Genomic DNA, 46,933 nt, shown 5'->3' with positions numbered 1-46,933 from the left:
TTTGGGCGAGGGGACCGTACTTCCGGGTGCGGACGGGGGAGGTACTCGACCCCTGATCCGGACGGCTTTCGCCGCCTTCGTCCGCTCCGCGTCCAGCCGGCGAACGGCAGAGCCACGTAGTTGGCCCGGACGGTGACCCCAGCCTCCCGGACGTGTGTTTGCGAGACACACGCGCAGGCGCCGCATCCTGCTCCGCTTCAAAGCGCCCTCGAGAAGCGCCCCTCACGACCAGGACGATGCGGACTATATTCCTAGATCGGGACATGTCAAGCGTTGCGTCCTCCTGAGGTGCGAGCCGCGTTTGCGGCAAGCCTCGAAGGATGCGTGGCAAACTGCGGATCGCGTTGTCATCCTTCGAGGCACGCAAGTGCTCGCACTTCAGGATGAGGTTTCAGAATGTGCCGTCATTGCGGGAGCGAAGCGACGAAGAAATCCAGTCTTTCGCGGCGACAAGTGCAGATGGATTGCTTTGCTGCGCTCGCAATGACGCACGTGATTGCCGAGATATTGCGCATCTCTCAACGCGTCGTCCCCCCGCAGGCGGGGACCCGTGCTCCCTGAGGACCGGGTGAGGCTATTCGTGCGAAACGCCCGGAATGATGAGCGGCCATGTCGCGTGATCGGCCGGGCGGGTTCCAGTTGGAACCTCCACCCCCTGTCAGTGTTGTCTCGGTGGACGGCGGCGGATGTACCCGCCGTCCGGCGGACAGGCATGGAACGGGCGGTTCCAGGCCTTGCCACTGAAATCGTTGCCGTTTCGGGGAGGCGGGATTCCAAGTTCCAGAGCCATCCCGCCGCGGCTGCCTGCCATCGCCGGTTACGGCGTCCAATCGAAAGGTCGAGAGTGAAACCGGTGAAAAGGACGGCGGGATGTCAGTTTTGACAAACATCCAGATGTCCCCGGCACAGGTCTCGCAGCAAGGAAGCGCTCCCGTTTCCGCCGCGCTCGCAATGGGTGCCGTTGAGACCGATATTCCCGCGCGGCTGGACTCGCTGCCATGGGGCGGCTTTCATACCCGCGTGATCGCGGCACTCGGCATCACATGGATTCTCGACGGGCTCGAGGTCACTCTGGCCGGGGCATTGTCGGGTGCATTGAAAAGCAGCCCGGTTCTGAATTTCAGCAACACCGACATCGGTATTGCGACCAGCGCCTATCTTGCGGGCGCAGTGCTCGGTGCCATCGGCTTCGGCTGGCTGACCGATCGCATCGGGCGCAAGAAACTGTTCTTCGTCACGCTGGCGGTTTATCTCACGGCGACAGCGGCAACAGCCTTCTCGTGGAATCTTGCAAGCTTCGCGCTGTTTCGATTTATCACCGGCGCGGGGATCGGTGGCGAGTACACAGCGATCAATTCAACGATTCAGGAACTGGTGCCTGCGCGCTATCGCGGCCGTACCGATCTGATCGTCAACGGCAGCTTCTGGATCGGAGCTGCCATTGGTGCGGTGAGTGCGATCGTGCTGCTCGATCCGGCGGTGATTGATCCAGAGCTCGGATGGCGGCTGGCGTTTCTGACCGGCGCAGGCCTTGGTCTGGTCGTATTCGTGATGCGGTTATGGATTCCCGAAAGTCCGCGCTGGCTGATGATTCACGGTCAGCCGGAGCGGGCCCTGAAAATCGTCGCGGACATCGAACGTGCGGTATCCGGCGGCGGCAAACCGGATCATCTCTTGCCGAAGATCAGGCTGACGATGCGGACGCATACACCGCTGCGCGAAGTTGCCGACACCTTGTTCCATACCTATCGTAGCCGCTCGCTGGTCGGACTGTCCCTGATGGTGTCCCAGGCGTTCTTCTACAACGCGATTTTCTTCACCTATGCTTTGGTTTTGACAGATTTCTTCGCTATCCCGGCCGCGAATATCGGCTGGTACATTCTGCCGTTCGCCGCCGGAAACTTTCTCGGGCCGCTGTTTCTCGGATCGTTGTTCGATACGTTGGGACGGCGCACCATGATCGCGCTGACCTACAGCGTGTCGGGCATTCTGCTTGCCGTGTCGGGCTACCTGTTCTCGATCGGCGTACTCAGTGCGCAAACCCAGACGATCGCCTGGATGGTGATCTTCTTCTTTGCGTCGCCGGCGGCCAGCGCCGCGTATCTGACCGTGAGCGAAACCTTTCCGCTCGAGGTCCGCGCTCTGGCCATCGCGCTGTTCTATGCGATCGGCACCGGCATCGGAGGCGTCGCGGGGCCCGCGCTGTTTGGAGTTCTGATCGATACCGGCTCGCGCGGCAGCGTGTTCGCCGGTTATTTGCTCGGATCGGTTCTGATGGTCGCCGCTGCGCTCATCGCGTGGCGCTACTGCATCGATGCCGAGCGCAAATCACTTGAGGAGGTTGCGCGGCCGCTCGCCGCGCAGGGTAAATGATGGATCATCGCGTGGTTGAAAAAACTCCGGCAAAGAGTGCGGGCGAGGCGTTGGCTGCGCCGGCGGGTATTGTGCCGGATCTTGACCAGACGGCGCTGCTGCTCGATATCGACGGCACCTTGCTGGAGCTGGCGCCGACGCCGCGCGATGTCGTGGTGCCGCCAAATCTCGGAAGCACACTTCAGGCGCTGCACGATCGCCTGGATGGCGCGCTGGCGCTGGTCAGCGGACGCTCGCTGACCGACATCGATGTCATCTTTGCGCCGTTGCAGTTTCCGGCAGTTGGCGGTCACGGCGCGGAGATGCGGCTTTCGGTCGAGAACGAGGCGGTGGCGTCGCACGCGCCGCCCATGGATAACGATCTGAAGCGCCGCTTCATTGCGATCTCGCATCTCAGCCCCGGCATCCTGTACGAAGACAAGGGCTATTCGATCGCGCTGCATTACCGGCTGGCGCCGCAGTTCGAGCGCACGATCTATGAAGCCGTCTCCGCGATCCGGGCCGATCTTCCGCAGGCGCCGATCGAGGTGCTGCCCGGAAAGTTCGTGTGCGAGATCAAGCCCGCGGGCTTCACCAAGGCGACCGGCGTTCGGGAGCTGATGAATCATGCGCCATTCTCCGGCCGTAATCCCATCTTCATCGGTGATGACGTCACCGACGAGTCCGTGTTCGCCATCATGCCTGCATTCCGCGGCGTATCGTTCTCGGTCGGCCGCCGCGCTCACGGTGTCGATGGACAGTTCAGGGCTCCGAAGGACGTTCGCGCATGGTTGACACAATTGATCGATGACGAGGCGATGGCGGCGCAATGAATATTCCCAAGGCAATGACGACGTCCCAGGTTGAAGCGGGTACGAAAATCGACCATGGCCTCGATCTGGCGATCATCGGCAACTGCAAGACCGCAGCGCTGGTCGATCCGACATCGCGGCTGGTGTGGTGGTGCTTCCCGCGATTCGACGCGGACCCGGTATTTTCCCGCTTGCTTGCAGGCGACGAGGAAAAAGGTTTCAGCGATGTCGTGCTGGACGGCATGGTGGATTACAAATCCGACTATGTTCGCAATACGGCGCTGGTCGAAACCATTCTGACGGACGCCAAAGGCAATGCGGTCCGCATCACGGATTTTGCGCCGCGCTTCCGGCAGTACGGCCGCATGTTTCGGCCGCCGCAGTTGTTCCGCATCATCGAGCCGATTGCCGGACTGCCGCGCGTTACAATCCGCGTCCGGCCCACTCATTCCTACGGCAAGCCGCTGAAGCGAAGCTCGCTCGGCAGCAATCACATCCGCTACGTCGAGGAAGAGTCCACGGTCCGCGTCACCACCGATGCGCCGATCGCCATGATCGAGCATGAAACGCCGTTCGTGCTGACGCGGCCGGTGCACATGGTGTTCGGTCATGACGAGCCCTATCCCGGCGATCTTGCTGCGACCGCAACGTCCTTTGCCGAACAGACCAGGGCCTATTGGCTGCACTGGGTGCGACGGCTCTATATCTCCTACGACTATCAGGAAGCGATCATTCGCGCCGCGATTACGCTGAAGCTGTCGAACTTCGAAGAGACCGGCGGAATCATTGCCGCGCACACCGCGTCGATACCGGAAGCACCCGGTTCGGGCCGCACCTGGGACTATCGGTTCTGCTGGCTGCGTGACGCTTACTTCGTGGTGAAGGCGCTGAATCGCGTCGGCGCGACGCAGACGATGGAAGATTTCATCGGCTTTACGCTGTCGATCGCGGCCAATGCGGATGGTCCGCTGAAGCCGGTTTACAGCGTGGTGCCGAACCTGCCGCTCGACGAATGGGTCGCGACCAATCTCAAAGGGTACCGCGGTGACGGTCCGGTGCGCATCGGCAACGCAGCCGTCGAACAGAGCCAGCACGACACCTACGGCAGCGTGATCCTCGCCGCCCTGCCGCTGTTCTTCGACCGCCGTCTGCCGACGCCGGGTGGCGAGAAGCTGTTTCGTCTGCTCGAGGATCTCGGAGAGAAGGCCGCAAGCGTCGCGCTGAAGCCTGACGCCGGCATCTGGGAATACCGCGGCCGTCAGCGCGTCCACACGCACTCTGCAGCGATGTGCTGGGCGGGCGTGAACCGCCTCGCCTCCATCGCGACCCGCCTCGGCCTGCATGATCGCGCGGCGTACTGGAACTCGGTCGCAGATCCGATTCACAAGGAGCTGCTCGACAAGGCGTGGAATCCGAAACGGGAAGCGTTCACCGCAGCCTTCGGATCGGACGATCTCGACGCCAGCGTCTTGCTCTTGCCGGATCTCGGTGTGTGTGAGGTCGACGATCCGCGTTTCATCAAGACGGTTGCGGCGATGGAGCGGGAGCTTCTGCGGGAAAAGCACATGATGCGCTATGCGGCGGAAGATGATTTCGGATTGCCGGCGACGGCGTTTCTGATCTGCCGGTTCTGGCTGATCGATGCGTGGTGGCAGCAGGGACGGCGTGATGAAGCGCGCGAGGCATTCGTCGATGCACTGTCGCATCGCAATCGCTATGGTTTGTTATCGGAAGACATTGATCCGAAAACCGGCGCGCTGTTCGGAAATTTCCCGCAGACCTATTCGATGGCGGGCTTGATTCTCACTGGCATGAAACTGTCGCGGAACTGGGAAGACCGCTATTGGCGCAGTTAGCGACATCACGATGCGCGCGATTGAATCGGATTCCGTTTTCATAACGGGAGTCTAAAATATGCGAAGGTACTTTGCATAGATGCGCGTTGCGCGATTCCGAATGTGTCAAGACTAGGCAAATCGTTTTTAATCGGTCACCCTTCACACAATGGAACTCGGTTCCATCTCACGCCACCGAAATTCGACGTCAATCAGTCTGAAGGATGGCGAGGAACCATATTGATGAACAGGCGTTATTTTTGCGTTTGCAGAACTAGGGAGGGCACCCTGTGGATCTCGTCGTCGTCTCCAATCGGGTCGCACGCGCAAAAGCAAATGAGCCAATGACCGGTGGACTGGCAGCAGCGTTGCTGCCTGTGGTGGAAAAATCAGGTGCAATCTGGGTCGGTTCGTCCGGCCGCGTTCGTGATAATCTATCCAAGGATTCTTTTGCTGAAATCGAATCGCTCGGCGCGGGCGCGCTGGCTCTGCTCGATCTTCCTGCTGCGCATTACGGCGGCTATTATGAGGGCTTCGCGAATTCGGCATTATGGCCCGCGCTGCATTCGCGCAACGATCTGATCCGTGTCTCGCAGGATGACTATCAGTCCTATCGAGAAGTGAACGCCTTCATGGCGCGCGCGCTGATGCGTTTTAACAAGCCGACTTCGGCGTTCTGGGTTCAGGACTATCATTTCCTCACGCTGGGCGCGGAAATGCGCGAGCTTGGTGTTCGTAATCCTCTGGGCTTTTTTCTTCACACGCCGTGGCCTTCGCGCCGCGTGATCGCCGGCGTGCCGCATCATCGCGATCTGGTCGAAGCGATGCTTGCTTATGATCTGATCGGCTTCCAGACCGATGACGACTGCGAGAACTTCGCCGCCTATTTGCGGGCGGAGATTGGTCTTGATGTCGATGACGGCATCGTCACGTCGCGGTTTGGCTCCTCGCGTCTCGCGGTGTTTCCGATTGGAATCGATGTCGATGGATTTGCAGCGCAGGCCCAGCGCGCAGCGTCGCATCCGGATGTGTCTCGGCTGCGAAAGAGCCTGCACGGCGAGCGCCTCGCGATCGGTGTGGATCGCGTTGATTATTCCAAAGGATTGGTCAATCGCATCAGCGCATTCGATCGCCTGTTCGAAATTCAGCCTTCACTGAAACGATCGGTTTCGTTATTGCAGATCGCGACCCCATCGCGCGGCGGCATCGAGGCCTACAGCAACTTGCAGGACGAATTGTCGAAACAGGTGACGGATGTCAATGGCCGCCACGGCGAAGTCGACTGGACGCCGATCCGTTATCTCAACAAGGGCTTCAGCCAGACCGTACTTGCCGGATTCTATCGTGCCGCGCAGGTCGGCGTGGTGACGCCGCTGCATGACGGCATGAATCTGGTCGCCAAGGAATATATTGCGGCTCAAAACCCGATCGATCCCGGCGTTCTCGTGCTGTCCAAATTCGCCGGCGCCGCGAACGAGCTCGACACCGCGCTGCTGGTCAATCCTCACGATATCGACGGCATGGCACGAACCATTGCTGTTGCATTGTCGATGCCCGCGACCGAGCGCCGGATGCGTTGGGAAGCGATGATGGCCAAGCTGCGTGCGGGCACCATCCATCGCTGGTTCTCGGACTTTATCGAGGCGCTGGAAAACGCGCATGTAGGGGCGGGGCCGAGCATCTTGCCGTCGGTCGTGCGGCCGATACGGCTGGCCGAGGCCTGCCCTGTGAGGGGTGGGCGGCTGCGCGAATCATCGCATTTCCAGCCCCGGCCGATGGTCAATTAGCCCCAGAACTTCAATTATTTACGGAATTTTTCCGGTCAGTGCCCGTGCTCTCTTGCAAAACGGCGCGTGCCCCTTCATGACAGGCGCGTGGAGAGGTGGCCGAGTGGTTGAAGGCGCACGCCTGGAAAGTGTGTATACGGGAAACCGTATCGCGGGTTCGAATCCCGCTCTCTCCGCCAGGAATTCCGGCCAACAATATGGAAAACATTAGGAATTCTGTTGGCAGCGGTTGAGCTGTTCTTCAAAAGCATCCGGCCCTGTATGGCAGCCGGTGCCAGAAACTTTCTCCAAGGACCGCTTGTTCCAGGCTCTCTTTTCTGGCGGGGGTTTCTCTCGAATGTTTTCAATCCGAATCGATCCTGTTCTTCTTATCGGTCGTGCCAGGCTTCATCGATCCGGCCAGCACGCGATCCGTCACTCTTCAATTGTCAATGCTCGGCACGGCCGCGGTTGTTGCCGCCTCGATTGTACATTCGACGATCGTGATCGCGGCGGATCAATCGGGCCGATGGATCGTCGATAACCGTATACGCAGCATTATCCAGCGAACGCTTTCGGCGATACTGGCGCTCTGACTGGCTTGGGGAGCTCTCACTCGCTAGACCGAAGCTCCTGTCCGCAACGGGTTTGACAACGAACGTCAGCGCCCGAAGCTCACGCCGATCCGGTTTCCCCGCCGCCAGACGACATGGCAGGGACGCCGCCGGTGCTCCATTTCAAGGACCAGAACAAACGCGTCCGGCAGGATCGACGACTGCCTAATGCTGAGCGCGGCGCCGGTGGCCGAAAGATTGTGAACCGTGCAGGTGAGCGGGCGGCGGTTGCCGACAATGATCGATCCCGCCTTGTGAATCTTGCGTCTGACCGCAACGCGTATCTTTTTCATTCAGGTGGGGCTTGCGATCGGCAAGTCCGTCAGTGTCGGTTTACATATCGATGCTGTGCAGCTTGCGGCGATTGCGCAGGATGATCTGGCGCGCGCCGGAAAAATCGAGCACGCCTTCGCTGTGAAGTTGTGACAGCGCGCGAGATACCGTCTCCAGGGTCAGGCCCAGATAATCGGCGATGTCCCTCCGGCACATCGGAAGGGCCATTGTGCCGGTGGCCGCCAGGCGATGGTCCATTTCGAGAAGAAAAGTCGCAACGCGCTCGAGGGCCGTCTTTCTGCCGAGCAGAAGCATATGATCCTCGGCGTGGCGCAGGTCGCTTGCCGTCATGGTCCAGAGATTGCGGGCGACGTGAACGTCGGTGGCTGCCGCCTGTTCAAGGCCGCGGCGTTTGACGAGGCGCACCGTCGTATCGACAATGGCCTCTGCGGTCAGGCGATGGACGCTGCCGGCCACCAGCCCGAAAACGTCGCCCGGAAGGTGAAAGGCCCCAATTTGACGCCGGCCGTCGGAAAGCAGTTTGTAGCTGCGAACAGCCCCGCGGACGACCTGATAAACGTAATCCGCTGGCTCGTCTTCTCCGTAGATTTCCGCGTCACGCCCGTAGAAGAATTCAGTCGCAACGAGGTTGGCGTGACCGGCGACAAGGCCGAACTGATCGGTGGCCGGCCCCCCGCCGATGACCGCTTGGCTGTTGACGATTGCATTGGTGGTGGACTGGGTGAGCATGACCATCTCCTTCGGCGGCAGATGGCTATTTCTACAGGGAACAATGCGCCGCAGGATATTTCGCTCGATATCTTAAGGGCTGCACCCTAAGTAGTTTACCGGAGGCCGGTATGGCGGTTTCGCTGGACCGCAGCACGAATCTGGGAGGCCAGATTCTCCTCTGCATCCGGTTTGAGAAGAACCACATCAATTCCGGCGACTGTGGCTTTCGCCCAGATATTCTGGTCCGGATACCCTGTGATCAGAATAATCGGAGCAGGCACCTTGCGGTCCCGCAGGTGATTGGCGATGGTGATTCCGGTCATGTTGGGCATCTTGAAATCGATAACAAAGCAGTCGAACTCCTCGGTGGCCGCGGCGTCCAGCATCGCCGCGCCGCTTCTGAAGGTCCGGACATCGAAGCCTTCCGTTTCAAGAAGAAATCGGAGCGAACTGAGGACGTCGAGGTCGTCGTCGACCACGCAAATCCTGGATTTTGTAAGAGATGAGGCCATCGTGAGGGGCCCTGACAAGTACGAGTGGCGCATGCTCCAACATAGCGATGCGCGGCTGGACCGCCTTGACCTGCCTCAATCCTTCAGAATCCCGCCACGCATCGCCAGCCGGACCAGTTCGGAGATGCTGCTGGCTTGCATCTTCGTCATGACGTTTGCCCGATAGACCTCGATGGTCCGGGGACTGATGTTGTAATCGCGGGCAATCAGCTTGTTGGAGAGCCCCGCGACAAGCCCATCCATCACCTGTCTCTCCCGCGGACTGAGCGAGGCAATTCGCGATGCGATGTCCGCGCTAATAGATTCGGTTTTCGATTGATCGGCCGCCTGGCTCAGGGCTGTGCTGATCATGATGACAAGCCGCTCGTCCTCGAACGGCTTTTCAAGAAAATCGATCGCACCGAGTTTTATTGCTTCCACGGCGAGGGGAATATCCCCGTGTCCTGTCATGATGACGATGGGCAGCGTCTTCGGCTCCTTCTTGAGCTGCCGCAGCAGGTCGATCCCGTCCATGCCGGGCATCCGCACGTCGGAGACCACGCAGCCAAACGCCAGGCTGGGCATGGTTTCAAGAAATTTTAGCGCGCTATCGAAAAGCGTCACATTGAAGCCCGCCGAGCCCAGCAGAAAATCGAGAGAATCCCGCATCGCAGGATCATCGTCGATGACATACACGTTCCCTTTATGCGGCATTATTCCAGACTCTCGCTCGATGCGGCGGCCGGCAGCGTGAAGCGGAATGTGGCGCCGCCTGATGGGTTGCTTTCAACGGACATGCGTCCGCCATGTGCCTCTACGATTGTCCGGCTGATCGAAAGTCCCACACCCATTCCCGTTTCCTTGGTCGTAAAGAACGTCTGAAACAGCTTTGTCCGCACGTCGTCACTGAATCCGTGTCCCGTGTCGGAGACCTCGACCTCGATCATCTCTTCCGCAGCCCTGGCATTTGCCACCACCAGTTCTCGGCGGGCGGTGTCGGCCATCGCTTCAAGCGCGTTTCGAAACAGATTGACCAGAACCTGCTGAATCTGGACTCGATCGACCAGCACCAGATCGCAGTCGGGATCCAGATTGAAGCGCAGCAGGATACCTTGTTCCCTCGCGCCCGTCAGGCCCAGCGCCCCGGCTTCTTCAATGAGTTTCGAAAGACTTTCGACGCGCTTTTCTGATTCCCCGCGCGCCACGAAATCGCGAAGCCGCCGGATGATCTGTCCTGCACGAAGCGCCTGTTCCGCTGCGCGATCCATCGCGCTGGCGATTTTCGCGGCGTTCGGGTCTTCACTCGAGGCCAGCAAGCGGCGAGAGCCCTTCATGTAGTTGCTGATAGCCGCCAGCGGCTGGTTCAGTTCGTGCGCGAGCGCGGATGCCATCTCTCCCATCGCGCTCAGGCGCGAGACGTGAGCGATTTCGGATTGAAGTTCCTGAAGCCGCGCCTGCGTTTGCTGATATTCGGTCAGGTCACGGACGAATCCAGTAAAGTAAGGTTGTCCGCTGGATTCCATTTCGCCGATGGAGAGATGCATCGGAAACGTTGTTCCGTCCTTGCGCTGGCCGGTTACGATTCGGCCGATCCCGATGATATGCCGCTCGCCCGTTGACTGGTAGCGTGCAAGGTATCCGTCGTGACGCCGTCTGTCAGGATTGGGCATCAGCACACTGACGTTCTGGCCGATAGCCTCCTGTTCGGTGTAACCAAACTGCCTTTCGGCGGCGCTGCTGAAAAACTGCATGATGCCGCGGCCGTCAATGACGATCATGGCATCGGGAATCGTCTCGAGGATGGACCGAAGGTGACCTTCTCGCGTCCTCAATGCCTCCTCAACCTGCTTTTGATCATCGATATCGAGAATGATTCCACTCAGATGGCGAGGTGTGCCGTCATGGCTTCTGACAACGCTGCCGCGGGTGCGAACCCAGTGACTACGATCGCGAGTTCCGCGCACCCGATACTGAATATCCAGGTTGCATCCGGTTTCGACAGATTGCTTCACGGCGAGTTCGGCGCGCTCGCGGTCCTGAGGTTCAAGCAGCGAGAGAAAAAACTCGTAGCTCACAGGTTGGTTGTCTGAAACGCCGAGCAGGCCTCGTGCAGCAGCGGACCAGATCAATTTGCGGGTTGAAAGATCGAGATCCCAAGTGCCGATACCGGACCCGTCGATACCCAGCCACAAATGTTCATCACGAAAGGGCCCCTCGGACGGTGCCTCATCGGTTCTGGTCAAGATCCGTCGCCTCTAGATCCCGGGCCGGGTCTCATGCCTCAAGAAAGGAAATCGCGGCAAGAACCCATTAACCGAGTATTGGCCCAGTTGGAGACATTGCTCAAGTCCGAACCCAGGTTCTGCGGACTGGAAGGGCCGAAAAATAGCTCGCAGGGCGCTTTTTTATGGCCCGCGAGAGCTGTGTCTAGGCGGTTGACTTGGTCGGGGCTTCGCCGCGAAGCGCGGCCAGAACGAGACCGGTCGAAGCTTCAAAAATTTCGTGGCCGTGCAAAAAGAGATGTTCATAGCTCCGATGAAGGCGGTCCATCTGCTCATGGCCGCAGTCTCGAAATGCGGCAGTCAGCTCTTTGACTGAATGCGCCTGAGCGATCTTTGAGATGAATTCCTGCGTAATGCTTACGCCTGAACGGGCCTGCTCCAGCGCGTCCTGATTGGCCTGTATGATCTCATAGATAATCAGTTTCTGTGCGTCGAGAGCGAGCTTTGTACCTCTATTGGCAATCTCCGTTAGCTGTGACGAAACATCATTCGGATGCTGCGCATTCGCTTCATGGCAGATATTCTGCATAATTGTTCTCCGGCGTTAGCATGTGTTCATATCCGACGCCCCGACGTCAGCGAGTGATCAGGCCGGGCTGGGTTCACTGCTGACAAGGGCCGTCGCCGGAAAGGGTGGCTGTCCGCCCCCCGGCCTGTGTTTGGTCGACAAGCAATTCGGCATCTCTGACGGCCGCGACCATGAGCCGGACGGCCAGAACATTGAGTTCAATAGCGACCTCCTCGTGGGTGCATTTCAAGGCAAGTTGCGCGCAACGCCGTGAACACTCGAGAGCAATGTCTGAAATATGCATGCGGTTTCTCCCAATGGAGAAACGCTAACTCGCGTCATGGTAGTCCGTGTTGATTTCGATCAACCGAACGGCAGAGGGGAGACCCGGCTGCCTGTCCGGCCTGGTCCATCTTGTAGAGAGCCATCGGATCGCTTGCCATTGATCCTGATCAAATCACGCCCTCCGGATTTGCGGTCAAAGGGTTTGACGGCGGCGCAAGCTGCCTTTGATCGTTCATTGTCGTTGCAAAATTCCGGAATGCTTCTTTGTACAAATTTCTTGAGGAAACGGCTGCCGATTGCATGACGCGCTCCGTGAAGACGGTGACGCGGGACCTGACCATGCGAGCGTTATTGCTGCTGTTCGAGCGCGATGACTTCAATGCCTATCCGGTTGTCGAGGGCGCCCACGCTGTCGGGCTGGTGACCAAGCTGGATTTTCTGAAATGCTTTGCCTTTACGCCGGCGCAAATAGTGCCGCGTTACGACGATCTCATGAGCACAGTCGTTGCCGATGTCATGAAGCCAACGTTCATCTATGTTGGCGCGGAAACAAAGCTCACGCGAGTTTTGCAGCTCATGGTCGAGCATCGCGTCAGAAGCATCCCCGTGATCGATGCGGAGAGGCTCATCGGCATCGTTTCCCGCGAGGATGTCATGAAATCGTTAAAGCGGTGCACCGGCGCAGACAACTAAACGGTCAGTTGGCTAGAGCGGAACAACCGATACAACGCGATAGGTATGAGTGTGGCCTTCGTCCGTGATGGAGACGTACTCTCCCGGAACGAACTTTTCATCCGCGAAATGATACCCCGCCTCATCGTCGTGGTTGCCGGAGATATCGTAGTGGAATGCCCAGTGGCCGCCGGCGCGGTGAACGAGATGGCCAAGATCATCAGGCTTTCCCGGTCGAAACCGCGCGACCCGGCAGGCTTCGCGATGCTGCCGCCACATCCTTGGATCGAGCCGACCCGAGGAATCCAATGGTCCGACAAGCACGTAAGCTATTCCCGAATCGCCAAAGGGGTGCTCCGCCTCCCGCGCGAGTTCGAGCCTGATCTAGCGAAAGCTCGATGGCAGGCTTGCGTTCAAAATTCGCCGGGGCTTTGTTTGGCTCATGGCGTAAGTCTTTCCGTCTGCTGTCCCAAGAGTTTACTCGCGATGGACGAGGGGAGCCAAATGACTATTCCAGGCTCTTCATGAAGGCGAGAAGGTCGTTGATATGGTCTGGATCGAGCTGAAAGGCGGGCATGGTCGGGTGACCGGTGTAAATCCCCTCCGCAAAAGCCTCTGCCAGCGTCTCGATCTTGTAGCGCCGGTGAAGATCGCGGAATGGAGGAGCAATCTTCAACGGACTTGGACTGAACCGATCGATGGCGTGACACCGCGCGCAGTGTGTCTTCGCGAAAACAAACCCGCGCTGTTCGCCGGGGGACGCTGCTTCGGCCGGTGCCGCAAAAATGATGGCCATCGCCAGGCAGCCGTAAAGATATCGCATCGTCGATGTTTCGGTGTGAGGCGCGGGTTTGCATATCGATCCTGCGGGAATCCTCCCTTCTCGCATTGATTTGCATCAATCCGTCACCGTCAAAGTCGTTATGGTTGCTTTTGCGGGCCGCTTGGCGGCCTGGCGGAATTTGTTGCGAAGGCGAGATTTACTGATGTGTGATCGCGTATCTCCAAGCCGTCTGGACAGCGATCTTGCAGGCTGCCTCCTGTGTGCCATCCGTTCGCTCAGCATCTGCGGTGCGCTCGATGAAACAGAGCTCCGAGAGCTGGCAAGGCTGTCACAGCGCGTGCGTTTGAGTTCCCGGGCGCCGCTGTTCTCGGAGGGCGATCATTCAGATGCGGCTTACAACGTGTCGGAAGGAACGGTGCGTCTGTCCAAGTTGTTACCCGACGGCAGGCGTCAAATTGTTGGGTTCGCGCTCCCGGGCGATTTCATCGGAATTGCGCCGGGCGCTTGTTACGGCTTCTCGGCGGATGCGATCGGGCCGGTCATGGTATGCCGGTTCATGAAAGAGCCTTTTGCCCGCTTCGTGGAGAGCAACCCGCGCATCTTGCAGCGGATGAATGATTTTGCGCGGCAAGAGCTTATATTGGCGCAGGACCACATGGTCTCGCTTGGACGGCGATCTGCCGAGGAAAAAGTCGCAGCCTTTCTCATTGGCTGGCGAAACAGGCTGCAGAGGATCGGCCGCGCGGCCAGGACGGTCTACCTGCCCATGAGCAGGCAGGATATCGCAGACTATCTTGGTCTGACCGTCGAAACGGTCAGTCGTACACTGACCAAGCTGGAGCGCGACGGTGTCATCGTCATCGTTCCCGGAGGTATTCGCCTGATGGATACAAGCCGGGCCGAAGCACTGGCTGCCGCCTGATCCCCGCTATCCCGGTTTTGTCACGGGGTTGTAGATTCCGCCGATGGCCTGTGCGGATTTGATCCGCATCAAAGACCCCCTCGATCCGATGCTGCACGCTGCGCCCAGCCAAAATGGGAGAGCGGTTATGCCCACCAATGCAATAATTCTGTCGGCGATCATTCTGGTGATGTTCGTGGCGTTCGGCGCCGTCCTGATGTGGGCGGACTTTCAGACCAGACCCCATCGTCTGAAGAACGATGTCGCAAAGCCCCGGCGAAGGGCGTTCTGAACCGGCCGGTTATGAAAATTTGCAGCGGCTCTGCGATGTCGCGGCCCGCGGAAGAATTTCATTCAGATGCAGGAGGTCTCGATGGAGCGGCGACCCGGACGTCTCGAAACTGTCCCCATGATTGGTCATATCGTCTCATGGGCGAAGAAATTCTCGCGGCAATTCAGCCGATCCAACGAATTGCAGGAGCTTGAGCCCGATGAGATCAGAAGGATTGCCAGAGACTTCGGTGTATCCGTTTCCGATCTTTTAACGCTGGCGAAGAGCGATGTTCACGTTCAAGAGCTGCTGACGCAGCGGCTCGCCGAAATGGGGTTGTCCGAAAAGCTCCTGCAAGACAAGCATCCCAGAGAGTTCGGCGATCTCTATCGTGTTTGCGCCAGTTGCGCCTCGACGAAGCGATGCACGAACGATTTCTTGCAGCACAAGTCCGGCCACTCAGAGTACTGCCCTAATACCGAGACTCTGGAAGCTCTTCGGGCAATAGGCGACGCGAACGCCGCGCCGCGCGTGGCCGGCGGCAAGAACTAGCCCGGTCAAACAAGTATGCGTGGGTTGATCTCGATCAAATCTCTCGCCGCAAAGTCATGATTGATGATGCGGACAAAGCACCGAGAAATTCAATCATGAACCGGCCAAAAGAGATCAAGTGGATGACCTTTGGAGAAGGCAGCCTCGCTGCCTTTTTTGCGGTGTCCGCGTTCGTCTGCCTGCTTGCAGCGGCGAAAGCCGAAGATGCGGCATTTGCATTTCATGCCAACGTGAGTATGGCGGCGAGTCTGATCGCCACATTCGCGATTCTCAATCGCTACTTCGACAGACCGGCGTCTCTGCCACCGCAGGAGATCGGCGGCCGGCCGAATTACAATCTTGGACCGATCAAGTTCGCGTCGGTCATGGCGGTGTTCTGGGGCATCGCCGGATTCGCCGTCGGACTGCTCATCGCCTCGCAGCTCGCCTGGCCGGCATTGAACTTTGATCTGCCCTGGACAACCTTCGGAAGGTTGCGGCCGCTGCACACGTCGGCGGTCATCTTCGCCTTTGGCGGTAATGTTCTGATCGCGACGTCTTTCTACGTGGTTCAGAAAACGTGCCGTGTGCGGCTTGCGGGAGATCTGGCTCCCTGGTGCGTCGTGCTCGGATACAATTTCTTCATTCTGATCGCCGGCACCGGCTATCTGCTCGGGGTGACCCAGTCGAAGGAGTATGCCGAGCCTGAATGGTACGCCGACCTGCTGCTGACGGTCGTGTGGGTCGCTTATCTGCTGGTATTTGTCGCGACGCTGGTCAAGCGGAAGGAACCCCATATCTTCGTCGCGAACTGGTTCTATCTCGCCTTCATCGTCACGATCGCCGTGCTTCATCTCGGCAACAATCCCGGTGTGCCGGTATCGTTGTTCGGTTCGAAGTCGTACATCGCATGGGGCGGCGTACAGGATGCAATGTTTCAGTGGTGGTACGGCCACAACGCGGTCGGTTTCTTCCTGACCGCTGGTTTCCTCGCCATCATGTACTATTTCATTCCGAAGCGCGCGGAGCGGCCGGTCTACTCCTACCGCCTTTCGATCATCCACTTCTGGGCGATCATTTTCCTCTATATCTGGGCCGGCCCGCATCACCTGCATTACACGGCATTGCCGGATTGGGCGCAGACGCTCGGCATGACGTTCTCCATCATGCTGTGGATGCCGTCGTGGGGCGGCATGATCAACGGTCTGATGACCCTGTCCGGCGCCTGGGACAAGCTGCGAACGGATCCCGTTCTGCGAATGCTGGTGGTTTCCGTTGCCTTCTACGGCATGGCCACGTTTGAGGGGCCGCTGATGTCGGTCAAGGTCGTGAATTCGCTCAGCCACTACACCGACTGGACCATCGGCCACGTGCATTCGGGCGCGCTCGGCTGGGTCGGGTTCGTTTCGTTCGGCGCGCTTTACTGCCTCGTGCCCTGGCTGTGGAACCGCAAGGGACTCTACAGCCTCAAACTCGTCAACTGGCACTTCTGGATCGCGACGATCGGCATCGTCTTGTACATCTCCGCGATGTGGGTGTCGGGCATCCTTCAGGGTCTGATGTGGCGCGCCTATACGTCGCTCGGCTTCCTTGAATATTCTTTCATCGAAACCGTAGAGGCGATGCACCCGTTCTACATCATCCGGGCTGCGGGCGGCGCCCTGTTCCTGATCGGGTCGCTGATCATGGCCTACAATCTCTGGATGACGGTGCGTGTTGGGGAGGTTTCGGAAACCGCACCGACGCCTGCTCTTCAGCCTGCTGAGTGAGGAGCGAGCGCATGTCACTCTGGAAACGTCATCAGATCTTCGAAAAGAATTCTGTCGTTCTCATCATCGGTATTCTGGCGGTCATCGCGATCGGCGGTCTTGTTGAGATAACGCCGTTGTTCTACCTGAAAAGCACGATCGAGAAGGTCGAAGGCATGCGGCCATACACACCTCTCGAACTGGCCGGGCGCAATATCTATGTCCGCGAAGGCTGTTATCTCTGCCACTCGCAGATGATCCGGCCGCTGCGCGATGAAGTCGAACGCTACGGGCATTATTCGCTCGCGGCCGAGAGCATGTACGATCATCCGTTTCAGTGGGGCTCCAAGCGGACTGGTCCGGATCTCGCGCGCGTCGGTGCAAAGTACTCCGATGAGTGGCACGTCACGCATCTGGTGAATCCGCGCGCCATCGTGCCGCAGTCGGTGATGCCCGGCTATTCGTTTCTTTCGGAGGCCGAGATCGACGCGGCGACCATTGCCGGTCATCTCCGCGCCAACCGCACGGTCGGGGTTCCGTATTCGGACGATCAGATCGCCAATGCGGCCGCGGATCTCAAGGCGCAGGTCGATCCGGATAACGGTGACGTCGACGCATTGGTGAAGCGCTATCCGAAGGCGATTGCCAGAAATTTCGACGGCAAGCCGGGGAATCCAACGGAGATGGATGCGCTGGTGGCCTATCTGCAGATGCTCGGTACGCTTGTCGATTTCAAGCTGTACGACGAAAAAGCAAACCTTCGCTAGGAAGCCGGGATATGAAAGCGATCCTTACCGTCCAGAACGCCGTCTCGGGTTTCGTCGTGACCTGGTGGACGCCCATATTCGTCGGCATCTTTTTCGCCATCGTCGTCTACGCATTGTGGCCTCGCAACAAGGCGATGTTCGATGCGGCGTCGAGACTTCCGTTGCGAGAGGACTGACGGCTCATGACCGACCACAAGGACGAGATTGATTCCGTAACCGGCACCGCAACAACCGGCCATCAGTGGGACGGAATCAAGGAGTTGAACACCCCGCTGCCGCGGTGGTGGATCATCACATTTTACGCGACCATTGCATGGTCGGTCGGCTACTGGATCGTTTACCCGGCATGGCCGCTGGTTCAGAGTTACACCACCGGTGTCATCCGGTATTCGTCGCGCGCAGATGTCGCCGTCGAGCTTGCGAACCTCGAGAAACTTCGCGGCGGCAAGATGGTCACTCTCAATGCCACGCCTTTGGCGGATATCGAGAAGGACCCGGCGCTGCTTGCGTTGGCGCGTGCACGGGGCAAGGCGGTATTCGGCGACAATTGCGCGCCTTGTCATGGCAGCGGTGGAGCGGGGGCAAAAGGCTACCCGAATCTGAACGACGACGAATGGCTATGGGGCGGATCGCTCGACCAGATCGGCAAAACCATCGAGTTCGGCGTGCGGTCTGGCCATGCCAAGTCCCACGAGGGAGCGATGCTTGCTTTCGGCAAGGATGGCATCCTGAAGCAGGATCAGATTGTCACGGTCGCAAACTATGTGAGGTCTCTGTCGGGCCTGTCCACGTCAAAAAGTTTTGACAGCGGCGCGGGACGAAAAATCTTCGCGGAAAATTGCGCAGCCTGTCATGGCGATAATGCCAAGGGTAACATCGAGCAGGGCGCGCCTGATCTCACCGACAAGATCTGGCTTTATGGATCGGACGAGCAGACCATTATCGAGACCATCACCAACGGCCGGGCTGGCGTCATGCCGGCATGGACTGGCCGCCTCGATCCGGCAACGATCAAGGCCCTGGCGGTCTATGTCCATTCGCTCGGCGGCGGAAAGTAATGCGTTCCGGCCGCATCGCGACTATCCGGCTCCGGCTTGAGTTGGATCAATAGCGTTGGAGCGGTCGCGGCTATCCTGAGAGATAGCGCGAGATCAATCCTTCATGAACAAGATCACCACACCTGACGATCTGGAAGCCGATGACTATGGGCCGCTATATGCGGCTCATAAGAAGGTCTATCCGCAAAGCGTCTCGGGAACGTTCCGCAGCATCAAATGGAAGCTGATGGCTGTTTGCCTCGGCATCTACTACTTTCTGCCGTTCATCCGCTGGAACCGTGGCGTGGGCGCACCGAACCAGGCGGTGCTGGTGGATTTGCCGAACAGCCGCTTCTATTTCTTTTTCATCGAGCTGTGGCCGCAGGAGGTCTACTACTTCACGGGTCTTCTGATCCTCGCCGCCCTGACGCTGTTTCTGATGAACGCGGTGGGCGGTCGCATCTGGTGCGGCTATCTGTGCCCGCAAACGGTCTGGACCGATCTGTTTTACGCGGTCGAGCGTCTCATCGAGGGAGATCGCCGCGAGCGTATGAAAAAGGACGCCGAGGGCTATACGCTCCAGCGTTGTTCCGAAATCGTGCTGAAGCATTCGATCTGGATCATGATCGCCTGGTGGACCGGCGGAGCCTGGGTCCTGTACTTCAACGATGCTCCCACGCTTGTGAAGGAACTCGTGACCTTTCAGGCGCCGATGCTGGCCTATGTCTGGATCGTCATCCTGACCTTCACGACTTATGTGCTCGCCGGTTTCATGCGCGAGCAGGTCTGCGTCTACATGTGCCCGTGGCCGCGAATTCAGGCGGCCCTGACCGACGAATGGGCGCTCAACGTCACCTACAAATACGACCGGGGCGAGGAGCGGACGTCGCTGAAGAAAGCGCTGGAGCGGCGGGCTCATGGTGAGACGGTCGGCGACTGCATCGATTGCCGGCAGTGCGTCGCAGTGTGCCCGACCGGAATCGACATCCGGGACGGCGCGCAACTGGGTTGCATCCAGTGCGGTCTTTGCATCGACGCATGCGATACCGTGATGACGAAGATCGGCAGGCCGACCCGTCTGATCGGCTATGACAACGATATCAACATCCAGCGTCGGCTGGCGGGCAAGTCCGAGATATTCAAGCTCATTCGGCCGAGGACCATTGTCTATGCCGCCCTGATCGCCGGTGTCGGAAGTATCATGCTGTACGCGCTTCTGACGCGCTCGCTGCTCGACATCAACGTGCTGCATGATCGCAATCCCATCGCCGTCAAGCTGAGCGATGGCTCGATCCGCAATGCGTATACAGTTCGCTTGCTGAACAAGCGTGGCTTCGATCGGACGATCGCGATCGATGTCGAGGGCGTGAGCGGCGCGGTGGCTCATGTGGTCGGGGTGGATTCGATCACACCGGACAGGCCGGCGATCGTGCTGGGGCGCGATCGGACGACTGAGCTGCGTGTTCTCGTCACAGCCAAGCCGGCCAGCGAGCTTCCAAAATCAACGCCGCTGACATTCCGCGTCACCGATATCGGCCTCGGTGAGGCGGCGTCCGCGACGGACAATTTTGTCACGCCATGACATTCACGGACGGATGGCTCCCATGAACAGTTCGACCACTCTAGGAAAGCCTCTCACGGGACGTGCTGTGTTTGTCATGCTCGTCGCCTTCTTCGGGGTGGTGATTGGGGTCAACTTGCTGATGATGCGGTTCGCGATCGATACAATGTCCGGAACCGATGTGGACAGTGCGTATCGTGCAAGCCTGGCCTATGAACGCGAAATTCAGACCGCGCACGAGCAGGATACGCGCCGTTGGCGGGTCGAGGCGCATGTCGCGCGCGGACCCGCCAATAGCGCCAGCGTTCGCATCGTGGCGCACGACAGCAAGGGCGCGCCGCTAACCGGGCTGGATTTTTCCGCTCGTCTGGAGCGCCCCGCCGACAAGCGGGCAGACCGGACCATAGCTCTGACGGAAGTTGAAACCGGCATCTACAAAGGAAGCGCCGAGGGAGTTCTCCCTGGTCAGTGGAATCTCGTGCTTGAGGGCGACACGGGCGGCAAGCGCGTATTCAGGTCGCGAAATCACGTCATGCTGAGCGATTGAGGAGACGTCATGGCTCTCAACCGGGACTTCTCGTACTACGTCAAGGATCTGGGCTCAGGTCTTGCTCATCTCGATCTTGCGGTTGAGGGTGTCAGTTGCGCCGGCTGCATGATGAAAATCGAGCGCGGACTGTCCGCCATTCCGGACGTGACCCTCGCGCGGGTCAACCTGACCGACCGCCGTCTGGCGGTGGAGTGGAAGAAGGGGGCACTTGATCCGGCGCAGTTTGTCGATCGTCTCGCGGCGCTCGGATACAAGGCTTATCCGTTTGAGCCGGTCCGGGCGGAAGTGGTTGAGGCCGAGCAGTCGCGATTTCTGCTGCGCTGCCTTGGCGTGGCGGCCTTCGCCACCATGAATGTGATGATGTTGTCGATTCCGGTGTGGTCGGGCAACGTCACCGATATGATTCCGGAGCAGCGTGATTTCTTCCACTGGCTGTCGGCCCTGATCGCCCTGCCAGCCGCAGCCTATGCCGGGCAGCCGTTCTTCCGCTCGGCATTTACGGCGCTTCGTTCGCGCGGCGTCAATATGGATGTTCCCATCAGTATCGGCGTCGTGCTGGCGCTCGGCATGTCGATCGTCGAGACGATTCATCATGCCGAGCATGCCTATTTCGATGCGGCCATCATGCTTCTCACCTTTCTGCTCGCCGGCCGTTATCTCGATCAGAACATGCGGCGCCGCACGCGAGCCGTCGCCGGAAATCTTGCGGCGCTGAAGGCCGAGACCGCGACCAAATTCGTATCTCCGACCGAGATCAGTGAAGTGCCTGTTGCGGCCGTCGTTCCCGGCGACATCGTGCTTCTGCGTCCGGGCGAACGATGCGCCATCGACGGCAAGGTCATCGATGGGCGATCGGAAATCGACCAGAGCCTGATCACGGGTGAGACACGGTATGTCGCGGCGGAGGCCGGCACTGCGGTTTATGCGGGGACAATGAATATTTCAGGCACGCTGCGCGTCCGGGTCGGGGCGGCAGCGGAAGGAACACTGCTGTCAGAGATTTCCCGGTTGCTTGAAAACGCGCTACAGGCGCGCTCGCGCTATGTGCAACTGGCGGACCGGGCGTCACGGCTTTATGCGCCGGTGGTGCACACGACGGCGCTGCTCACAATGCTGGGATGGGTTGCGCTTGGCGCGAGCTGGCATGATGCAATCGTCACCGCGATCGCGGTTCTGATCATTACCTGTCCATGTGCGCTCGGCCTGGCGATCCCGGCGGTGCAAACGATCGTGGCCGGCGCGCTGTTTCGCGCCGGTGTCCTGCTCAATTCCGGCGATGCGGTGGAGCGCGTCGCTGACGTTGATACGGTCGTCTTCGACAAAACGGGCACGCTGACCTTGCCTGAACTCGACGTGGTGAATGTCACTGCTATTCCGGCGGATGTCCTTCAACTGGCGGGACGGCTGGCTCTGGCGAGCCATCATCCGGTTGCGGCAGCGGTCGCTCGCGCCTCGAAAACCACGTCTCCGCTGGAAGGAATCGTGGAAGAACCGGGGCAGGGCGTGAGAGGTCTGATCGATGGAGTCGAACTCAGGCTCGGCCGGCCGTCGTTCTGCAATGCAGACCGGATGGCGAACGAGATTCTGAGCACGGATCCGGAGATTTCCGTGGTCGCTTTCAGCCGCGGACAGGAGCGTTACGTTTTCGCTGTGCGGCAACAGCTTCGGCCGGATGCGGCGGCTACGATACGCAGCCTCGTCAAACGCGGCGTTGCAGTCGAAATTCTCTCCGGCGATCGAGAGCCTGCCGTAAAGCATGCCGCGGCGGCCTTGGGGATCATTGCGTGGCGTGCGGGTCTCACGCCGACCGACAAGATTGCTTATATCGAAGACCTGAAGCGGCGCGGCCGCACAGTCATGATGGTCGGTGACGGCCTGAACGATGCACCGGCGCTTGCGGCAGCATCGGTTTCGATGTCGCCGGTGAGTGCGACCCATCTCAGCCAGGCGGCTGCGGACATGATCTTTCTGGGCAAGGATCTTGTTCCGGTGCTGGCCGCCGTCGATTTCTCACGCAAGGCGCTGCAACTGATGCGGCAAAATCTGGCGCTGGCGATCGGCTACAATGTTCTGGCTGTTCCGATCGCGATCGTGGGATACGCAACGCCGCTGGTTGCCGCGGCGGCCATGTCGGGATCGTCGATCCTGGTCATGCTGAACTCGCTGCGCGCACGCCGCGCCGCGCCGGAGATGACGTGATGGAAGTTCTCGCTTACCTCGTGCCGCTCGCTCTGGCGCTCGGCCTCATCGGTCTCCTGGGTTTCCTGTGGTCGCTCAGGAGCGGGCAGTACGATGATCTCGACGGCGCTGGATGGCGCGCGATTGCCGACGACGAGCCGCCTCTGCCGCCCTCATAAGGTTTAGCGGGTTTTAGCCGTGAGATCGCTGGGGGGCTACCTGCGCTTTTCGCAGCTTGAATAGCCGATCAGGCTGTAAGCCGGGCAGGTCGCAAAAAGTCCCGTAAGCAACGGCACGAATCCGATCAGCCCGGCCCAGTCCCAGCCTTTGATCGGAAGGCCGTTGCGAAGCGCGAACGCGATCAGTGCAAGCCCCACCACGATACGGACCATTCGATCCGCCATACCCACGTTGCGCGACATACGACAGCCTCCATGACAATCGGCTGCGGCAAGCAGCCTTGTTGGAGGTTGAGCTGATTGGCTTCGAAAGGCCTTGATGTGCATCAAGAAGACAGGCTCCGGGCTGCGGCATCCTGTATTTCAGCACAAGAGAGGTCACAACGATGTCGCTCGCAAATTCAGCGTTTGCACTAAAGCCGCAGGCGCGGCCGCCTGTGAGATTTTGCGACGCCGTCAAGCAGGCCGGGACGACCGATTACGAAGCTCTCTTCAAGGCATCACTCCACCGGCTTCACGAAGAACAACGCTACCGGGTGTTTGCCGACATCGAGCGTGTCGCAGGCGAGTATCCTCACGCCATCTGGCATTCAGCAACGGGGCCTCGCAAGATCTTGCTGTGGTGTTCGAATGACTATCTCGGGATGAGCCAGAATGCTTCCGTCGTCGGAGCGATGATTGAGACCGCGAAGCGCATGGGCACCGGAGCCGGAGGCACCCGAAATATCGGCGGCACCAATCATCCGTTGGTCGAGCTCGAAGCGGAGCTGGCCGACCTGCACGACAAGAAGGCGGCTCTCGTATTCACGTCGGGCTATGTTTCAAATCAGACGGGAATCTCCACAATTGGAAAGCTGCTGCCCGGCTGTCTGATCCTGTCGGATGCGTCCAACCACAATTCGATGATCGAGGGGATTCACCAATCGAATTGCGAGAAGCAGATATTCCGTCACAACGACCTCGATCATCTCGAACAGCTTCTGAGTGCGGCGGGCAGGCAACGGCCGAAGCTCATCGTGTTCGAAAGCCTCTATTCGATGGATGGAGACATCGCCCCCATCGAGGAGATCTGTGATCTGGCCGAGCGCTATGGCGCGATGACGTATTGCGATGAGGTCCATGCCGTCGGGATGTATGGCCCGCGCGGTGGTGGCATCAGCGAAGAGCGGGGGCTGTCCGCTCGCATTGATGTGATCGAAGGGACGCTGGCGAAAGCGTTTGGCTGTCTCGGTGGATATATCGCCGGCTCCGCTGCGCTCGTCGATGCCGTCCGCTCCCATGCGCCGGGATTTATCTTCACGACCGCTCTGCCACCGGCGGTTTGCGCGGCTGCGACGGCCGCCATCCGGCATCTGAAGGCATCGGGCCGGGAAAGAGCGCGGCACCAGAACCGCGTCGCGCGCCTGAAATCGATGCTGGACGCCCACGGACTTCCACAACTGCGGAACGGATCGCATATCGTGCCTGTTCCTGTTGGAGACGCGAAGACATGCAAGGCCGTCAGCGATTACCTGCTCAATGATTTCGGCATCTACATTCAGCCGATCAACTATCCGACTGTTCCGCGCGGAACAGAACGGCTGCGCATCACGCCCACGCCGCTGCACACTGACGAACACATCGATCAATTGGTGGCGGCCTTGTCGAGCGCATGGCGCAGGTTCGGGCTTTGAAGTGAACTGAACGGGCCTGTATCTGGCGACGGTCCCGCGACTGTGGTCCCTCAGCCGCAACAGCAGAAATAGGTCATGGCGGGCCACTTACGCCAATGTGTTGGCGAGATTTCAAGCCGTCTCATCGTCTCGGCGTTCAGCCATCCGTCGTTCGTCAGAACGCACGGAAAGGTCATCGCGTGCACCTCATCATCAATGGTTGCAACTGCGAGATACTGCTCGATCGGCGCGGTTGATATGTTTTGCCACATATCTCCAATCTAGGCCGGAGACCGAACTCAACCTTGATTCAGATCAGTCGTCGACCGTTCGAACCGATGGCTGATCTGTAGTGTCGGTAGGGCTTGAGATAGATCAAACTTGGGCCGGATTGTCTGATCCACAATTTTGAGATGGCTAATTTGATTTACCGGTGCCCTCAGACGGGTCTTAACGTGCAGGCATGGATGCCTGACGATGAGCAGCCTGAAGCGGAGCAAGTGTACAAGGCAGTCTTGTGTTCTGCCTGCACGCGGCTGCACTTCATTCACAGATCAACCGGAAGACTGCTGGGCGAGCCTGACTGAGCGTGCTTCAAGGCCGCTATTGTTGATCCTGTTGTTCGGAGTGGAATTGCTCTACTCTCACTACGTTGCAATTTACAGGACGGCGAGAGAAGCTTAGCGGCTTGTCGCGGAATTGCGTTGCTAGGCGTGCTACTACGATTGTCCATGCAGAGACGGTTCGATCTAAGTCTCTCTCCCTCCGCCAGAAAACCTGCCGCCGGGCATCTCGCCTGGATTTATTCGATGGTCTGCAGAAATCGGGCGGCACACACGTCATGCCAGTGGGCGTGGCGATCGGCTCCGCGGAATCCGCAGTGTCCGCCGGATTGCGCAAGCAAGCGAACCAGTTTTGGATTTCTGTCCCATCTGTACTGAAGATAGGCCTCGCTCGGGACGATCGGATCGTTGGCCGCATGGATCATCAGTGTCGGGACCGCGATGTGTTCCAGAAATCCAGCGCACGATGAGCGCGTGTAATAGTCCTCAGCATCGCGAAAGCCGTTACGGGGAGCGGTAAAGGTCTGATCGAAGTCCCAGACGGTGCGAGTCCCGAGCACCGCATCCCGCTCCTGCTCTGAAAGCTCCGCGGCGGGTTTGATGCTTTCCGTCCTCAACTGGGACAGGATTGCGTATTGAAACAGCGTATTGTCCCACCGCATGAGCCGGCGTGACACCGCCGCCAGATCGAGGGGAGACGATACGGCGATGGCAGCCTTCAAGGGCACCGATGATCTCTGCTCGCCCAGAAACTTCATCAGCACATTCGCACCGAGGGAGTAGCCCATCGCGGCGATTCCATTAGGCCGTAAGTCGGCCGGCACCATAGACACCAGATGGACCAGATCGTCGGTCGTGCCGGCATTATACTGAAGCTTGCAAAACGGCCGCGACGGGCCGGCGCCGCGCAGGTTGGCGCGCAGCACCGGATGGCCGAGGTTCAGAAAGTAAATCGCCGAGCGGAGAACATAGCTGCTGTCTTCGCTGCCGCTCACGCCATGAACCAGGATGACCACGCAGCGTCTGGTGTCCGGGATAGCTGGACGGTGAAGCGTTGCAATCAGGCGGTCTCCTGTTCCGTCCGGAACGAGCGCGGATAGCCGCTCGCCTGGATACGGATCGAGATCACGCGGACTGGCGGGCAGGGCACCGGCGATGGTTTGAAGGTGACCGCCCCACCAGGGCGCTCCCGCTTCAAACCTTGGAAAATCCGGCTGTGTTGAAGGTTGGCGTGTCACCAAATCGAGCGTCATTTGATGCTCTCCCCGGATGCGGTGCATGCTGTCACGGGCAGTTCCCCATGGTTATCGCGCGCGTTCGAACCTTGCGCAACGGCTGGGTGGGCTTGCGGCAGGAAACCGGCTTCCGGCACGGTGTGATCGCTGCTGCTGAAGGGACCCGCGCCCCCGTGCCGCGAGGGCGTGCCCCACGTTATGCTTAACCATTCGTTTCGAAATCGACCCGCTCCGTGTCTTTTTTGTCACGTCAGAAGAGAAAGCAATGGCGCGCTCCGTACGCAGGAACCGATCCGGCCCGCTGTACATTTCTCATTAACTGGGGGGCCAATAGGGTCCGCCCAACTCAACATGGGGAGAAGAGAGATGGGTCATCGTTTCGCACTCGCGGCTTTCTCGGCTGCTTTGCTGGCTTCAACTGCGTCATTTGCCGCTGATCTGCCGGCCCGCACCTACACCAAGGCGCCGGTTTACGCCGCGCCGATCTACAACTGGACCGGCATCTACGTCGGTGCGCACATCGGCGCCGCTTTCGGTGGTGACGACGGGTTCGCAACCAACATCGTCGGCCTGACTGGTTCGAGCCGCGACGCTGCGTTCCTCGGCGGTGGCCAGATCGGCGCTGACTACCAGTTCGCTCCGAACTGGGTTGTCGGTATCGAAGGCCAGATCTCGGGCCTGTCGAACAGCGACCGCAACTTCACCGTCGGCGCTGACTCGATCCGTGATCGTTCCGACTGGCTCGCTTCGGTTACCGGCCGCCTCGGCTACACCTGGGGTCCGGGCCTGATCTACGCCAAGGGCGGTGTCGCGTTCCGTGACGACAGCGGCCTGGCTGCAACCGCTGGCTTCCTGCCGGCTGTGACCGACCGCAACTCGACCGGCTACACCGTTGGTGGCGGTCTCGAATACATGTTTGCCCCGGCCTGGTCGGCGAAGGTTGAGTACCAGTACTACAACTTCGACACCACCAACGTTGTCACCAACGCTGGCCTTGGCGCGCTGTCCTACAAGGACGACCTCCACACTGTGAAGGTTGGCGTCAACTACCACTTCAACTGGGGTGGCCCGGTGATGGCGAAATACTAATAAAGTTTTCTCCAGACAAACTTAAGGCCCCGGTTTTCCGGGGCCTTTTTTGTTGGACTTCGAAAGGTATCGAACGCATCCGCTGTCTGGAAGCGGGAGCGATCAGGCCTTGTTCGGATTGATGAGAAACTTCTCACCCGTTGCACGCTTGCCGTAGGCCGCGATGTTCGAGAGCTGCAGCGCTTCCTGAAGCGACACGACTTGCGTGTAATGACTGGCAAATGTGGTCTTGAGTTCGGCGGCAACGCGTTCGCGCAGCTTCTGCGCCTCGGCTGGTCCGATTTTTTGCAGGAACGGAAACAGCAGCCAGCCGCCGATGCCCCAGGCCATTCCGAAATTTCGGTTGATCTCGGTCGGGCGCATGTCGAGGCCGCCGTAAATGTAGACCTGCTTGTGAACGGTCGATCCGTAGCGGCTGTAAACCTTCGCGGTCTTGTTGGCGGCAACTTCCATGCAGCTCAGAATCTGGCCCGCCAGTTTGCCGCCGCCGATGGCGTCGAATGCCAGCGTCGCGCCGGTTTCCACCAGCGCCTGGGTCAAATCGTCCATGAAGGTCGCGGCGGAGGAATTGCAGATGTGGGTCGCGCCGATCTTGCGGAGGATTTCCTCTTGCTCGGCATTGCGCACGATGTTGACGAGGCCGATGCCGTCCGCGATGCAAATCTTGTTGAGCATCTGGCCGAGATTAGACGCCGCGGCGGTATGCACGAGTGCCTTGTGTCCTTCCCGTCGCATGGTCTCGGTCATACCCAGCGCCGTCAGCGGATTGACGAAACTCGACGCACCTTCTGCTGCTGTCGTTCCGTCGGGAAGTACCATGCAGTCGGCAGCCTTGATGCAGCGGTATTGCGCGTACATGGCGCCGCCGATCATTGCGACCATCTTGCCCATCATCGCCTGCGCCCTGCTGGAGCTTCCAGCCGCGACGACAACGCCCGCGCCTTCATTGCCGACAGGCATCGATTCATCAAGGCGTCCTGCCATCGCTTTCATCAGCGGTTCCGGAACCGATGCTGTGACAACGACGCTGTCGCCAGTGCCGGACGATTTAGCCGTTGTCATATCGGCGGTGCCCAGAAGCAGGCCAAGGTCGGATGGATTGATCGGCGAGCCTTCGACCCGGACGATGACTTCGTCGGCCGCCGGCTCCGGAATCTTGACCTTGGCCAGCGACAGTTCGAGTTCGCCGCTCTTCTTGATCAAGGAGCGGAGCTGAAGTCCCTCGAAACCCATGTTGATCTCCCGTGACAAATGACGTCTTGTTTAAAACGCGTACCATATCCTGCTGGTGGCGGAGCGCACTTTGCGATGGATTGAAGCCCGCAGGCAATGAGGGGATTCAAATATAAAATGCTTGGCGGCCGCAGCCACATGAGCGCTTTCCGGCCGCGTTTTGCGGGGGCGAGATGCGTTTTCTGACGCTGAAATACTTCAACGCGGTTGCAAAGCTTGGTTCGATCCGCAAGGCAGCGGACCGGCTTCATGTCGCGCCGTCAGCGGTTAGCAGGCAGATCGCGCAGCTTGAGCATGAGGTTGATGCCGTGCTTTTCGAACGTTCCAAAAGCGGTGTGCGGCTGACCGCGGCCGGCGAAGTCCTCGCCCGTCAAAGCCATCGTATTTTCCGCGACCTCGACCGCGCGCGTGCCGGGATCGACGATCTTCGCGGTCTTCGCCGCGGTGAAGTGAGCCTCTGGGTCATTGAAGGATTCGTTACGGGCCTGTTGCCGAGTATTCTGGCCGAGTTTCAGCGTCGCTATCCTGCCGTTGCCTTCAAGGTTCAAACTGCGTCGACGGATCGGATCACCGAGGCACTGCTGGAAGACGAGGCCGATATCGGGATCACGTTCAATGCTTCGCCGCGCGCGGAGATCGAAACCATCGCTGAATTTCCGGAGCCTATTTCCTGCCTGGTTGCCGGCGATCACAAGTATGCAGGCCGCAAGAGTCTGACGCTCGAGGAAATCTGCAAGGAGCCCCTCGCGCTTCCCGACCACAGCTTCGGCATCAGACAATCGTTCGAGCGAACGGTTGCAAGACACAAGCTTGTTCCAAGGGTGCTGGTGACAACGAATTCGCTGGAGCTCACCAACACAATGGCGGTCACAGGCCAGTTCATTGCGTTCAAGCCGGCGCTCGCTGTGATCACCCAGCTCGGATCTGGTCAGCTGCGTGCCATTCCGGTGGCTGATGCCGAACTGGCTTCTGCGCGCTCCAGCATCAGCGTCCACCGGGACAGGCCGCTGTCGCATGCGGCGCAGGAATTTCTCAAGCTGCTGACCACGGCGATCAGGGCATCAAAGGCTAAAACCCGCAAATAGTGGGTGTTGCCTTTTTTGCAGGATCGCATGACAGATTCTCGACTTTTAACAACGATAAATGCTCCCTAGCCTTCACTTGCGGTGTTCGGGAGGAGGAATGACCTTCGTGCGGTGCGAATGGGGTGATTTCTTCTCTTCCCGGACGGCCCGTCGTGTCCGGTAACAGGCCATCTTGTCAGGAGACTACGTATGACCTTGCGCAAACCCGAACCAAATACCTTGGCGACAGACGGAGCGACGACTCGCCGCAGCCTCTTGATGGGCGCCGGTGCGCTCGGCATGTCCGCGGCATTTCCGATGCCGGGCATCGCGCAGGGCCGGACCAAGGTGATCGTGTCCGAGGCCATCCATATCGCGCTCTATACGCCGCTCTATGTCGCGATGCGCAAAGAGATGTTCGCGAAACAGGGCCTCGACGTTGAATTGTCCACCGCAGGCGGGATCGCTGTGCCTGTCTCGGTATTGCTTGCCAATCGGGCGCAGTTCGCGCTGACCGGCACCGGTATGTCGGTCAACTCCACCCTCGAAGGCGGCAAGATGAAATGCATCGCCAAGGTCGCGGGCGGTATTTCACTCTTCGCGATCGCGAAGCCCGGCCTCAAGATCAATTCGCTGGCTGATCTGAAGGGCAAGACCATTGCCACCCTGCGCTTCCCGTCCAACACGATTTCCACACCGACTTATCTGATGCGCAGCGTCGGCGGGTTCGATCCGAAGGAAGCCGGCGTGAATTTCCTCGAACTGCCGCCCGGTGCACAGGCGGCCGCCGTCAAGGACGGCCGCGCCGATCTCGCCATCGCATTCGACTGGGACGCCAGTATCGGCGTCACCCAGTTCGGGCTGGAGGTGGTCTACTCCTTTGCCGACATTCTCGGGCCGATCGCCTTCTCGTCCGTGTTCGTCACCGAGCCGTATCTCAAGAGCAACGGCGAAACGGTTCAGAAATTCACCAATGCGCTCGCGGAGGCGATGAAGCTGCTGCACTCCGACCCGAGCACTTTCGAGGAGGTCAGCCGGCAGGAATTTCCAACCGTCGCGCCAGATGTCGTCAAGCTCGGCGCGAAGAACTTCATGACCACGAAAAACGTGGTGCCACGCAACCCGGTCATCACCAGGGAAGACTGGGATGCGATCATGAAGCACGAAAGCGGCGCGGGCACGCTCAAGAAGACACTGCCCTACGAAGACATGGTCGATACGGCGTTCGCCACCAAGGCGGCGTCCGACTTTGGCCTGAAAAGCTGACATCAAAAGCGAACATCATCATGAACCTGCCTCAGACGTTGCCGCGTCACGACAACAGCCTTGTGCTCGGCGCCAAGCCGGACGAATTCCCCCTCTCGCCTGATGAGACCGCGCTCATCGTTGTCGACATGCAGAACGCCTACGCGTCGCCAGGCGGCTATCTCGACCTTGCCGGATTCGATGTGACAGGCGCCAAGCCGGTGATCGCTGCCGTGGCAGAGACCATCGAAATCTCGCGCAAACTCGGTTTTACGATTGTCTTTTTCCAGAACGGCTGGGATGCGGAAAAACAGGAGGCCGGCACACCGGAATCTCCGAACTGGTGGAAGTCGAACGCGCTGAAAACGATGCGTGCGCGGCCGGAACTCGACGGCAAGCTCATCACGCGCGGGACCTGGGATTACGAGCTGGTTGAAAAGATCAAGCCGCTGCCCGGCGAGATCGTTCTGCCGAAGCCGCGCTACAGCGGTTTCTCCGGTACCCAGCTCGACGGAATGCTGCGGGCGCGGCGGATTCGCAATCTGGTGGTGGTGGGCGTCGCCACCAATGTCTGTGTGGAATCCACCATCCGCGATGGCTATTTCCTGGAATACTTTCCGATCATGGTGAAGGACGCCACGCTCCAGGCCGGTCCGGCCTCCTTGCAGGAGGCCACGGTCTACAATGTCGAAACTTTTTTCGGCTGGACCACCACGGTCAGCGAGCTGCGAAGCTTGACCAACCGCTGACGTTTTCTGTCCCATCAGTCATAACGATTCGCCAAGAACCCAAGGAGCCCGATATGCCCCGTAAGCCAGTTATTCCCGCCGGCTCGCCTCCTCCGATGGCGCCCTATTCGCCGGGTGTGTTGGCGGACAACGTCCTCTATGTCTCCGGCGTGCTGGCCATGGATGGCAGCGGCAAGACCGTGGGTGTCGGCGACGCAACGGCGCAGACCCGTGCGGTTTTGGAGTCGATCAAGAGCATCGTCGAAGCCGCAGGCGGTACGATGGCCGACGTCACCATGAATTCGATCTTCCTCAAGGACCTCGGCGACTACGCCGCCATGAACGCGGTCTATAAGGAGTTCTTTCCGAGCGAATTCCCGGCGCGCTATTGCATTCGCGCGGATCTCGTCAAACCCGAATTCCTCGTGGAAATCGCGTCCATCGCGCATCTGCCCAAGGCCCGCTGAGCATGGCGGAACAGGCACAACAGCGCGGCCTTCTCATTTCGCCGTGGCTGCTGATCCTGCTTGGACAGATCGCGCTGACGGTCGGCTTCCTTGGTTTGTGGGAGATCGCCATTCGGGCCGAATGGCTGCCGGTCTATCTCTATGGCCAGCCGAGCGGCATCGCGAAGAAGTTCGTCACGCTTCTGTCGGACGGAACGCTGTTGCAGTCCACCCTGGTCACCGGCCTCGAATCCCTGATCGGATTCGTGATCGGTTGCTTTTTCGGCAGCGTCGCCGGACTCGGACTGTGGCTGACCCCGCGTTTCGCACTCATGCTGCGGCCGTTCATCGTCGCCGCAAACGGTCTGCCCAAGATTGCGCTGGCGCCGCTGATCATCGTCTGGTTCGGAATCGGGATCGAATCCAAGATCGCCATCGCCGCGATCATCACATTCATCGTGTCGCTGATGACCGCCTATAGCGGCGCACAGGAGGTCGATCAGGATCTGATCCGGCTGATGCGCTCCCTCGGTGCGTCCCGGTGGCAGACGTTCAGAAAGATTGTGGCCCCCGCGACCATGCCGTGGATCATCTCAGGCCTGCGGCTGAATGTCGGGTTCGCCCTGATCGGCGCGGTGGTCGGCGAATACATCGCCGCCAAGCAGGGGCTCGGTTATCTCGTCTATTACGCCGGGACGCTCTACGACCTCAACGCGGTCTGGGTGGGCCTGTTCGCGCTGATGCTGCTGGCGCTGGTGCTCGACTACAGCGTCACGCTGCTCGAACGGTGGCTCAGCTATTGATGCCGCTCCCAACGACAAGACACTTGCAAGAACAACGGAGAGTTTGATGCCGGTAGCTCAGGTGAACGGAACCGAGATCGCTTACGAGGTGATCGGCAAGGGCGAGCCCGTCCTGCTGGTCGCCGGCATCGGCGGCGCAGGAAGCTATTTCAAGCCGAACATCGAGGCCATTGCCGCGAAACATCAGGTTGTGCTGCACGATCATCGCGGGACCGGCGGCTCGCGTCAGGACCGCATCACTTATTCAGTCCCGCAAATGACCGACGATATGGTCGCGCTGATGGACGAACTGAAAATCGAAGCCGCGCATATCGTCGGCCACTCGACCGGCGCGGCTATGGCGCACGACATGGCGCTGCGCTTTCCGTCGCGTATCAAGAGCGCGGTTCTGTACGCGGGATGGGCAACCTCCGACGCTTACTTCAGGCGGTGCTTCGAGGTCCGCAAGCGCGTTCTGCAGACAAGCGGCCCGTTGCATTACGTCAAGACCACGCCGCTGTTTCTCAATCCGCCCTGGTGGGTCAGCGCGAATATCGCGCGCCTTGAAGCCGAAGAGCCCGCCGCAGCGGCGGCGCTGGCGCCGACAGACATCATGCTGAGCCGCATCGACGCGATCTGTTCGTATTCGCCGGGCGAGGAGTTGCGGAAGATCACGTGTCCCTGTCTCATCACCTGTTCCAAGGACGATCATCTGACGCCGCTGTTCTACTCGGAGCGGATGGCGAAGCTGATGCCCAAGGCCGACACCTTCTATTTCGAGACCGGCGGCCACGCCGTCTCGGTGGTGCTGCCGGATCAATTCAACGCCGTCGTGCTGTCGTATCTCGACGCGGTAATTGCCGGGCGCAAATGGCAGGCGCCAGAATTGACCTATCCGGAGATCGCCTGATGGCTGATGCAGCCGCTGCCACCGGAGACGTTCTGACCGCCCATGAGGTGGGCATGGTGTTCAATGCCGAGAGCGCGAATCCGGTTCGTGCGCTCGGTAACATTTCCTTTGGCCTGCGCAAACGCGAGGTGCTCGCCATCGTCGGACCGTCGGGCTGCGGCAAAACCACCCTGTTCAACATCATCGCGGGGCTGATTTCGCCGACGATGGGCAGCGTGTCGGTCAACGGCGTGCAGGTGGCGGGCGCCAAGGGCCACGTCGGCTACATGCTGCAAAAGGACATGCTGCTGCCTTGGCGCAGCGTGCTGGACAATGTGACGCTGGGTCTGGAAGTGCGCGGTGTGGCGCGCGCCGAGGCCGAGGAAATCGCGCATCGGCTGATCACATCCTATGGCCTCGGCGGTTTCGAGAAAGCCAAGCCCGCGACATTGTCCGGTGGCATGCGTCAGCGCGTGGCCTTCATGCGAACGCTGGCGTTCGATCCCGACGTGATCCTGCTGGACGAGCCGTTTTCAGCGCTGGATTTTCAGACCCGGCTGCTGCTGCAAGGCGAGGTGCAGCGGATTATCCGCGAGCGCGGCAAGAGCGTGATTCTGGTGACGCATGACATTGGTGAGGCGATCACCATGGCCGACCGCATCGTTGTGATGACCAACCGGCCCGCGACGGTGCGCAGCTTGCACACCATCGAATTGTCTGCCGCCGAGCGCGACCCGGTGACCATCCGTACCAACCCGCTCTACAACGAGTACTTCAACCGCATCTGGTCTGAGCTGGAGATCCGGCGGGAAGTTTAAGCAGCAGGTTCTCTGCCTGGGCGAGCTTAAGGGCTGACCGCTCAGGCTCGCGCTCCACCGCTGAGCCGTACGCGATCCGCCCGCGAGCGCTGGGTGACGAAATTAATCACCGCACGAACAGCCGGCAGATCGATCAGGTCCGGATGCGCCAGCAGCCAGATGTCGGAAATGCCGGCCAGCTTGTCAGGCGCGACGCGGATCAGGTCGTCGTGGGCATCGGCGACGATGCAGGACATCGCGCAAATCCCGACACCGGCGCGGACCGCCGCCAGCATGTCGGCCTGCGATGAGCAGCGCATCACCACGGTCGCTTCCCGCGCGACATGATCGCTCCAGCGTCCGAGTTCGGCGTTTGAGGCACGGTCCGCGAAGCCGACGATGTTGTGACGCTTCCAGTCGTCGCGATGCTGGGGCAGGGAATGGCGCGCGGCGTAGTCGCGCGAGGCATAGAAGCCGACGCCCAGCCGCGCGATCTTGCGGCCGACCAGGTTCTCGTCGCCGCTTTGATAAATGCGCAGCACGATATCGGCCTCGCGCTTGCGGACGCTGACGGGGAACGGGTGCGTGACGAATTCGATCTGAACGTCGGGGTGGGTCTCGATGAAGGACGCCATGTGCGGCATCAGCCAGTAAGCCGCCAGCGTCGGGCCGATCGAGAACTTGACCAGACCCCGCGCTTTCGTTCCGGTAGCCGATACCGCGGCTTCGGCCCGCAGCGCCGCTGCTTCCATAGCCATAGTGTGTTCGCGGAAGCGGCGGCCCTGTGCGGTCAGGGTCAGCCCGTCATTGGAGCGGACAAACAGCTTGGTCCCGAGCTGCGTTTCGAGCGCCGCGATTTCGCGGCCCACGGTCGGATGGCTTGAGCGGAGGCGGCGCGCCGCGCCGAGATAGCTGCCGGATTCGGCAACGGCGATGAAGGTCCGGCAAAGATCCCAGTCCATCTGTTCAATCCTGAAGTTGCAACTGTTCAATATTGGACATTGGGGGCGCCGGTCAAGATGTTATCGTTGCTCACATTCAAACAGGACAAATCCGATGCCGCTTCCCGCCTCGCTCAATGGTACGCTTGAACTGCCCGTTCTCGGCTCGCCGCTCTTTATCGTATCGGGTCCTGAGCTGGTGATCGCGCAGTGCAAGGCCGGCATCGTCGGCTCGTTCCCGGCGCTGAATGCGCGGCCGGTCGAGAAACTCGGCGAATGGCTGACCCAGATCGAGGACGAACTCGGCGAGTATCAGGCGAAGAATCCGGACAAGAAGGTCGCGCCCTACGCGGTCAACCAGATCTGCCACGCCTCCAACGACCGGCTCATGAAGGACATGGAAACCTGTGTGAAGCACAAGGTTCCGGTCATCATCACCTCGCTGCGTCCGCCGTCCGAAATCGTCGAGGCCGCGCACTCCTATGGTGGCGTGGTATTCCACGACGTCATCAACGTGAAACATGCGCGCAAGGCTGCCGAACAGGGTGTCGATGGACTTATCCTCGTCTGCGCGGGTGCGGGCGGTCATGCCGGCACGCTGTCGCCCTTTGCCCTCGTGCGCGAAGTGAAGCAGTGGTTCAAGGGTACCATCCTGCTCTCTGGCGCGATCTCCGACGGCTGGGGTATCGCGTCGGCGCTCGCGCTCGGCGCGGACATGGCCTACATGGGCACGCGCTTCATCGCGACCGTCGAGGCCAACGCCGATCCCGCCTACAAGAAGGCGCTGACCGACTATGCCGCTCACGACACGGTCTACACCAACCTGTTCACCGGCGTTCATGGCAATTACCTCGGCCCGTCGATCGCCGCCGCCGGCCTCGATCCAGACAATCTGCCGGTTGCCGACAAGACCAAGATGAACTTCGGCTCCGGCGGGAACATGAAGGTCAAGGCCTGGCGCGATATCTGGGGCTCGGGGCAGGGCATCGGCCAGATCTCTGACATTCCGCCGGTCGCGGAACTGGTGGAACGCCTCAAGACCGAATTCGCCGAAGCGCGAGGAGATTTCCTGATGCGCGCAAGCGCCTGACGGAAAACGGGGCACGCGCGTATAAGCGCGGCCCACCACAAGAAAACAACAAATCAGGGAGGAGACACCATGAAGGCCTTATCACGTCTTGCGACGGCCATGCTGACGCTTGCCGCGTGCGGAATCACGCAGGCACATGCGGATAACAAGGGTGAAATCCGCATCGGGCAGACCTTGCCTTACAGCGGCCCGCTGTCGGGCTTCGGTATGATCGGCCGGGTGCAGGAAGCGTACTTCGAGAAGATCAATGCCGAAGGTGGCATCAACGGCCGTAAGATCAAGTTCATCAGCATGGATGACGCGTACTCGCCGCCGAAGACCGTCGAGCACACCCGCAAGCTGGTCGAACAGGACGAGGTGCAGGTGATGTTCGCCTCGCTCGGCACCGCGACCAACAATGCGGTGCATCGTTATCTCAACGGCAAGAAAATTCCGCAGTTATTCGTTCTCAGCGGTGCGACCAAGTGGGCCGATCCGAAGGGCTTCCCCTACACCATGCCGGGCATGGCGGCCTATGCCTCCGAGGGCGTGATCTACGCCAAGCATATCCTGGCGACGAAACCGAATGCGAAGATCGCCATTCTCGCGCAGAACGACGACTTCGGCCGCGACTATGTCAGCGGCTTCAAGCGCGCGCTCGGTGACAAGGCCGCGACCATGATCGTAGCCGAGGCGAGCTATGAGGTGACTGCGCCGACCATCAACTCGCAGCTTGCCACCTTGAAGGCATCCGGTGCCGACGTGCTGTTCGGCGTGGTGCTCGGCAAGTTCACCTCGCAGTTGATCAAGGGTATTGCCGAACTCGGCTGGAAGCCGGACATGACGTTCCTGCCGACATCGGCCGCGTCGATTTCGTTCCTCGCACCGGCAGGGTTGGAGAATGCCGTCGGCATGATCTCGTCCAGCAACCAGAAGGACGTCAACGACGTGCAATGGGCGAACGATCCCGGCGTGAAAGAGTTCTTCGCGTTCATGAAGCAGTACATGCCGAATGCCGACCTGAACAACTCGAACTATTCGGCAGGATACCACTACGCGCAGTTGATGGTCGCCGTGCTCAAGGCCTGCAAGGACGATTTCAGTGCCGAAAACATCAGGCGCCAGGCTGCTTCGCTCAAGAACGTCGAGCTGCCGCTTCTATTGCCGGGCATCACGGTCAACACCGGGCCCGACGATTATCTGCCGTTCCAGCAACTGTTGCTGCGCCGCTTCGACGGCAAGAGCTGGGTCGGATTCGGCAAGGTTCTCGACGATCAGTAAATGTAACGAGGGCGCGCTGCGGATGCCGCGGCGCGCCTGTTCTCTTTCTTCAGCCGGAACGACACCATGATTATCAGCGGCGACCGTCAGATCAGCACGCCTGAAATCCAAGAGCGCATCGCGCGGGCCGCCACCGGCTTCAAGGCGCTCGGCCTGCGTGACGGTGCGCCTGTCGGGCTGATGCTGCGCAATGATTTCGCGCTTTTCGAAGCGTCGGCGGCTGCGGCGATGCTGGGATCGCCGGTGGTGCCGATCAACTGGCACCTGAAGGCAGAAGAGGTCGCCTATATTCTGGCCGACAGCGGCGCGCACAGCCTCGTGTGCCACGCGGATCTGTTGCCGCAGATCAAGGACGGTCTGCCGAAGCGGTTGCCGCTGCTGGTCGTGAAAACGCCGCCGGAGATTGCTGATGCTTTCAGTGTGCCGCCAGAACTGGCGCGCGTGCCCGAGGGCCGGGTGGATTGGGATGTCTGGCGCGACGGATTTGCGCCTTCCCGGGAAGCGCCGGGCCGCGCAACGCCGATGTTCTATACGTCCGGCACCACAGGCCGGCCGAAGGGCGTGCGGCGTCTGCCGATGCTGCCGGAACAGATGGCCGCGGCCGAACGGGTCAGCGCCATCACCTACGGCCTGAAGCCGAATGAAGATCAGGTCATTCTGATGAACGGGCCGATGTATCATTCGGCCCCCAGTTCCTACGGCATGCTGGCATTCCGCCACGACTGCACCATCGTTCTGGAGCCGCGTTTCGATCCAGAGGATCTGCTGCAACTCATCGAGCGGCATAAGGTCACTCACATGCACATGGTGCCGACCATGTTCGTGCGGCTGCTGCGGCTGCCGGATGAAGTGAAGGCGCGGTACGATCTGTCGTCGCTGCGGTTCGTGGTGCATGGCGCGGCACCCTGTCCCGTTCCGGTCAAACAGGCGATGATCGCATGGTGGGGGCCGGTGGTTCATGAGTACTTCGGCTCAACCGAGACCGGGATTCCGATCTGGCACTCGGCACAGGAAGCGCTGGCGAAGCCCGGCACCGTCGGGCGCGCGATCGAAGGCGGCATCGTCAAGATCTTCGGCCCGAACGGCGAGCCCTGCGGTGTCAATGAGATCGGCGAGATCTTCATGCGGCAGACCGCGATCCCGGATTTCGATTATCACCGCAAAGCAGGTGCGCGCGAGGAAGCCGGTCGGGAGGGCCTGATCAGCGTCGGTGATGTCGGCTATCTTGATGAAGACGGCTATCTGTTCCTGTGCGACCGCAAGCGCGACATGGTGATCTCGGGCGGCGTCAACATCTATCCGGCGGAGATCGAGAACACGCTGATCGGCATGGAGGGCGTGCGCGACTGCGCTGTGTTCGGCATTCCGGACGACGAATTCGGCGAACGGCTGTGCGCCTGCATCGAGCCTGATACCGGCGCCGCGCTGACGCCGAAGGACGTGCAGGATTATCTGCGGAAGCGGCTGGCGAACTTCAAGGTGCCGAAAGACATCAACTTCCTTGAAGCCCTGCCGCGCGAAGCCAGCGGCAAGATCTTCAAGCGCAAGCTGCGCGATCCGTACTGGGAAAATCGCCAGTCCGCGTAGCGGGCAGTCGCGTACCGGGTCCCCTTTCGGCCTGTTGAAAGTTGCGGAATTCGTCGGTTGCCGATGGCTCTGCGCTGAAATCGTGTCATGCTGCCCCGAATGAAACAGCCCGGCGGGACGAACCGCCGGCGGGGGGCGACCGGTATGATCTCCTTGGCGCAGGGCTTGCTTGGAGCGGCATCGGGCTCGCTTGTCGGCTTTTCGCTCGGTGTGGTCGGCGGCGGCGGGTCGATTCTTGCAGTGCCCCTGATGGTGTATCTGGTCGGCGTACCGAATGCGCATGTGGCGATCGGCACCAGCTCGCTCGCCGTTGCGGCGAGCGCAGCGTTCGGCCTTCTCATCCACGCACGTACCGGCACGGTAAAGTGGGGGTGCGCGTCGGTGCTCGCCGGCGCAGGTGTGATTGGAGCGTTTCTCGGTTCACTGGTCGGCAAGATGGTCGACGGGCAGCGCCTGCTGACGATGTTCGCGCTATTGATGCTGGTGGTTGCCTTCCTGATGCGGCGGCGCCGCGATCATGCCGGCAACAAGTCTGTTCAGTTGAGCCGGGCCAATGCCCCGTCGCTCATCGGCGTGGGGTTTGCCACCGGCATGCTTTCCGGCTTCTTCGGTATCGGCGGCGGCTTCCTGATTGTGCCGGCGCTGGTGTTCGCGACCGACATGCCGCTGGTGTACGCGGTGAGTTCATCGCTGGTGGCCGTGCTGGCCTTCGGTCTCACCACAGCAACGAGCTACGCGTTCTCCGGTCTGGTGAACTGGCCGCTGACCGCGGTCTTTATCGTCGGCGGTCTGGCCGGCGGATACATCGGCGTGAAGTCAGCGCATCTGCTGGCGAGCAGGCGGACACTGCTCAACGACGTTTTTGTGGCGGTGATTTCCTGCGTCGCGATCTACATGCTGATCCGAAGCTGGATGTAACGACGAGCCTGCCCTACGCCGCGCGCCTGATCCAGACGCGGTTGTCATGGAACGCCGCGCCGCCATAGGGCGCGATCGGATCGGCGCCCGTCAGCGTGTTGATGCCGCGGCCGTCTTCATAGGCATGGTTCGGCCAGATGGATTCCGCGATCAGCACGCCGCGCCGCACGCCATCGAAGGATTTGGCGTGAAGCCGGACTTCGCCGCGCTCGTTGCCGAGGATCACCTTGTCGCCGTCGGCGATCGACAGCGCCGCCGCATCGTCGGGATGGATCATCACCGTCGGGCGCTGCTCGCGGCTGAGCGAGGTCGGCGTTTCGTTGAAGGTGGTGTTGAGGAAGTTGCGCGCCGGCGACGTGGCGAGACGAAACTTGTGATGCTCGTCGGCTTCCTCGATCACCGTCCAGTGATCCGGCAATTGAGGGAGATCGTCCACCGGGCCCGAAAGCCCCGGACTGCGGAACGGCACCGTTGGCCAGTCCGGCTTGAAACGGAATTTGCCGTCAGGCCACGCAAAGCCCCTGGTGTAATGCGCGGTCTTGAAATCCGGCTGGCAGTCGATCCAGCGTTCGCGCTCGAGGTTTTCCAGCGTGCCCCAGCCGGATTTTTGCAGCGTCCAGTCGATGATCTCGCGCGGCGTCATGTCGAAGCCGCGGTGCTTTGCCCCAAGCCGCCTGGCGAGGCTGACGATCACATCGTGGTTGGAGCGGCACTCGCCCGGCGGCTCGATCAGTTTCGGGCCCGCGATAATGTATTGATGTCCGCCGCCCTGATAAACGTCGTCGTGCTCCATGAACATCGTCGCCGGCAGCACGAGGTCGGCAGCCTTTGCCGTCTCGGTCATGAACTGTTCGTGCACGCAGACGAACAGGTCGTCGCGCGCGAAGCCCTGCTTGACGCGGGTCTGGTCCGGTGCGACCGACACCGGGTTGGTGTTCTGGATCAGCATCGCCGTTACCGGCGGCCCATTGAACAGCGCGTCGGCGTCGCCGCACAGAATTGCGCCGATGCGCGACTGGTCGAGCATGCGGATCGATGGATCGACCACATCGAGACCCTCGATCAGCGAACGGTCCCAGTGATAGATCGCGCCGTTGTTGTGGAATGCGCCGCCGCCCTCATGGCGCCACGCGCCGGTCACCGCTGCGATACAGCTCGCGGCATGCATGTTCGGCGCGCCGTTGCGTGAGCGGGAGAAACCGTAGCCGAGCCGGAAATAGGTGCGCGGTGTATTGCCCACCAGCGCCGCGAACTCCTCGATGGTTTCGACCGGGCAGCCGGTGATTTTCGAGGCCCATTCCGGACTCCGGCTTTGCAAATGGTGCTCAAGCTCGCGCGGGGCATCAGTATGCTGCGCAAGAAAATCGCGATCCGCCTTGCCGTCGCGGAACAGGCAATGCATCACCGCGCAGGCGAGGGCGCCGTCGGTACCCGGCCGCACCAGCACCGCGAGATCGGCCTGCTCCATGGTGCCGTTCATATAGACGTCGACCGCAACAATTTTCGCGCTGCGTTCCTTCCGCGCCCGCGTCGCGTGAGTCATGACGTTGACCTGGGTGCTGACCGCGTTGGTGCCCCAGATCACGACGCAGTCGGACTTCGCGATCTCGCGCGGGTCCGGGCCTGCGAGTTTGCCGGTGCCGGCGACGAATCCGGTCCAGGCCGGATTGACGCAGATGGTGGAATGGAAGCCGGAGTACTTCTTGGCATGGCGCAGACGATGGATGCCGTCGCGCATCACAAGGCCCATGGTGCCTGCGTACTGATAGGGCCAGACCGCCTCGGAGCCGTACCGTGCTTCGGCCTCCAGGAATTTCCCGGCAACCAGATCCAGCGCATCGTCCCATGAAATCGGGGCGAAGGTGCCGGAGCCTTTTGCGCCGGTGCGGACCAGCGGGTTCGTCAGGCGGTCAGGATGATGAATCCGCTCGGCGTAGCGGGCGACTTTGGCGCAGATCACCCCCGCCGTGTAGCCGTTGTCCCGCGCGCCGCGCACCCGGCCGATGGTGCGCTCGTCGAGCACATCGACTTCAAGGGCGCAGGTCGAGGGGCAATCGTGCGGGCAGGCGGTCGCAGCGACCCGTCGAGGCACAGATCCTGGCGGCACGGATTTGGGGCGGATCATTTCATTCATTGCAGCGACCTTAATCTGCGCGGGCGGACATGCAAGGTCAGGGCTGGGCTGTGGGACCACGAAAGCCCCACTTCCGGCGCATGGCGGAAAACCATTCCACGGACTCAACTCCCCATGCCGGATTGTGCTAAGCGGAACCCGCATCGGGACCGGGTGCCGCCTGTCCGGCGGCTTCGCTCGCGTCCAGTCTGGTTTGAAGGAACACCGATGAACATTCTGCCCTCCAACCTGCGCTTCGGTGCGGGCCAATCCGTCAAGCGCCTCGAAGATCAGCGGCTTCTCACAGGACAGGGACATTTCATCGACGACAAGGCGCAGGACGGCGCGTTGTGGCTTTACGTGCTGCGCTCGCCGCACGCCCACGCCAGGATCATCGCGATCGATACCAGCGCGGCGCTGGCCGTGCCGGGCGTTGCCGCCGTCTATACCGGAGCCGATCTGGTCGCAGACGATATCGGCGCCATCCCGACCCTGCCGATCTTCAAGCGGCCCGACGGTTCGCCGATGGCCGCCCCGCCGCGGCGTCTGCTGGCGCACGATGTTGTCCGCTTTGCCGGCGAGCCGGTCGCGGCTGTACTGGCCCCATCACGTGCCGATGCGCAGACGGCCGCCGAGGCGATCGTTGTCGATTACGAGATTCTGCCGGCAGTTGTCAGTCCGGCCGATGCGCTGGCGCCCGGTGCGCCTGTGGTCTGGCCGGATGCGCCGGACAACATTGCCGCTGCGATGAGCTACGGCGATGCGGCTGCGACGGAAGCCGCCTTCGCGAAGGCCAAACACGTCGTCTCGCTCGATATCACCAGCCAGCGGCTGGTGCCGTCGGCGATGGAGCCGCGCAGCACCATGGCGGAGGTCGACAAGAAAACCGGCCGCCTCACGCTGCATGTCCAGAGCCAGACACCGACCGCAACGCGCGACATTCTTTCGGATGTTGTGCTCAAGCGTCCCAAGGACAGCGTTCACGTGATGGTCGGCGATATCGGCGGCGGCTTCGGCCACAAGGTCAATCTCTATCCCGAAGACGGCATCGTTGCTTATGCGGCCACGAAACTGAAGCGCACGGTGCGCTGGCGCGGCGACCGCATCGACGACTTCATCGGCGGATCGCATGGCCGCGATCTCACATCGACCGGCGAATTCGCGCTCGATGAAAAGGGCCGCGTGCTGGCGTTCCGCGTGCGCTCGCTAGGCGGCACCGGCGCCTATCTCACCGGCGCTGGCGTGATTATTCCGCTGGTGCTTGGACCGTTCGTCGCCACCGGCGTTTATGATCTCCCGCTGATTCATTTCGACATCAAGGCAGTGCTCACTCACACCGCGCCGACCGGCCCTTATCGCGGCGCCGGACGGCCGGAAGCGGTGTTCATCGTCGAGCGATTGATGGATGCCGCCGCGCGGCAGATCGGCATGGACCCGCGCCAGATCCGCAAGGTGAATTACATCAAGCCCTCGCAACTGCCCTACAAGAACGCGGTCGGCGAAGTCTACGACAGCGGTGCTTTCGCGCACATGATGGAGCGCGCCTCGAAGCTCGCGGACTGGGACGGGTTCAACGCGCGCAAGAAAGCCGCGAAGAAAAAGGGCCTGCTCTACGGACGTGGTCTCACCAGTTACATCGAATGGACCGGCGGCCGCGTGCACACCGAAAAGGTCACGTTGTCGGCGACCGCCGAGGGCCGCGTGGTGTTGCAGTCGGGCACCCAGGCGATGGGGCAGGGACTTCAGACCAGCTACTCACAGATGGTGGCGGGCGCGCTCGGCATTCCGCTCGACCGTATCGATGTTATCCAGGGCGACACGGACAAGGCGACGGGCGGCGGCAGCGTCGGTTCGCGCTCGCTGTTCGTCGGAGGCACCGCAACCGTCGTGTCGGCCGGCGATCTGATCCAGAAGGCGCGCGAGAAGGCGTCGCATGTGCTCGAAGCTTCTGTCGGCGACATCGAATACGGTGATGGCGTGCTGACTGTGGTCGGCACCGACCGCCGGGTCAGTCTGTTCGATCTTGCCAAGGACGAGAAGGACTCGCGCCTCAGCGTCGAGAGCAAGGGCGAGGTGGACGGGCCGACCTGGCCGAACGGCACGCATATCTGTGAAGTCGAGATTGATCCCGAAACCGGCGTGACCCGCGTGGTGCGTTACACCACGGTGGATGACGTCGGCGTCGCCATCAATCCGATGCTGGTCACCGGTCAGGTTCACGGCGGTGTCGCGCAGGGCATCGGACAGGCGCTTTATGAAGGCGTGGTGTACGATTCCTCGGGGCAGCTGCTCACGGCGAGCTATCAGGACTATTGCATCCCGCGCGCCAGCGACATGCCGGGCAGCATCGATGTGACGCTCGACGACTCTGCGCCGTGCAAGACCAATCCGCTCGGCGCGAAGGGCTGCGGCGAATCCGGCGCCATCGGCGGTCCGCCATGCATCGTCAACGGCGTGATGGATGCGCTCAGCGATCTCGGCATCACATCGCTGCAGACACCGCTGACGCCGGTGAAAATCTGGGATGCGATTCAGCAGGCCAAAGCCACGAAGGCTGCGTGAGGTAAGGGTTATCGTTCAGCCCACCTCTCCCGTGGGGAGAGGTCGACTTCGCGTCAGCGAAGTCGGGTGAGGGCGTAGAATCTCTCGATAGATTTAGATCCCCTCACCCCAACCCTCTCCCCACGGGGGAGAGGGAGAGCACCGCGGATGCGCCGACATTTTTACCAAAGCTGCTCTAGCCCGGCCCTTCGCCGGCCGCGCGCAGCGCGCGCAAGCCCTCGCGATAGGTCGGATAGGCGAGCGTGACACCCAGTTCATTGCGCAGCAGATCGTTCCGCACGCGCTTGCTTTCGGCATAGAACGAGCGGCCCATCTCCGTCAGGCCGGCGTCTTCAAGACTGATCTCGCGCGGCGGCGCGACGCCGCAGAGCGAGGCCGCGAAGGTGACTACATCCTGCGGCGGCGCGGGCTCATTATCGGTGACGTTGTAGATCGCGCCCGAACGCGGCCGGTCGAGTGAAGCGTCCACCGCGCGCGCGATGTCTTCGACATGGATGCGGTTGAACACCTGTCCGGGCTTGATGATCCGGCGTGCAGTGCCGCGCGCCAGTTGCACGAGCTGGCTCTGGCCCGGACCGTAAATGCCCGCAAGCCGGAAAATCTGCACCGCAATGTTGTTCGCGGCACCGAAGGCGAGCCACGCCTGTTCGGCGGCGGCGCGCTCGCGCGAGCGCGAATTGGTTGGCGTCGCAGGCGTCCGTTCATCGACCCATGCGCCGCCGTGATCGCCATAAACGCCGATGGTCGAGAGATAGCCAATCCAGCGCAGGTTGGGAGCCGAGGCGATTTGCCTGGCGTAGGCCGCAAGGACGGGATCTCCGCCGGTACCCGGTGGAACAGAAATCAGCAATGCCTCGCAGGCTGCGATATCGGAATCGATAACGTCATCGCGGCCATCATGTCCGAACACCCGCGCGGTCACGCCTGCGGCGGACAGCGTGCGCGCCTTGTCCTGCGATCGTACGGTGCCGGTCACGGTGTCACCGCGGGCGAGACGGCGCTCGGCGATGGTTCTGCCGCTGAAGCCCAGACCGAAGATAAACAGATTCACGAAAAACCCTGTTCAAGAGAGGCGATGCGACGTACCTATCGGCTCACTTATCTCTTTTCAATGATGGAGTCCCGCGTTTGGGCGACTACGATCCACTCCGCGAGTATCTCTCGCAGCAGACCAAGGACGAACTCGTGCTGACCTTCGAGGAGATCGAGGATCTGCTGGGGTTCGCGCTGCCGCGCGCGTCGCAGCGGGCGTCATGGTGGGAGAAAGAGCGCAACCCTGAAAACGCGCGCCCGCAGCGGGATGCAATCCGCGATGGAGGTTATGAGGCGACCCGGCTCGCGGACGGAAAGGGAGTGCGCTTCCGCAAACTTTCTGCCGGCCGGTTCAGGCGCTGATTCCTCGGTCTCAATTCCTTGTGCGCCGCAAAATCTTTGCGCGCGCTGCACAGAGCCGATGCGAAAGTTCAATGCCCCGCGCGAACCCGATGCCGCTATAAAGGCCTCTCAAACAAGAATAACTGGGAGCGCAATATGACATCGAAGTTTCTCGCCGCAGCGGTCGCGGCGTTCAGCCTGACGACGGCACTGCCGGCTTCCGCGCAGCAGGGCGT

General features: G+C 60.6%; 47 protein-coding genes and 1 tRNA gene (1 of these 48 cut by a window edge). 33 read left to right on the top strand and 15 right to left on the bottom strand.

What is annotated here, in order from left to right; genetic code table 11:
* The first annotated feature begins 951 nt into the window (after window positions 1–951).
* The 5 genes from I554_RS0117910 (at window position 952) to I554_RS0117890 (ending at window position 6,965) form a co-directional block, all read left to right on the top strand.
* Window positions 952–2,373 (top strand): MFS transporter, encoded by a 1,422-nt coding sequence (locus I554_RS0117910; protein WP_244432783.1) that lies wholly within the window; start codon window positions 952–954, stop codon window positions 2,371–2,373.
* Window positions 2,373–3,185, top strand: a complete 813-nt coding sequence (gene otsB / locus I554_RS0117905) for a trehalose-phosphatase (protein ID WP_024576639.1) — start codon at window positions 2,373–2,375, stop codon at window positions 3,183–3,185. The genes I554_RS0117910 and otsB overlap by 1 nt, the downstream gene beginning before the upstream one ends.
* A complete protein-coding gene (locus tag I554_RS0117900) occupies window positions 3,182–5,020 on the top strand; it encodes a glycoside hydrolase family 15 protein (protein ID WP_024576638.1) in 1,839 nt (612 codons plus the stop codon). The genes otsB and I554_RS0117900 overlap by 4 nt, the downstream gene beginning before the upstream one ends.
* A 269-nt stretch (window positions 5,021–5,289) precedes the next feature.
* Window positions 5,290–6,786, top strand: a complete 1,497-nt coding sequence (locus I554_RS0117895) for a trehalose-6-phosphate synthase (protein WP_024576637.1) — start codon at window positions 5,290–5,292, stop codon at window positions 6,784–6,786.
* An 89-nt stretch (window positions 6,787–6,875) separates the two neighbouring features.
* A tRNA-Ser gene (locus tag I554_RS0117890) sits at window positions 6,876–6,965 on the top strand.
* A gap of 461 nt (window positions 6,966–7,426) precedes the next feature.
* Here I554_RS0117890 and I554_RS0117880 read toward each other — a convergent pair.
* The 7 genes from I554_RS0117880 to I554_RS25690 all read right to left on the bottom strand — a co-directional run bounded on the left by I554_RS0117880 (window position 7,427) and on the right by I554_RS25690 (window position 11,969).
* Entirely contained in the window at window positions 7,427–7,672 is a 246-nt protein-coding gene (locus I554_RS0117880; protein ID WP_024576636.1) for a PilZ domain-containing protein, read from the bottom strand.
* Between the two features lie 40 nt (window positions 7,673–7,712).
* Complete coding sequence (locus I554_RS0117875) at window positions 7,713–8,402, bottom strand: helix-turn-helix domain-containing protein (protein ID WP_024576635.1); 690 nt, start codon at window positions 8,400–8,402, stop codon at window positions 7,713–7,715.
* Between the two features lie 95 nt (window positions 8,403–8,497).
* Window positions 8,498–8,896 (bottom strand): response regulator, encoded by a 399-nt coding sequence (locus tag I554_RS0117870; protein WP_024576634.1) that lies wholly within the window; start codon window positions 8,894–8,896, stop codon window positions 8,498–8,500.
* Between the two features lie 75 nt (window positions 8,897–8,971).
* Complete coding sequence (gene fixJ, locus I554_RS0117865; RefSeq protein ID WP_024576633.1) at window positions 8,972–9,589, bottom strand: response regulator FixJ; 618 nt, start codon at window positions 9,587–9,589, stop codon at window positions 8,972–8,974.
* The gene (gene fixL, locus I554_RS0117860) at window positions 9,589–11,118 is read right to left on the bottom strand and encodes a sensor protein FixL (RefSeq protein WP_024576632.1); all 1,530 of its coding nucleotides are present in this window, start codon (window positions 11,116–11,118) and stop codon (window positions 9,589–9,591) included. Before fixL ends, fixJ begins: the two co-directional genes overlap by 1 nt.
* 184 nt (window positions 11,119–11,302) lie before the next feature.
* The gene (locus tag I554_RS0117855) at window positions 11,303–11,686 is read right to left on the bottom strand and encodes a hypothetical protein (protein WP_024576631.1); all 384 of its coding nucleotides are present in this window, start codon (window positions 11,684–11,686) and stop codon (window positions 11,303–11,305) included.
* A 73-nt stretch (window positions 11,687–11,759) separates the two neighbouring features.
* Window positions 11,760–11,969: a hypothetical protein gene (locus tag I554_RS25690; protein WP_024576630.1), complete on the bottom strand. Its 210-nt coding sequence runs from the start codon at window positions 11,967–11,969 to the stop codon at window positions 11,760–11,762.
* A gap of 245 nt (window positions 11,970–12,214) precedes the next feature.
* On the opposite strand from I554_RS25690, the gene I554_RS0117845 reads away from it, so the two are divergent.
* Window positions 12,215–12,643 carry a CBS domain-containing protein gene (locus I554_RS0117845; RefSeq protein WP_024576629.1) on the top strand — a complete coding sequence of 143 codons (429 nt, stop codon included), beginning with the start codon at window positions 12,215–12,217 and terminating at the stop codon, window positions 12,641–12,643.
* Between the two features lie 12 nt (window positions 12,644–12,655).
* On the opposite strand, the gene I554_RS25685 is transcribed toward I554_RS0117845, so the two are convergent.
* Together I554_RS25685 and I554_RS0117835 are read right to left on the bottom strand one after the other, a co-directional pair.
* Window positions 12,656–13,006, bottom strand: coding sequence for a hypothetical protein (locus tag I554_RS25685; protein ID WP_244432782.1), 351 nt, complete (start codon window positions 13,004–13,006; stop codon window positions 12,656–12,658).
* 124 nt (window positions 13,007–13,130) lie between these two features.
* Window positions 13,131–13,445: a cytochrome c gene (locus I554_RS0117835; RefSeq protein WP_024576628.1), complete on the bottom strand. Its 315-nt coding sequence runs from the start codon at window positions 13,443–13,445 to the stop codon at window positions 13,131–13,133.
* Window positions 13,446–13,608: 163 nt separating this feature from the next.
* Between I554_RS0117835 and I554_RS0117830 the strand changes: the two genes are divergently transcribed.
* The 11 genes from I554_RS0117830 (at window position 13,609) to ccoS (ending at window position 23,129) form a co-directional block, all read left to right on the top strand.
* Complete coding sequence (locus I554_RS0117830) at window positions 13,609–14,328, top strand: helix-turn-helix domain-containing protein (protein ID WP_024576627.1); 720 nt, start codon at window positions 13,609–13,611, stop codon at window positions 14,326–14,328.
* Window positions 14,329–14,455: 127 nt separating this feature from the next.
* Entirely contained in the window at window positions 14,456–14,599 is a 144-nt protein-coding gene (locus tag I554_RS27335) for a hypothetical protein (protein ID WP_192817783.1), read from the top strand.
* Between the two features lie 81 nt (window positions 14,600–14,680).
* Complete coding sequence (locus tag I554_RS0117820; protein WP_244432780.1) at window positions 14,681–15,130, top strand: DUF6455 family protein; 450 nt, start codon at window positions 14,681–14,683, stop codon at window positions 15,128–15,130.
* Between the two features lie 95 nt (window positions 15,131–15,225).
* The gene (ccoN, locus tag I554_RS0117815; RefSeq protein ID WP_024576625.1) at window positions 15,226–16,878 is read left to right on the top strand and encodes a cytochrome-c oxidase, cbb3-type subunit I; all 1,653 of its coding nucleotides are present in this window, start codon (window positions 15,226–15,228) and stop codon (window positions 16,876–16,878) included.
* Window positions 16,879–16,889: 11 nt separating this feature from the next.
* Window positions 16,890–17,624, top strand: a complete 735-nt coding sequence (gene ccoO, locus I554_RS0117810) for a cytochrome-c oxidase, cbb3-type subunit II (protein ID WP_024576624.1) — start codon at window positions 16,890–16,892, stop codon at window positions 17,622–17,624.
* 11 nt (window positions 17,625–17,635) lie between these two features.
* Window positions 17,636–17,800 (top strand): cbb3-type cytochrome c oxidase subunit 3, encoded by a 165-nt coding sequence (locus tag I554_RS0117805; RefSeq protein ID WP_024576623.1) that lies wholly within the window; start codon window positions 17,636–17,638, stop codon window positions 17,798–17,800.
* A gap of 6 nt (window positions 17,801–17,806) precedes the next feature.
* On the top strand, window positions 17,807–18,682 hold the full coding sequence (gene ccoP, locus I554_RS0117800) for a cytochrome-c oxidase, cbb3-type subunit III (protein WP_024576622.1): 876 nt from the start codon (window positions 17,807–17,809) through the stop codon (window positions 18,680–18,682).
* Window positions 18,683–18,785: 103 nt separating this feature from the next.
* Window positions 18,786–20,243, top strand: coding sequence for a cytochrome c oxidase accessory protein CcoG (ccoG, locus tag I554_RS0117795; RefSeq protein WP_024576621.1), 1,458 nt, complete (start codon window positions 18,786–18,788; stop codon window positions 20,241–20,243).
* A 22-nt stretch (window positions 20,244–20,265) separates the two neighbouring features.
* Complete coding sequence (locus I554_RS0117790; protein WP_024576620.1) at window positions 20,266–20,769, top strand: FixH family protein; 504 nt, start codon at window positions 20,266–20,268, stop codon at window positions 20,767–20,769.
* Window positions 20,770–20,778: 9 nt separating this feature from the next.
* The gene (locus tag I554_RS0117785; RefSeq protein ID WP_024576619.1) at window positions 20,779–22,971 is read left to right on the top strand and encodes a cation-translocating P-type ATPase; all 2,193 of its coding nucleotides are present in this window, start codon (window positions 20,779–20,781) and stop codon (window positions 22,969–22,971) included.
* Complete coding sequence (gene ccoS / locus I554_RS0117780; RefSeq protein WP_024576618.1) at window positions 22,971–23,129, top strand: cbb3-type cytochrome oxidase assembly protein CcoS; 159 nt, start codon at window positions 22,971–22,973, stop codon at window positions 23,127–23,129. The genes I554_RS0117785 and ccoS overlap by 1 nt, the downstream gene beginning before the upstream one ends.
* A 36-nt stretch (window positions 23,130–23,165) precedes the next feature.
* Here ccoS and I554_RS0117775 read toward each other — a convergent pair whose 3' ends face one another.
* The gene (locus I554_RS0117775; protein WP_024576617.1) at window positions 23,166–23,372 is read right to left on the bottom strand and encodes a DUF2892 domain-containing protein; all 207 of its coding nucleotides are present in this window, start codon (window positions 23,370–23,372) and stop codon (window positions 23,166–23,168) included.
* A 143-nt stretch (window positions 23,373–23,515) separates the two neighbouring features.
* Between I554_RS0117775 and hemA the strand changes: the two genes are divergently transcribed.
* Window positions 23,516–24,802 carry a 5-aminolevulinate synthase gene (gene hemA / locus I554_RS0117770; protein WP_081710804.1) on the top strand — a complete coding sequence of 429 codons (1,287 nt, stop codon included), beginning with the start codon at window positions 23,516–23,518 and terminating at the stop codon, window positions 24,800–24,802.
* A 781-nt stretch (window positions 24,803–25,583) separates the two neighbouring features.
* Here the strand turns inward: hemA and I554_RS0117760 are convergent.
* Window positions 25,584–26,597, bottom strand: a complete 1,014-nt coding sequence (locus I554_RS0117760) for an alpha/beta fold hydrolase (RefSeq protein ID WP_024576615.1) — start codon at window positions 26,595–26,597, stop codon at window positions 25,584–25,586.
* A gap of 348 nt (window positions 26,598–26,945) precedes the next feature.
* On the opposite strand from I554_RS0117760, the gene I554_RS0117755 reads away from it, so the two are divergent.
* Window positions 26,946–27,668 (top strand): outer membrane beta-barrel protein, encoded by a 723-nt coding sequence (locus I554_RS0117755; protein WP_024578187.1) that lies wholly within the window; start codon window positions 26,946–26,948, stop codon window positions 27,666–27,668.
* 102 nt (window positions 27,669–27,770) lie between these two features.
* Here I554_RS0117755 and I554_RS0117750 read toward each other — a convergent pair whose 3' ends face one another.
* Window positions 27,771–28,901, bottom strand: coding sequence for a zinc-binding dehydrogenase (locus tag I554_RS0117750; RefSeq protein WP_029659521.1), 1,131 nt, complete (start codon window positions 28,899–28,901; stop codon window positions 27,771–27,773).
* A 173-nt stretch (window positions 28,902–29,074) separates the two neighbouring features.
* Between I554_RS0117750 and I554_RS0117745 the strand changes: the two genes are divergently transcribed.
* The 7 genes from I554_RS0117745 to I554_RS0117715 all read left to right on the top strand — a co-directional run bounded on the left by I554_RS0117745 (window position 29,075) and on the right by I554_RS0117715 (window position 34,873).
* Complete coding sequence (locus I554_RS0117745; RefSeq protein ID WP_024577101.1) at window positions 29,075–29,986, top strand: LysR family transcriptional regulator; 912 nt, start codon at window positions 29,075–29,077, stop codon at window positions 29,984–29,986.
* Window positions 29,987–30,175: 189 nt separating this feature from the next.
* Window positions 30,176–31,231, top strand: coding sequence for an ABC transporter substrate-binding protein (locus tag I554_RS0117740; protein WP_024577102.1), 1,056 nt, complete (start codon window positions 30,176–30,178; stop codon window positions 31,229–31,231).
* A 20-nt stretch (window positions 31,232–31,251) separates the two neighbouring features.
* A complete protein-coding gene (locus tag I554_RS0117735) occupies window positions 31,252–31,959 on the top strand; it encodes an isochorismatase family protein (protein ID WP_024577103.1) in 708 nt (235 codons plus the stop codon).
* A gap of 53 nt (window positions 31,960–32,012) precedes the next feature.
* Entirely contained in the window at window positions 32,013–32,405 is a 393-nt protein-coding gene (gene rutC / locus I554_RS0117730; protein ID WP_024577104.1) for a pyrimidine utilization protein C, read from the top strand.
* Between the two features lie 2 nt (window positions 32,406–32,407).
* Entirely contained in the window at window positions 32,408–33,187 is a 780-nt protein-coding gene (locus I554_RS0117725; RefSeq protein ID WP_024577105.1) for an ABC transporter permease, read from the top strand.
* 46 nt (window positions 33,188–33,233) lie between these two features.
* The gene (locus tag I554_RS0117720; protein WP_024577106.1) at window positions 33,234–34,076 is read left to right on the top strand and encodes an alpha/beta fold hydrolase; all 843 of its coding nucleotides are present in this window, start codon (window positions 33,234–33,236) and stop codon (window positions 34,074–34,076) included.
* The gene (locus I554_RS0117715) at window positions 34,076–34,873 is read left to right on the top strand and encodes an ABC transporter ATP-binding protein (protein WP_006023046.1); all 798 of its coding nucleotides are present in this window, start codon (window positions 34,076–34,078) and stop codon (window positions 34,871–34,873) included. The genes I554_RS0117720 and I554_RS0117715 overlap by 1 nt, the downstream gene beginning before the upstream one ends.
* A gap of 41 nt (window positions 34,874–34,914) precedes the next feature.
* Here the strand turns inward: I554_RS0117715 and I554_RS0117710 are convergent, their stop codons facing one another.
* Window positions 34,915–35,814 carry a LysR family transcriptional regulator gene (locus I554_RS0117710; RefSeq protein ID WP_024577107.1) on the bottom strand — a complete coding sequence of 300 codons (900 nt, stop codon included), beginning with the start codon at window positions 35,812–35,814 and terminating at the stop codon, window positions 34,915–34,917.
* A 94-nt stretch (window positions 35,815–35,908) separates the two neighbouring features.
* Between I554_RS0117710 and I554_RS0117705 the strand changes: the two genes are divergently transcribed.
* The 4 genes from I554_RS0117705 to I554_RS0117690 all read left to right on the top strand — a co-directional run bounded on the left by I554_RS0117705 (window position 35,909) and on the right by I554_RS0117690 (window position 40,648).
* Window positions 35,909–36,883, top strand: coding sequence for a nitronate monooxygenase family protein (locus I554_RS0117705; protein ID WP_024577108.1), 975 nt, complete (start codon window positions 35,909–35,911; stop codon window positions 36,881–36,883).
* 69 nt (window positions 36,884–36,952) lie between these two features.
* Window positions 36,953–38,143, top strand: a complete 1,191-nt coding sequence (locus tag I554_RS0117700; RefSeq protein WP_024577109.1) for an ABC transporter substrate-binding protein — start codon at window positions 36,953–36,955, stop codon at window positions 38,141–38,143.
* A gap of 66 nt (window positions 38,144–38,209) precedes the next feature.
* Complete coding sequence (locus I554_RS0117695) at window positions 38,210–39,730, top strand: acyl-CoA synthetase (protein WP_024577110.1); 1,521 nt, start codon at window positions 38,210–38,212, stop codon at window positions 39,728–39,730.
* A gap of 144 nt (window positions 39,731–39,874) precedes the next feature.
* The gene (locus I554_RS0117690) at window positions 39,875–40,648 is read left to right on the top strand and encodes a sulfite exporter TauE/SafE family protein (protein ID WP_024577111.1); all 774 of its coding nucleotides are present in this window, start codon (window positions 39,875–39,877) and stop codon (window positions 40,646–40,648) included.
* Between the two features lie 13 nt (window positions 40,649–40,661).
* On the opposite strand, the gene I554_RS0117685 is transcribed toward I554_RS0117690, so the two are convergent.
* Complete coding sequence (locus tag I554_RS0117685; protein ID WP_024577112.1) at window positions 40,662–42,782, bottom strand: molybdopterin oxidoreductase family protein; 2,121 nt, start codon at window positions 42,780–42,782, stop codon at window positions 40,662–40,664.
* 207 nt (window positions 42,783–42,989) lie between these two features.
* On the opposite strand from I554_RS0117685, the gene I554_RS0117680 reads away from it, so the two are divergent.
* Entirely contained in the window at window positions 42,990–45,323 is a 2,334-nt protein-coding gene (locus I554_RS0117680) for a xanthine dehydrogenase family protein molybdopterin-binding subunit (RefSeq protein WP_024577113.1), read from the top strand.
* 175 nt (window positions 45,324–45,498) lie between these two features.
* Here I554_RS0117680 and I554_RS0117675 read toward each other — a convergent pair whose 3' ends face one another.
* Window positions 45,499–46,374 carry an SDR family oxidoreductase gene (locus I554_RS0117675; RefSeq protein ID WP_024577114.1) on the bottom strand — a complete coding sequence of 292 codons (876 nt, stop codon included), beginning with the start codon at window positions 46,372–46,374 and terminating at the stop codon, window positions 45,499–45,501.
* A gap of 77 nt (window positions 46,375–46,451) precedes the next feature.
* Between I554_RS0117675 and I554_RS0117670 the strand changes: the two genes are divergently transcribed.
* Together I554_RS0117670 and I554_RS0117665 are read left to right on the top strand one after the other, a co-directional pair.
* The gene (locus I554_RS0117670) at window positions 46,452–46,718 is read left to right on the top strand and encodes a hypothetical protein (RefSeq protein ID WP_024577115.1); all 267 of its coding nucleotides are present in this window, start codon (window positions 46,452–46,454) and stop codon (window positions 46,716–46,718) included.
* Between the two features lie 135 nt (window positions 46,719–46,853).
* Window positions 46,854–46,933, top strand: the 5' portion of a protein-coding gene (locus I554_RS0117665; protein ID WP_024577116.1) for an ABC transporter substrate-binding protein. The gene runs 1,120 nt beyond the window's last position; the window shows 80 of its 1,200 coding nt (coding positions 1–80); its start codon is at window positions 46,854–46,856; its stop codon lies beyond the right edge, outside the window.

The sequence above is a fragment of the Afipia sp. OHSU_II-C1 genome (genome assembly GCF_000497575.1).
Taxonomy (GTDB): Bacteria; Pseudomonadota; Alphaproteobacteria; order Rhizobiales; family Xanthobacteraceae; genus Afipia.
The sequence above is the reverse complement of the archived record's forward strand: the minus strand, read 5'-3'. Positions and strand labels throughout refer to the sequence as shown.

Coding starts and splice junctions, on each gene's coding strand:
- I554_RS0117910 (WP_244432783.1), top strand. CDS start 952: ATGGGTGCCGTTGAGACCGATATTCCCGCGCGGCTGGACTCGCTGCCA.
- otsB (WP_024576639.1), top strand. CDS start 2,373: ATGGATCATCGCGTGGTTGAAAAAACTCCGGCAAAGAGTGCGGGCGAG.
- I554_RS0117900 (WP_024576638.1), top strand. CDS start 3,182: ATGAATATTCCCAAGGCAATGACGACGTCCCAGGTTGAAGCGGGTACG.
- I554_RS0117880 (WP_024576636.1), bottom strand. CDS start 7,672: ATGAAAAAGATACGCGTTGCGGTCAGACGCAAGATTCACAAGGCGGGA.
- I554_RS0117875 (WP_024576635.1), bottom strand. CDS start 8,402: ATGCTCACCCAGTCCACCACCAATGCAATCGTCAACAGCCAAGCGGTC.
- I554_RS0117870 (WP_024576634.1), bottom strand. CDS start 8,896: ATGGCCTCATCTCTTACAAAATCCAGGATTTGCGTGGTCGACGACGAC.
- fixJ (WP_024576633.1), bottom strand. CDS start 9,589: ATGCCGCATAAAGGGAACGTGTATGTCATCGACGATGATCCTGCGATG.
- I554_RS0117855 (WP_024576631.1), bottom strand. CDS start 11,686: ATGCAGAATATCTGCCATGAAGCGAATGCGCAGCATCCGAATGATGTT.
- I554_RS25690 (WP_024576630.1), bottom strand. CDS start 11,969: ATGCATATTTCAGACATTGCTCTCGAGTGTTCACGGCGTTGCGCGCAA.
- I554_RS0117835 (WP_024576628.1), bottom strand. CDS start 13,445: ATGCGATATCTTTACGGCTGCCTGGCGATGGCCATCATTTTTGCGGCA.
- I554_RS0117830 (WP_024576627.1), top strand. CDS start 13,609: ATGTGTGATCGCGTATCTCCAAGCCGTCTGGACAGCGATCTTGCAGGC.
- I554_RS27335 (WP_192817783.1), top strand. CDS start 14,456: ATGCCCACCAATGCAATAATTCTGTCGGCGATCATTCTGGTGATGTTC.
- I554_RS0117820 (WP_244432780.1), top strand. CDS start 14,681: ATGGAGCGGCGACCCGGACGTCTCGAAACTGTCCCCATGATTGGTCAT.
- ccoN (WP_024576625.1), top strand. CDS start 15,226: ATGAACCGGCCAAAAGAGATCAAGTGGATGACCTTTGGAGAAGGCAGC.
- ccoO (WP_024576624.1), top strand. CDS start 16,890: ATGTCACTCTGGAAACGTCATCAGATCTTCGAAAAGAATTCTGTCGTT.
- I554_RS0117805 (WP_024576623.1), top strand. CDS start 17,636: ATGAAAGCGATCCTTACCGTCCAGAACGCCGTCTCGGGTTTCGTCGTG.
- ccoP (WP_024576622.1), top strand. CDS start 17,807: ATGACCGACCACAAGGACGAGATTGATTCCGTAACCGGCACCGCAACA.
- ccoG (WP_024576621.1), top strand. CDS start 18,786: ATGAACAAGATCACCACACCTGACGATCTGGAAGCCGATGACTATGGG.
- I554_RS0117790 (WP_024576620.1), top strand. CDS start 20,266: ATGAACAGTTCGACCACTCTAGGAAAGCCTCTCACGGGACGTGCTGTG.
- I554_RS0117785 (WP_024576619.1), top strand. CDS start 20,779: ATGGCTCTCAACCGGGACTTCTCGTACTACGTCAAGGATCTGGGCTCA.
- ccoS (WP_024576618.1), top strand. CDS start 22,971: ATGGAAGTTCTCGCTTACCTCGTGCCGCTCGCTCTGGCGCTCGGCCTC.
- I554_RS0117775 (WP_024576617.1), bottom strand. CDS start 23,372: ATGTCGCGCAACGTGGGTATGGCGGATCGAATGGTCCGTATCGTGGTG.
- hemA (WP_081710804.1), top strand. CDS start 23,516: ATGTCGCTCGCAAATTCAGCGTTTGCACTAAAGCCGCAGGCGCGGCCG.
- I554_RS0117760 (WP_024576615.1), bottom strand. CDS start 26,597: ATGACGCTCGATTTGGTGACACGCCAACCTTCAACACAGCCGGATTTT.
- I554_RS0117755 (WP_024578187.1), top strand. CDS start 26,946: ATGGGTCATCGTTTCGCACTCGCGGCTTTCTCGGCTGCTTTGCTGGCT.
- I554_RS0117750 (WP_029659521.1), bottom strand. CDS start 28,901: ATGGGTTTCGAGGGACTTCAGCTCCGCTCCTTGATCAAGAAGAGCGGC.
- I554_RS0117745 (WP_024577101.1), top strand. CDS start 29,075: ATGCGTTTTCTGACGCTGAAATACTTCAACGCGGTTGCAAAGCTTGGT.
- I554_RS0117740 (WP_024577102.1), top strand. CDS start 30,176: ATGACCTTGCGCAAACCCGAACCAAATACCTTGGCGACAGACGGAGCG.
- I554_RS0117735 (WP_024577103.1), top strand. CDS start 31,252: ATGAACCTGCCTCAGACGTTGCCGCGTCACGACAACAGCCTTGTGCTC.
- rutC (WP_024577104.1), top strand. CDS start 32,013: ATGCCCCGTAAGCCAGTTATTCCCGCCGGCTCGCCTCCTCCGATGGCG.
- I554_RS0117725 (WP_024577105.1), top strand. CDS start 32,408: ATGGCGGAACAGGCACAACAGCGCGGCCTTCTCATTTCGCCGTGGCTG.
- I554_RS0117720 (WP_024577106.1), top strand. CDS start 33,234: ATGCCGGTAGCTCAGGTGAACGGAACCGAGATCGCTTACGAGGTGATC.
- I554_RS0117715 (WP_006023046.1), top strand. CDS start 34,076: ATGGCTGATGCAGCCGCTGCCACCGGAGACGTTCTGACCGCCCATGAG.
- I554_RS0117710 (WP_024577107.1), bottom strand. CDS start 35,814: ATGGACTGGGATCTTTGCCGGACCTTCATCGCCGTTGCCGAATCCGGC.
- I554_RS0117705 (WP_024577108.1), top strand. CDS start 35,909: ATGCCGCTTCCCGCCTCGCTCAATGGTACGCTTGAACTGCCCGTTCTC.
- I554_RS0117700 (WP_024577109.1), top strand. CDS start 36,953: ATGAAGGCCTTATCACGTCTTGCGACGGCCATGCTGACGCTTGCCGCG.
- I554_RS0117695 (WP_024577110.1), top strand. CDS start 38,210: ATGATTATCAGCGGCGACCGTCAGATCAGCACGCCTGAAATCCAAGAG.
- I554_RS0117690 (WP_024577111.1), top strand. CDS start 39,875: ATGATCTCCTTGGCGCAGGGCTTGCTTGGAGCGGCATCGGGCTCGCTT.
- I554_RS0117685 (WP_024577112.1), bottom strand. CDS start 42,782: ATGAATGAAATGATCCGCCCCAAATCCGTGCCGCCAGGATCTGTGCCT.
- I554_RS0117680 (WP_024577113.1), top strand. CDS start 42,990: ATGAACATTCTGCCCTCCAACCTGCGCTTCGGTGCGGGCCAATCCGTC.